Genomic DNA, 57,671 nt, shown 5'->3' with positions numbered 1-57,671 from the left:
CCACAAAAAGAGCAATGATTAACTGCGGAACTGTCCCCATAACCCCCATAATTAACGTATTGCTAAATGAAATCCAGAAGGTTGGATCACTGATGATCAGATCATAATTCTTGATCCCAACATACTTCATAGGACCTAATGCGTCCCACTTAAAGAACGATAAGTAGATGGTGAATAGAATTGGATACAGACCAAATATAGAAAATAAAATGAAAAAAGGCGAGATAAACATATAGGCCATAAAACGGCTCCGTCGTTGTTCTGTTAAAAATGGCTTCTTCATATTGACCGATGGTTGAACTATAATGGGTTCTGCCATGATGCACCTCCATGGAATGATATACAAATCCAAATTCGCAAGAAGTGTCCCTTCCTGCGAATTTGGATGGTTTGTTATACTGATTGTAGTAAGAAGTTTCTAGCTACGTTCTGCCAATGTCTTCGCTTTCTTAACGGCTGCATCCCACTCTTTAGCTGGATCAGCTTTCTTCTCTAACACGTTCTTAAGTGCATCCTTGAAGAATGTATCAGTTTGGTCATGTAATGGACCGTAATAAACGGGCTTAACGCGTTCTGCTGCTTTACCATATTCAACTGCTGTTGCTTGACCTCCGAAGAATTCATCTTGGAATCCTGTAAAGGTTGCATCTGTGTAAAGTGCAGGAATAGAAGGCATCAATCCACTTGCTTTGAACGATTCAAGTTGGCTTTCTTGACTATCCAACCAAGCTATGAAGTCATACGCTTCTTGTGGATGCTTACCTTCCTTAGGCAATGTTAAGAATGATCCACCCCAGTTACCAGCACCTTCTGGTAATTGAGCGATTTTCCATTTTCCTGTTGAAGTTGGAGCATTACTCTTAATGTTCCCCGCCATCCATGCAGGACCCAATATAACCCCAAATCCACCATCCGTCATTGCTTGACCCCATTCAGGAGACCATAGCAAAGTGTTACCGACCCATCCTTCTTGAATCCCCTTCACTGTAAAGTCAAAAGCTTTCTTGACTTGTGGATTGGTATCTCCGATAAAGGATCCATCTTCTGCATTAAAGTAAATTTGATCTGCTGATTGATCACGAACTGCGTTGTATACGAGATCCGTCAAGTCAGCAAATGGCTTTCCTGTTTTTTCTTTGAAGTCTTTGGCAACGGTTGCAAATTTATCCCAAGTATCAATGCTTGCTCCGAATCCTTCAGGATCAACGGGTAAACCCGCTGCCTCAGCAAGATCTGTACGATAGTATACAACGGTAGGTCCAATATCCGTAGGTAGACCAATTTGGAAGCTTCCATCAACAGATGATGCTTGTTTCCATTTCCAGTCTAAATAGTTACTTGCAATATCTTTAGCACCTAAATCATTTAGATTATAGAATTTATCTTGAGCGTTAATGAAACGCTCCATGAAACCAATCTCTAGCATGAAGATATCAGGAGCACCTGAATCTGCAGATAATGATGTTGTCAGATTGTTGTGATGCGCAGTTTGATCTGACGTATTCTGGAACTTGATTGTAACGTTTGGATTTTCCTTCGTATATTCCTTACCAAGTTCCTCATAGTTTGTCGTTCCCAATGACCAGAAGGAAAGCTCAACTTTTTCAGCTGGTTTTGTTGGTTCATCAGGTGTTTTGGTTTCCGCCGGTTCAGTAGTAGGCGTGCTGTTCTTAGCGTTATTATTCGTCGTGTTATTTCCTCCACACGCTGTTAAAGAAGCTACCAACAAGATGACTAACATTAATACCGTCCAATGTTTAACTCTTTTCATTTTCTTAACCCCTCTCAAGAATGTTTCTGTTTACAGTCTTTATTCTACAAGAGTTATTCCCATATTTTGAGGTGGTAATATTGCGATTTTAGGGTGAAAATATTACGAATCCATTTTACTTCTACTCTATTACTGACTCCGTTATACATAATGGATATTAAAAAAACGCCTTGCGGCGCCCTTAGTTGAGGAGTTTATGTGGTGGGTGGGAAGGGAGCTTATGCTTACGGTGCTAGCGATACTTCGTATCACTTTCAGTTATGGGCTACATCCACTCTTAAAGTCTTGTTCTTTGAATTGTTTTCAGTTGATGGAACACGACTTTAAAGGCGGACCGTGAACTTTTCGTTCCATACCCATTCCCTTCTTTTGTTCTACTTTCGAGGGTATTACTACTATCACAATTCCCTGCGTCTACCTGCAGTAACCTTTTTGTAGAGTGAAAGGCTGGCTCTACCCGCGAGGTCTCCATAGAAACTTCCACAACACAAAAAAGGACCCTGCATATGCAGGGCCCCCTAATCCATATTACTTCACAATTTACTTACCACTCCATAGATCTACGCGATCTTTTACGAGTTGAGTATATTCTTTCTCCATCTCTACTGCGCCAGCTTTATCAAGCTCTGCTAACATAGCATCATACACAGCATCGAACTTCTCAGGAGTACTTAGAACTGCTTCCGGAATACGTTTACGGATAATATCTTGTGTTTTCTGGAATTTAACAGCGTAACTTGAACCTTCTTCTACAGTGATATTAAATGCAGCACCGTAAGCCTTAACAGGGAAATCCTCTGCTGTAGGGAAAAGATCCTTCCAAGTTGTTGCATTGTACGCTTTCAAACTTTCCTTCTCAGCCTCAGTGTAGTTAGCTACAATTTGTTCTGGGAAGTTCGTCGTATAATAGTTATCTGTTGGGTCTAGTACACCGTCACCGTAGTGTGCAGACATGTTGCCATATAATCCGATACCTGATGTCTTAGTAAAATTAGTAGTATCATTATTCTTCTGATCTAAGACATCCGCAGGAATGACACGTTTACCATCTACAACATTATAATGCTTGCCTTCAACACCCCAATTAATCAGTACTTGTCCTTCGTCAGAAGCTAGGTAATCTAGGAATTTAATGGCGCGAACAGGATCCTTCGTTGCCGTTGTAATTCCCACGCCCCAACCCGACAAGAACCCTGTATCTACAAAGGTATGATCCTTATACTCTTCAGAAAGAGTTACAGGGAAATGCGCATACGTTCTTTCAGGTTTACCAGCTGATTTTAGAGCGTTCTCAGCATCGGCATATCCCCATTCTTGGTCAATCAGACCGAGAACACGACCACTGGAAATCTTGGATTTGTATTGGTCACTCTTCTGTATAAATGTATCCTTATCCAGTAGACCTATATTATACATGTGGTTCAACCAACGGAAATACTCTCTTTCTTCCGGACGTTTATAGTGAAGTTGAGCTTCAAACGTTTCGGGATCAATGAAATATTCACCATCATCAGGAGCACCCGTAGCATAGAAAGCTGGGTTCGTTACCGTGATCATGATTCTCCAATCATCCGCATCCAAAGTTAAAGGAATCGTAGGTTGACCGTCAATCGTAGGATGCTTGTCATAATAAGCTTGTAACACATCTTCGAAATCTTGAAGTGTCTTCACTTCTGGATAACCTAATTCCTTCAGCACTTCATGCTGAATTTCAAATCCACCCGTTGCATCAAAGCTAGTCTGATTCACAGCCGCGTTCGTCGGAATAACATAGATCCCTCTGTCCTCATTACTGTATGGGAGACGATCCATATATTCACCATATACCTTTTTGATATTCGGGGCATGTTCTTCAATCAGATCTGTCAGATCAAGCATGCCGCCAGCATCCACCAACTTAGCTACATCGCTTTTTGCATAGATCAAATCAGGATAATCACCACTTGCTGCCATTAGAGCGATCTTGTCTTGACCTCCACCAGAAATAGCATATTCTGCATTCAGCGTTACACCCGTTTTCTCCGTAATCACTTTCCCAACATCATCTTGCATCTTGTTCCAACTAGGGCTTGCATCTGCACCAAAGAAAGAGAAAGTGATTGGTGATGTTGTATCTCCCGTATCCACTGGTGTTGCATTATTTGAGTTACTACCACATCCTGCTACCACTAAAGAAGACACTATTAGCGCTAGGAACGCCGCCTTTTTCTTATTACCAGTTGCCATTTGTAAAACCTCCTATTCAAATCTCTAATCTATCTCTATATATTTTTTTATCTGACGGATTGACCAGTATTGCCATACTTTCCTCGGTAACCCGCCATATTTAAGGACTACTTCTAGGTAAATCCTACGATTTCACTGCTCCTAGTGTCATACCACCTACAAAGTATTTCTGTAGGAAAGGATACACAACTAAGATTGGAACTGTAACGACGATGGTAATCGCCATTTTGATTGATTCCGGGGAAATCTGAGCCATCTTTTGTGCCATATCGTTAGCATTCACTGCTGAACCACCTGATTGAGTACTTTGTAGTACCTTCATCAATTCATACTGTAATGTCGTCCAGGTGGCATTGCTTCCGTTATATAGGTACGTATCGAACCATGAGTTCCATTGTCCCACAGCAATAAACAATGCAATCGTAGCAAGAACTGGTTTACACAGCGGAAGAATAATTTTCCAATAAATCGTGAAGTCATTTGCTCCATCGAGCTTAGCTGATTCTTGCAATGCGTATGGTAGACCATCAATGAAAGATCTCACGATGAATACGTTGAACGCACTTACTAATCCAGGTAATACATAAACCCAGAACGTTCCGATCAAGTTCAAATCGCGCATCAAAATATAGACAGGAATCAATCCACCTGAGAAATACATCGTTAATGCAAGGAATGTTGATATAAACTTTCTACCACTGAAATCAACGCGGCTAAGTGTATATGCAATCATCGAGGCACTCAGTAATCCTAAGAATGTACCGACTAATGTACGAAGAATGGATACCTGTAACCCTTGAAGCAAAGTATCATAACCAAAAATCGTTTTATAGTTGTCTAACGTGAATTGACGTGGCCAAATCGTTATTCCACCACGTACAGTATCAATAGAATCATTCAATGAAATTGCTAGTACGTTCATGAATGGGTATAAAGTAACAATTAGAACAAGTACCATAAAAATAATATTACATACATCGAATATTTTCTCGGACTTGGTTGCATTAAACGCTTTATTTGGCATATCTACCCCCTCCTCCTACATTATGCTTTCTTTAGTGATTTTTTTGAAAAGACCATTAGCTGTAAAGAGTAAGATAACACTCACAACAGAGTTGAATATCCCAATGGCCGTACCGTATGAGAACCTACCCATATTGAGACCATAGTTCAGTGCATACAGATCAAGCACTTCATGATAGTCCGTAGTTAGGCTATTCCCAAGAAGGAATTGTTTCTCAAAGCCAATACTAATCAAGTGACCAATAGACATAATGAGTAGGACCGATATGGTTGTACGAATTCCAGGCAACGTAATATGCCACATTTGTTTGAATCGACTTGCACCATCTACACGTGACGCCTCATAAAGTTCTAAGTCAATCCCGGTAATGGCTGCTAGGTAAATAATCGTATTCCAACCGGTTTCTTTCCATATATCTGAAATGGTAACAATGTACCAAAATAGATTCCCTTTTGCCATGAACTGTATAGGTTCATCAATAATATGAAGAAGCATTAACAGTTGGTTTACAGCACCACCATCTGTGGATAATACTTTCGTAATAATACCTGCTACAACCACCCATGATACAAAGTGAGGTAAGTATGAAACAGTCTGAACAAACTTTTTAAACATTACAGCACGAAGTTCATTAAGCAAAAGTGCAAATATAATGGGAACTACAAATCCAAATACTAATCCCATTAAGCTCATCGCTAATGTATTCCTCATCACTAGATAGAACCGCTCATCAGAGAATAACTCAACGAAATGCTTAAAACCTACCCATTTCTGTTCAGTGAAAGAGCGCGCTGGCTTATAGTCTTGAAAAGCCATCGTCCATCCCCATATAGGCAGATAACTAAATACAAACACCCAAATTACAAATGGTAAAGACATTAAGTATAAATACTTTTGTTTTACAAGCGAATTCCATAGCCCTTTTTTCTTTCTTGGAGCTTGCGAAGCTCCATTGTTACTGTCGGGAGATTTATCGCTGGTTGTTAGCGTTTCCATCTTAAGGACCCCTCCTCTATTTGATATATTCTATTTTACTTGATACCACATAAGCATCATACCCAATCATTTTTATATAAAGTCATATAATAATTAGCTATCAGTCAAGAATCCCTCTTGAAAATCATGAAAAATGACCCGTTTTTATGTAAACGGATCATTTAATATTACATTTCTCGACATAATTCATCATTTTATATACGAGTTCAAAAAATCAGCTTTTCAGCACCGAGAAGATTGGATGAAGATAGGGAGTGAGGAGCGGAGCGTAGGCAGTACCTACGTGAGCACCGGAAGGACCGGCTGAATTCAACATTCGATGTCGAATTAACCTCCTGCTATACTTCGTGATCAAAAGATGACTTTTTGAACTTCCTCTATGCGTTAATCTTTTTCCATAATTCGATACGAGGACGGAGAGACCCCTACATATCTTTTAAACTTACTGTGGAAATAATCCACATTTGCATAACCTACACGGGAAGCCACTTGATGAACCATTAAACCTTCTAAAAGTAAATCTTTCGCTTGTTCAATACGGATCTTATCCAGAAATGTATTAAACTGTTCGCCCGTATAGTTTTTAAATAGTTTCCCTAGATATGCGCTATTATAATTAAACACTTCTGCTAAAAGTTCTAGTTTCAAATTCTCATTATAGTTTCTTTGAATGAAATCAATCATTTGTTTCAACACAGTATCCTTGCTGATGCCACCTAATCCTTCGATTAAACTACTCAGATGATCGATCGTCAGCTGTCTTAAATCCTTCAGAGTGACTTGCTGGTACACCTCTGTAATAAATGATGAGTATTGTTGTAATATAGGATTCAACTCAGTTTTACTATTAAAAAGCTTATTTATCGCACTGGCGAAGATCTGGGCGTATAAGGATTTTATCGACTGTTCCGAGCGACTAATACTCACAATTCGTTGTTCTATCTCTTCCATTACTCTCCATAAGGCATCTTTACTTCGAATATCCAAGGCATAATAAAGCTTATCAGATAATTCAATCTCATCACTTTGGCTTACATCAGGCTTGTTACCGAAATGACTAATCATGCTCTGAAGATCGTCCTTCATCATGACACGTTTGTGTTCAAAAAGGAATCGATGTTGAAGTAACTCCGTTGCACAACTATATGATATTCCTATCTCTCCTATTTCCTTGACTATTGGACCAGAAGCGACGTAGGCAAGCCGATTCCACTCCTCCGTCATCTTAGAAAGTTCTGCGTACAAACTAATAGCTTGTTCCTCTCTATCGATAACATCATTTAATAATATACCTAGGTTTGAACCCGCCGAAAAGACAATTCCCTGTTCAGTTTCATCAAAATATTCAATTAATCTTCCCTTGAGGGCATTTATATATATAGATTCATCTATAGCCTGTCCATGTACTTCGATCAAAATGATCTGATAACTATTCCAGGACAGTCCTAAATTCACAACACTCTCTATATTTCCATGCTCATTGTCGTGGAACAGGAACTCTTCCACGAGATGAGCTCGAAAGTAGTGATCCTCCTCGGAATTCCGTAGTTTCAGCTCCATCTGCTCGGATAATGAGGTGTGAATTCGCTGCAATTCTACAATCATCTCATCTTCATCCACTGGTTTCAGTAAATAACCATCAACGCTGTAACTAATAGCTCTCTTCGCATAATCAAAATCAGCATAACCACTTAGAATTAAGAATCGCCCTTCACTATGCTCTAGACGGACTTGTTCTATTACGTCAAGTCCTGTCATTCCTGGCATTCGGATATCAATGATGGTTAGATCGGGGCGAAGTTGATTGTACTTCGACAAAGCTTCCCGTCCATTAGAGGCAGTATCTATCACCTTAAATCCATACTTTTCCCACTCTATAATCGTCTTTAGTCCCTCACGAATAGAAGGCTCATCATCTACAATCAATACATTAAACAAGGTTGTTCCCTCCCATAGGTAATTTGAAATGTATTGTCGTACCCTTTTCCAGCTGGCTAGTGATGTTTAAACCGTACTTGTCCCCATAATATAGTGTAAGCCTTTGATGAATATTTCGAAGTCCGATTCGAGCGCCTTCCATCTCATCTACTTCTAAAGAAGCTATTATACTCTGGAGATGATCAGGTGAGATTCCACTACCATTATCTGTGACTTCGATATTCAATTCATTATTCATTACCCAACTTTTCACAACGAGTATCCCATCAACCTCTTTACTTTCAAGCCCATGAATTATTCCGTTCTCAACGAGGGGTTGTATAATAAGTGGCAAAATACTTACATTCATAGAGTCCGGTTCCATCATTAGTTCGAAATTCAAGCGGTCTTCATACCTGAACTTTTGAATTTCTAGGTAAGACCGGACCATCTCTATTTCTTCTTTCAGTGTAGTTCTTCCACTACCGACTTCTAAGTTTTTACGCATGAGCTTACCTAATAAGCGAACAATATAAGAGATTTCCTTTTCCCCTTTAATATGTGCCTTCATTCGAATAGATTCTAGTGCATTAAATAAGAAATGGGGATTAATTTGACTAGCCATCATCTTAAGTTTAATTTCTTTTTGAGCAATTTCTAATTTATTGTTCTTCTCATTCGTTTCATAGACTTTGTTCATTAAATCATTAATGCTATTAACCATATAATTAAATTGCCGTGATAACTGCGCAATCTCATCATTACCATCTATATTGGAGCTTACGGTGAAATCCCCCCTCGCTACTCTGTTAAGCTGCCTACTTAGATGAAGTAGTCTACTGGATATAAGCTGTGACACTACATATACAAGCCCAAGCGCAAGTGCTAGTACTAGTAGAATCAGTAGCAAGCCAACCCAACCAATCTTTTGTGAAGCTTGGGTAATACTCTCATTAGTAAATACAGAGACGATATTAAGTCCATTCCGACTTGATTGCGGTGTCAGCTTACTTATAACAACATGGGAAGGAACTCCATTGACATCAGTCTCAAATATATTCTTTGTATTCTGGTTCAGGGCAAAGTCCAGATCAAGCTCTGTGAGCGTCATCCCTACTAATTCAGGGTCCTTCGCAGCCACTATACTACCACTGTCATCTGCTATCATCGTCTCAAAGGGTTCGTTACTAAGCGTTGAATCTAATAAATCCTGATTCAGCGAGATCACAAGAACACCCTGTGTTGGGTACTCACTAAATCTAATACGTCGAACCAAGCTCAATCTTTTTACCGACGATGCATTGATGTTCTCCACGTAAAACCAACCAATTCCATTACTATCACTAACGGTCTCATACCATTGTGTTTGACGTATGTCTTGATTAATCCGGGTGAAATCAGTATTGTCACTCATCGTTTGATTCGTATGATAGAATCGGATCCCGGTAATCTCTGAATACAACCCTTTTACTTCATCGAATTCCTTGTAACCTTGATAAGCATGGAATAATTCCAAGTTACTGTTATAATCAGTATTCACAATCAACTGTAAATCTCTATCTAAGTAAAGCTTATTAGATATATCAATCGGCACTTTCAGCATATTTGCCAACTGATTACGTACCTTATCTACATTATTGGACATTTGAGCAATCGCACTATCTATCGCTATTTGACGGAAGTATCCGATGACAATAGCCCCAATAATAATTACTGGAATCATCACGACGATAATATAGGAATAGAGTAGCTTATTCTTGATCTGAATATTGTTGGTTTTCCGGAGGAAAAAGCTCCACATTGTGTTTACCTCATCTCCATTCATATCCATCATAGCATAGCTTGGATCCAATTAAGCTTTCCAGCCCTCACGCGAAAAATACCCTGCCATCAAATTGCAATTTGATGGAGGGTACCGTTACTAGTCGATACAGTAGCAGACCTGATCCTACTTAATTGAATCCAAATATTCTGTAATCTGTGCAGGGGTCTTGGCGAATTTACTATGCAAATGTGCGATCTTCTCCCCGTTGCGATACACTAATAAGCTCGGAATTCCTCGTACATCATTCTCTTCAGAAATATTGGATAATTGTTCAACATCCAACGCGTAGAAACGTTTGTCGGGATTATTATCAATAATTCCATCCATAAACTTATCCAATGTTTTGCAATCCGGGCACCACGTCGCATCATATTTAATGACAGTCCACTCATCGCTTTGTGTCAGTTGACGGTACTGTTCTTCTGTTTGAATTCTTTCCATCTTGTTATTCCTCCTAGTGAACATGTTCTTCTCTTTATTTTAACGTTTATTTATTCTTTTGCAAACTATCTAAAGATTATGAGTAAGTGACTATCGTGGGTGGGATGGAACACGACTTTAAAGGCTAACCGTAAACTCTTCGCTCCATATCCATTCCCTTCTTTTGTTCTATTCCGGGGCTTCTGCTACTTCTAGATTTATTGCTGATAGTTATCTTGCACTCCGTAATCACTACTATCACCGGTAAAACTCATCCTACGGTCCCTTCCCCCCATCAACAAAAAGGCGCAGTCAAGCCAAAACTCGGCTATGACTACGCTCTTTATTTAAGGAATTATAGTGTCTTCAGGACTTCCGTTAATACCGGTACGATTTGCGATTTGCGCGATACGACACCTTTTAGCAATGCTATATTGTTAACTAACTTAACATTGTACGCTTGCTCAACTGCATTCGTTACTGTTCCAAGTGCCAAGGCAACGGAATCGTTGTTAAGAATATCAGTTACTACGAATACGAATAGATCCAGTCCCTTATCAGCTACAACAGCAGACAAAGCAGCTTCCACTTCAGCCTGACGACTCAATACATCATTCGTATCCACCGCGTTCACTTGAGCAATCTCCACTTTGTAATCGCCCATTTGGAATTCCTTAGCGTCAAGAGTGATCAATTCTTTGATCGTCTTATCGCTAAGATCGGCACCAGCCTTTAACATATCTAGCCCGTAAGTTTCCAAGTTAACGCCAGCGATTGCAGCCAATTCCTTAGCAGCAGCTACGTCTTCATCCGTACATGTTGGTGATTTCAAGAGTAGGGAGTCAGAAATAATAGCAGATAACATTAAGCCTGCAATTTCCTTCCGAATAGCAATTCCCTTTTCCTTATACATTTTATTCAAAATAGTTGCTGTACATCCAACTGGCTCAGCACGGTAATATAAAGGATGACTTGTCTCAAAGTTAGCAATTCGATGGTGGTCAATAACCTCAACAACACGAACCTTATCGATATCACTCGCACTTTGCTGACGTTCGTTATGATCTACTAATATAACTTCTTCTACTTCGTTAGATACCGTCTCAACAAGACGTGGTGCATCTATCTTGAAATAGTCTAGTGCATACTGTGTTTCCCCACTTACATTACCTAATCTTACTGCCTCAGCATCTACACCTACAGCCTTCTTCAGTTCAGCATAAGCAATAGCAGAGCAAATTGTATCTGTGTCTGGATTCTTATGTCCAAATATGAGTACCTTCGTCATAATGATTATTCTCTCCTTCTCGTGGTCAATGGAAAATACGCAAGAATGATTGTCCTATTTATAGATTATAACGTCAAATTCGACTTATTCCAATCCCCTTACAGAGAATAATTGAAAAATAGGGCAATACAAAGCCCAACTAGCCCGATATCCCTTGATCTACCCTATCCAAAGGCTCATGACCTTGTTTCACCATCAGCATGAACAGCAACGCTACAAGCATACTTGCCGATGCACAATAAAATAATATAGAATACCCAAAGCTATCGATCATCTGGCCCAACAGTGGTGGAGATGATATCGCAGCCAATGATGACACTAGATAATACAGTCCTGTTCTTGTGCCAATACTCTCTTCCTTACCCGTTGAAATAATAAATGGATAAGAATTAATATTTATACATGCCCAGAACATACCTCCAATGAGTAATACAATGCGAAGCATAAGCAAATCCTCAACGAAGGTTACGAGTCCGAATACTACGAACAAGCCGCATATCCCTATAACGATCATCTTCTTCTTTCCAAATATTTTGCCTAAGAACCCACTTGGAATGGCAAAGAGGACAAATGCTACAGAGAAGAAGGCGAGCGAGAATACAGCCTCTCCCTCCGTAAGTCCCAGATGATTCTTACCATATAACGTAAATAGCGTTTCAACACCTTGGTAAGCAACGAACCAGAAAAATATAGCTGTTAGCAAGAATACCGTCGTGCGATCGAGCTGACTCTTCAATGAAATACGAGGCTTCTTATTAGCCGCTGAGATCTCTTCAGGCAAGTTGATGCCATCGCGCTCTTCCTTAATGGAGCGAGAGACAATCAGAAGACAGATTAGAGTTAATGCCGCCGCCGCAATGAATGGTGCTGACCGATGGACATCATACAACAAGGAACCTACACCAAATGCAATAATCGAACCTATACCACCCATGAAGTTAATAATTCCATTAGCCTTCGTACGTCCGTTCTCTGGTGTAATGTCCGGCATTAATGCGACTGTTGGAGATCGATACAAGCTCATAGATAGATTCATCAAGATCATGAATAATAGAAGGGTAAATAGCCCCGTGTGGAATGGAATAATGGCCGTAAAGATCGCTGCAAAAGGCATCCCAATGAGTAAAAAAGGAATTCTTCGACCATATCGCGTTCTAGTGCGATCACTTCGATTCCCTATCCATGGCTGTAGGAAGAGTGCAAAGTAATTGTCGATCGTCATCAAAAAGCCCACAACCGCTATACTTTGTACGTAATGCTCCAAAAACAAGGGAACAAATGCATTATATAATGCCCATGTAATACTAATACTGAAGAAGCCAAATCCTAGCAACCATGTTTTTTTCACACAATCACACTCCTCTATTCCCTAATAATATAGCTAGTCGATCAGGGTAATCTGTTATGATACCTGAAACACCCATGTCAATCAGCGCCTTCATTCGATCTGGCTCATTCACTGTAAAAGGATGATAATCCTTGCCATGTTTGGTGGCTTCCGCTACAAACTCTGGAAGTACAGCAAAGTGAGTCGCATGAAGCGCATCAGCCGCAATGGTCGTAGCATAGTCCCATGGACGATACAACCCTTCCATATACAAGATCCCTGTGCGAATCTCCGGTGCAATCGATTTACAGTAAGCTAAGGAATAATGGTTAAAGCTAGATAGCACAACTCGCTCAGCCATTCCAAATTGCCTTACAAGGTTAACGACCTTCTCTTCCATTCCTGTATACATAAAAATGCCATTCTTCAATTCAATATTTAGTATCGTATCTCGTTCATGAAGAAGATCCAATAATTGTTCCAACTTCGGGATTTTCTCCCCTTTAAATTCCTCACTGAACCATGAACCGGCATCTTGCTGAGAGATTTCTTCCATGGTCATATCTTTTACAAAGCCTTCTCCATTCGTAGTACGATTAATAGCCTCATCATGGATTAAGACGAGCTGCCCGTCCTTCGTCATCTGAACATCTGTTTCAATTCCTGTAGCACCTAATTCTAAACTTTTGATAAATGCTGACATCGTATTCTCAGGACATACGGCAGATGCGCCTCGATGTGCAAAGTTAATGATCTTCTTCATCGCTATTTCCCCCTCTAGTGAGTCTCACTTATTTTATTATAGTTTTTATTGTTGTGAGATACATCATCTAAATGTAAAAAATTAAAATAGGAGTAGTAGACTTTAAACGCCAAGAAGGACGCCTGTCGGCGTCCTTCTTGTAAGAGTAATTATATTTGACTGAGGGTAGCTGTTAAATTACTTTTCTTTGACAGTGGATGGCTCGCGGAAATAGTATTTTAAGAGTGGCGGGGTCACTAATGTCGTTACGATGACCACAATAATCACCGATGTGAAATACTCTGGATGTAGTAGCCCGGTCTGTAGACCTGTAGCTGCGATAATTAATGCCACTTCTCCTCTAGAGATCATTCCTGCACCGATGGCAATCGATGAGTGGGTATTGAATCCTGTGAGTCGTGCCCCAAGTCCTCCACCCAACCATTTGCCGGCAATAGCAACGAGTAAGAGCAGAACGAGGAATCCCATTTGTTGTCCTACGCCCTCAAAGGACACACTCAGACCAATACTCACAAAGAAGACTGGAACGAAGATGGAATAGGCAATAGGTTCAATTTTTTGCTCCACAGCATGTTTAAACGATGTTTGTGATATCGCTATCCCTGCAGCAAACGAACCTATAATACCAGCCATTCCCATCACATCGGCAAAGTACGCAAACCCAAAACAAATAATTAAAGCTGTGGTCACCGTTGCTTCTGTTACTTTAAGTTTGGAGAGTAGCCCCATCATCTTAGGTACCAACAACCATCCTGCAACAAAAATAACGATAAAGAATAACGCTTGTTTACCCATCATCAATCCCAAATTCACACTTTCTCCTGTCCCCATCAAACTCATCAATACAGCGAGCAGTATAACAACGAGTACATCATCTGCAACAGCAGCGCCTAGGATAGTCGTGCCTTCCCGTGAATCTAATTTATTTAAATCCTTTAATACTTGAGCTGAAATACTAACTGAAGTTGCGCTCATAATAACTCCCATAAAAAGAGCCTCACTATTCGTGAAATTAAAGAATTCTCCAACAGCAAACCCTCCCATGAAAGGTAAGATCACCCCTCCAATAGCGACTGCAATGGCTGATTTCCAGTTTCTCTTCAATTGATCCAAGTCTGTCTCCAGACCAGCTATAAACATCAGCAACAGCACACCAATTTCCGATACCTCATGAATAAAGCTACTATCATTCGGAATCCAACCTAATACCGCTGGACCAAGAATAATTCCGACAATCAATTTACCCAGTACCGCTGGCTGTCCTAGACGGACCGAAATATGTCCTGCTACTTTCGTGAACAACAAAATGAGTGCAAGATATAAAATAAATTCCATAGTTCATCTCCCCTTCCTAATATCTCTATCTAATCTACCCTCCAAGATCGGTTCTTATAAGAATTGCCTTCATCATGAAAAAGAGGAGCCCATTTAGCTTGGCTCCTCAAAATGAACAGAAGGAGCCCTTGGTGACAGGCTCCTCCATGAATCCGTACAACAATATAATAAACCGTATTTCGTAATTATAAAGATACCTTGAAGGTTTGTAAACTTAATTTTATTTTATTACCCCTTCATATTGACAACACCGTTATTCGGTTGTATGGTTAATTACATAAGTAACTAACCTGTGTTTAGGAGTGAACAATATGGAGGTTGTGATGCAATGGGGTTCTTAATAGATGATGGCCGACCGATTTACATGCAGATTGCCGAACGAATTGAAAATGACATTATTCAAGGGGAATTGCCTGAAGAATCACAGGTCCCCTCGACCAATCAATTTGCGTCTTTCTATCTTATTAATCCTGCAACTGCTGCAAAAGGTGTAAATCTGTTGGTAGACCAAGAAATTCTGTATAAGAAACGGGGAATTGGTATGTTCGTAACTTCTGGATCGCGGGTGAAATTGATGGAGAAACGTAAAGAGCAGTTTTTCGAACAATATGTTGTGACCATGATTCGCGAGGCCGATAAATTAGGAATTACAGCAGAACAATTGACAGACATGATTCGGAGAGGGGATAAATCATAATGAGTACCGTAGTCAAAGTCAAAGGTCTTACGAAATCATATGGAAAAGTACATGCGATCCAAGATGTCAGTTTCTCCATAGAATCGAACAAAATATATGGACTTCTCGGGCGAAACGGGGCTGGCAAAACGACGATTATGCATTTAATCACAGCACAACAATTTGCTTCGAGTGGGGATATACAAGTCTTCGGAGAGAGTCCTTACGAGAATAACCAAGTACTCAGCCAATGTTGCTTCATCAAGGAAGGCCAGAAGTATCCAGACAGTTACCGTATTATTGACGTACTCGAGACCTCTTCGTTCTTCTTCCCCAATTGGGATCGTGAATATGCATACTCTTTGATTGAACTATTTCGCCTTCCTCTGAAACGGAAAATGAAGAAATTATCTAGAGGAATGCTCTCATCCGTAGGAATCGTTATCGGTCTAGCCAGTCGAGCACCTCTCACCATATTTGACGAACCCTATTTAGGTCTAGATGCCGTTTCTAGAAACTTGTTTTATGAACAACTCTTGGAGGATTACAGTAGGTATCCTAGAACCGTTATCTTGTCTACTCATTTGATTGATGAAGTAAGCCAGATGTTAGAACATGTGATGGTTATTGATAATGGAAGGATCATTATTGATGAAGATGCGGATGAGCTTCGTGGACTGGCATTTACCATTGTTGGTCCAACAACATCTGTAGAGAAATTTATGGCTGGACGAAACGTAATGGATCGTAAGCCATTAGGTGGGTTGATATCAGCTACTATCATGGCAAAATTGAGTGCTGAAGATCGGCAGCAAGCCGCTACCCTTGGTTTGGAACTCAGTACCCTTTCTTTACAGCAACTGATTATTCATTTGACGAATAGTAGAATAGAAGATAAGGCGGTGATATTCCCATGAGTCGAACTATGAGTGTATTAAGAATGCATTCCAGAGATACTTGACTCAAACCTTCCCCTTCGCGCTTGGCTTAAGTATTACTAGAAAGGATTTCTTCTTAGGTACAACAGCGATGTCTACTATCGTAAGTGCAACTATGGCATTGCTGTTATGTATATCTTCACAACTTGAAAGACTAACCGATCATTGGGGCGGTAGTCTACATTTCTTCGATATGCCCTACTTAAATGACGGTACGATATTTGAACAGTTTTGTATTTATTTCATTATGTTAATGAATATGTATTTCAATGGATTACTTATATCCAGTGTGCATCGACGTTTTGGAGGTATGGGCTTGCTCATTCTGGCCATATTGATGTTGTTATTGTTCAGCTTAAGCGGATATATCCTCTACATTTGGTGGGACCAGATCACAAATTGGCTGATCCATCGCTCTGCCTTTGATATAGCTCTCTGGATGATCCCCTTCACAATCTGTTCTATCATCCTATCGTATTGGTTGTTGCGCAAATCGACTGTATAATAATCAAAGGAAAAAGTCGTCCACAATAAAAATGGGCGACTTTTCGAACAGCAATAACAAAAGAAGCATTTCAATAAAGTTATGCACAGATCTTGGCATTTTATAAACAATCCCGTTTATTTACTCACATTTCAACCTGTCTTATCAACATTTTGTGTATAGTTACTAACAATCATGTGGACAAGTAGCCTCTTTCAACCCTTTTATCCATTTATAAAAAGTTATTCACAGTCCAGCGATGTTGATATTCCTCAAGCTTGGGATGCAAATCTCCGGGCTCCGAACTTAATAAGAGTCGAATCTTGACGATCCATTCTTCAAAAGATGAAAATGAAGCGAACAAATTAGCCGTAGCTGGTGTTATGTACAGAAAATAGGGAGCCTTATATTTCTCCGCAAATAACCGAAGGGCGGAGTCCATCGGTGTGTATTTCTTCCGCTTACCTTCCCATGTTTCAACCACTACTTTGGAATGGCCTTGATCATCTCTCCATTGGAACAATCTCTTCTCACGTTTATGATAGGCACTAACCGGGATGTTTATCATTCGCCTAAACGTTTCCTCGTGTAAAGGATATAGTACAAGCTTATCAAATGAATGATGCTCCATACTTTCCACTGCAAGATCTAATTCTCCATCTGTCGTGTTCTCAAAAGTATCATAATAAATTAATGTACCCTTTCGTTTCTCCTCTGGGGGTTCATAACCATATGGTACAGATTGAATATTCCGATTCATGCATATCCTCCTCCTACAAGGTCTGTGAGTAGTATGCCCACGCAATCATCGTTCATAACGTCATTCTTTAAGCTGGGAGATGTTCTTTACAATACACACCTACAGCTTCAATCTCATCGTCTTCCAAATCGAACTCAACATAACGCTCCGAAGTTCTTTCAAGAAGCTCATATTTCACGATACTACTCCGGTCTTCATCCACCGTATAAATCACTCTTACATTCAATCCGTCTTCGAAATACAGTTCATCATCCTCTGGTACATCAAGCTCAAGCATAAATTCGTAGCGTTGCCCGATCAAAATATTGAACGGGTCCTTAATCAATTTCACAGTATGTTTCGTTATCGTTAACATATCTTCATCCTTTCAAATCCCCAAGGGGAGAACAAGTTTTCAAGTCCTATATCTATTATACCGCAAATTCACATACCTTCAGACTTAAATAATAAATTCATCATATTCATCTGCTATACTTTGGATATCTTCCGAGTTAACGTTGATATATACGTATCCGTCCAGTTGTTGTTTCTTCAATGCTTTGTCTTTAAAAAACTTCGGGCTACCTTCTCCCGCTTCTTCATCATACACCAATAATATTCCATCTGTTTTCCTTAACAATAAGTCATCCCTCGCCGTGAATTGCCAAATCCCACTGTAAGGTTGCTTACTCACCGCACCATAATAATCCACACTTTTAAGGATTTGATTATAGTACTCTTTCTTCTCTTCCTTCCATTTCTCTTCTTGATTCAAAAATGCCGTAATAATAGAACATTTCAGGTGTGGATATTGTTCCTTTAGAGAAATAACTACCTCACATGTCCATAAATCCACTCCGTATTGACCCGGTGTAATAATCCATTCCAAACCATCTTCAATAAGAGGAACCAATTTTCTTGTGATAGCTTTTTGTATATAAGGAATACCTTTATGTTTCTGATCAAAAATATTCAGTTCATGTGCACGATAACCTGTTACGAGCAGATTCTTCATTGCTAGCTAACTCCCTTTAGATTTCCTCCTATTGCAATCTTATTAGTATAGGTCCCCTAACTCCATCTGTCCAACTGACTTAGAAGATATGTCGTAAGCGTACTTAAAAGACCTAGCCTAATCAGCTAGGTCTGTCTAAATTCACTTCTTATTTCTAACCTGTACAATTCTCAACGTTGCAAGCTCCCGCGTCGTGAGCAACGCCGGTACCGAATATCCGCATAGCCCAATTCACAGGAAAAGCAATTGAGATACTACCATTAGAGGTACCTGCAAAGTTCACTGCTGCAGCATAATGATCTGCCTCTCTCAACCAGACAGCCTCCGAGTCCCCTGGCAGGGAGACTGGATTACTTCCTCTGATGACCGTCTGATTGACATAGTTGAGAATCCCTAGCTCCTCCCCGTAATCGACTTGTACATCCGTGTTCACCGAATCTACAATCCCCCTAACCAACCCTGTTGTTTCACCAACTTTCTTAAAACGTTCACCAACGCGATATGTGTTAACGTATCCCAGAAGGACACCAACCGTTGCATAACACGGACTTAACAAGCTATTTCTTGTAGGAATGGATAGTGCAACATCTACACAAGCACTCAACTTCCCTGATTTTACGAAGCGAACGGGAACTGTTGTTACTTTTCCCTTTGCCTTCATTAAAGGTAAATGTGAAAAACGTGTTCGAAGTAATAGACCTGGAAAATACAAATCGAAAAATCCATTTCCTAAATTATGATGGTATCGCTTTCAATTGATCTAAAATACATATTGGTTTTCCGTCACAGAATGTTCAATAATTAGATAAAGTCACACAATGTTCACAAATATCATTTCAATAAAAAGGAGATGACTTTATATGATCACCCCAAAAAGTAAACGTGAAAGCCAAATATTCCTTATCTTCGTCTCTGTTGGATTCTTCTATGCTATGTTTTATAGTGCTTTTATTATTCTTTCCGTTCATGGTCAATAACTTAATCCTTGATTTCATTTAACCAATAGTCACTTCTGATTTAACATAAATCATGTATCTTGAGCGATCTCCATTATGTTAGGCTAATGGAGATTGTTCTTTTTAATACATTTTTTTATGAGACGGCAGGTGTTTGATCATATGAAAGATGCTTCAACTCATGACCTAGCACAACCTAACAAGCTGAAATGTTTGATAGAAATTGCGTTGGTTTCCACTAAACTTGGCTTAACCTCATTTGGGGGACCAGTTGCTCATCTTGGTTATTTTCATAACGAATATATTACGCGAAGGAAATGGATGGATGAAAGAAGTTATGCCGATTTAGTTGCCCTATGTCAGTTCTTGCCTGGTCCTGCGAGTAGTCAAGTCGGAATAGGAATTGGTGTGATGCGCGCTGGACTATTGGGAGGAATTGTTGCTTGGATTGGTTTTACTCTCCCCTCTGTTATCGCACTCATTCTTTTTGCTCTTCTACTGCAGGGAGTTGATCTTGGAAATGCCGGATGGATTCACGGACTGAAAATAGTAGCAGTAGCTATTGTGCTGCAAGCCATACTCAGTATGGGACAAAAACTCGCACCTGATGTGACTAGGGCAACTATTGCTGTACTATCTGCATGTGTCGCTTTGTTATGGCAAACTTCTCTAAGTCAAGTGACCATTATCATTCTTGCCGGTATTCTGGGCTTCTTACTGTTCAGAAATAAAGTCATTCCTCAATTGCCTGACATTACGGTACCTATAAAGCGATATGTTGCTGTAGTTTGTCTACTATTATTTTTGGGATTATTGCTATTTCTACCTATACTTAGAGGGTTAACATCATCCCATTGGGTTGCTATGTTTGATAGCTTTTACAGATCTGGCTCGCTCGTCTTTGGAGGAGGGCATGTTGTTCTACCACTTCTCGAGAGAGAACTAGTTCCCATTGGTTGGTTATCACAAGAAGATTTCCTTACGGGTTATGGAGCCACTCAAGCTGTTCCGGGACCTTTATTTACCTTCGCATCCTACTTGGGGACAAGGATGAATGGATGGCAAGGAGCTATAATCGCTACGATCGGAATATTTCTTCCCTCATTTCTACTCGTCGTAGGTACTTTACCTTTCTGGGATTCAATCCGTAAAATACCGAAAGTTCAAAGTGCACTCATGGGCGTCAACGCTGCTGTGGTCGGAATTTTGGTTGCTGCCTTTTATAATCCCATCTGGACAAGCACGATACTTGCACCCATCGATTTCGCACTTGCAGCCATTCTTTTTATGATGCTTGTATATTGGAAAACTCCACCTTGGCTCGTTGTAATTTCAGGAGCTTTAGGTGGAGTTATCATTCAACTTTTATTCAGTCATTGACACGTTCCTATACACCCGTCTCAGAAAACTGTTTAATTCTTTCTCCAACCTGATCTCGCACTTGTTGGAATACGACCCATTTATCTTCATCCGTACCTTGTGCTTTTGCTGGATCATCAAATCCCCAATGTTCACGTTTCACCTTCGGAGGTGTCATCGGGCATTTGTCTGCGGCATCACCGCACAAGGTTACGACCAAATCAGCATGATTGAGCAGATATGGATCGATAATATCCGAAGTTTGCTCAGTGATATCAATGCCTACTTCGTTCATCGCTTGGACAGCTTTTGGATTTAGACCATGTGCTTCAATACCAGCGCTGTAAATATTCCAGTTATCGCTTAAATATTTCTTCGCCCACCCTTCCGCCATCTGACTTCGGCAAGAGTTGCCGGTGCATAAGAAGTAAAGTGTTTTCTTTTCCATTATAATGTCCCCTTTATTGATAACGGATTGTTAAGCCAAATGCAACCAAACTTGGCTTGACAGTCCCTCATTTAAATTAAACTACAAGTAACCACAGATACAGACCCAAAAGAGTAATAAATAGTGTTGGAATTGTCAATATAATCCCGGTTTTGAAATACGTGCCCCAGGATATCTTCACGTTCTTTGTGGCCAACACATGAAGCCATAACAGGGTTGCCAATGAACCTATTGGGGTAATCTTCGGTCCTAAATCGGAACCAATGACATTCGCATAGATCAGGGCTTCCCTAATCACGCCACTTGTGTTCGTTGCATCAATCGCAAGAGCATCAATCATCACCGTAGGCATATTATTCATGACCGACGAAATAAATGCTGCAATGAAGCCCATCCCCATCGTCGCTGCGAATAACCCTTGGTCCGCAACGATCTGTATGACATCTGCCAACAAATCGGTCAGTCCTGCATTTCGCAGCCCATATACGACGACATACATCCCGATGGAGAAGAAGACAATCGCCCATGGAGCACTTTTAATCACTTCCTTTGTCTGTACATAAGGGCTTCTTCTTGCCATCAGTAAGAAGAAGATCGCTATGATCCCTGCTACAAAGGAAACTGGTATATTCACAAATCCGCTGACAAAGTACCCGATAAGAAGTACAGCTAGAACTAACCAAGACAAGCGAAACATCCTTATGTCTTTAATGGCGTCCACGGGATTCTTAAGCTGTGTAGCATCGAAATGCTTTGGAATACTTCGACGGAAGAAGAAATATAGAACTAAGATGCTGGCAACCAAAGAGAATAGCGTTGGCACAATCATGACTCCTGCATATTCCATAAAGGTGATCCCGAAGAAATCAGCAGAAACAATATTGACCAAGTTACTAACAACGAGTGGCAATGAGGTCGTATCTGCAATAAAACCGCTGGCAATAATAAACGGAAACACTTTCTTTTCATCGAATTTCAGCGCTCGCACCATCGCAAGTACAATTGGGGTCAGAATTAATGCTGCACCGTCATTAGCGAAGAATGCAGCCACGATCGCCCCAAGGATCGTCACATAGACGAACATGCGAACTCCATTCCCACGTGCAGCCCTGGCCATATGTAAGGCAGCCCATTCGAATAATCCAATTCGGTCTAATATTAAAGAAATTAAGATGATAGCAACAAAGGCCAACGTAGCGTTCCACACGATTAATGTTACGTCCACTACATCGCTAAAGCTTACTACCCCAACAAGCAATGCCAGTATCGCCCCGCCGCAAGCGGACCATCCAATAGATACGTTTCTAGGCTGCCAAATTACAAATACTAATGTTACTATAAAAATAATACTGGCTATAAATACAGATGCCACTCCTCTAACCTCCACCTATTTACAATCTGTTATGATCAATTCTTTATTTAAAAGAGCTAATATCGTTCTTGAATCAGGCATATGGTCGAGAACCGCTTGAATATAAGGCTTGTCATTCACACTTAATGAATAATACACCCACTGTCCCCGTTTATCTTCCTCAACTAGACCTTGGTCTTTCAACTTTCTTAAATGCTGGCTAATGCCAGGTTGTGAAATATCAAATATTTCAACAAATTCACAAACACACCATTCCCGTTCTTTCAATAAAGACAGCATCACTAGGCGCGTTTTGTCACCTAAAAGCTTCATGTCGTCCGCAATCTCAACAAGCATATCCATCCCTCCTTTCATATGGTACATAATCATTCGATTATATAAGTGATTGATTATATAATAATCCACTCTTCTACATTAAGCAATAAGAATTATCTGCTGAACGAGAAATTGCATATCTATCGCTACGCTTTTAACACACGCTCTCCTTCGACAGCGCTCTTTGGTATAATAGAGGGTGAAAGGGGATTATTATGTTCATTCTTATAGGGTTAGTCTTCATCTTGTTATATGGTTTTCTCGTGTTTCACATTGGGTGGAGTGGTTGGAAATGGATGAAGCCGACACTTTCACTCAAATTCAAGGTGCTGTATATTTTCACACTTATTTTTCTATCTACTTCATTTATTCTAGCGAGAGTAATTAATAATGTGTATATCAGTGTCATTGGTTCCTATTGGCTAGCTTTATTTAGTTTGCTATTGCTACTACTGCCGCTAGTGCATCTCACTGTTTGGTTATTGCGACTGACTGTGCTCCCTAGGCATTATATTCAGAAATGGTCTGGGTTCATCACGTTGATTATACTGATCTCGTTACTATTATATGGGACATTTAATGCATTCAGCCCTATTGTCCGTACCTATGATATCAACATTACCAAAAGTGCTCCGTCCTCTGAACCTTTGAAGATTGTGATGGCTTCCGATATGCATTTCAGTGTTCTCTCTGGCAAGAATCATGCAACTCGATTGGTAGAGGAGATTAATGCGTTAAATCCGGATATTGTATTATTTCCAGGAGATGTGTTCGACGATCAAGTCGAGCAGTATGTAAACCAAGGAATTGGACCTATTCTAGCTAAAATAGATGCTCCTTACGGGGTATATGCCTCATTAGGCAATCATGACAAATATAAAGGTACGATGGCTGAACTCATTGATATCCTTGAACAAAGCAATGTTCACGTATTATATGACGAATCGATAACGATAGATGACCGTTTCACACTTATTGGTAGAAAAGACCACAGTGATGCAGCGAGAATCGAACTTTCTGACATTATGAAAAGTGTCGATCTATCGAAACCAGTGATCCTGTTAGATCATCAACCGAAAGACTTAGATATCGCACAGCAGCACGGAATCGATCTTATCGTCTCAGGCCATACCCATCGCGGACAGATCGCTCCGGCGCACCTGATTACGCAACTCTTATTTGAGAACGATTGGGGATATCTCCAGAAGGAACAACTTCACTCTATCGTAACTTCTGGATTCGGCTTTTGGGGTCCTCCCATTCGCATAGGTAGTCGCGCGGAAATCGTGCAAATTAACGTTACATTTGGTTTATAATACGGACAAAAGCGACAAAGCTCCTTCATGCTCTGGTTCCATAGCTAAGGCTCTTTGAGCATAATGGCGTGCAGATTCTTCCATATCCGATTCAGAGTAGCAAATCGCCATATTATACAGCGCCGTGCTGTCAGCCACATCAAGATTCAATGATCGTTCGTAGCATACCAACGCTTCCTCGTACAAATCCATTTCAAACAGCAGCATGCCACAGATTAGTGCTAAGTCATGCTGCTCCTCCATGGGATAATACCCTGTCCACATGAAGTCCATCCCTATCTGAATATCTTCCATTTCTTCATCAGCACTAAAGGGAAGCAGATCCGAGATGCGTTTAGCGCTTTGTATGAACATTTGGGCATCATAACCACCCAATCGCCAAAAGGATAGAATTTGCCGTAGTTCCATTTGGTCTACATGCTCATCAAACCATTCTTTCATAGTAAAGAAATCATCTGGTCCAAAACGGTCTACGAATCTCCGATAAGCTAGACGGGTGTGACTATAGCTCTCTGGATCTGAAATCATCAGAATACAGCCAACATTTAAGTTCTTATAGTGATGCTTGGTGAAGAAGGATTGTGCTCCCTTTTGCTCAAAAAAGGTTTGGATCGCATGATAATTCGCAGTTAATGAGAAGCTTCCATGATGAATAATGCTAGGTGGCTCGGCAAATTCCCAGTTCTCTAAACGATGGTCACCCTTATCCGCTGTGAGCAATAGGAAACCCTCTTTAGATAAGAGACTAAGTCGTTCTAAGCAGGTCAACCCCATAGTCGGAAAGAGGATATGCGAATCCTCTAGTTTATCTGTATACAGCTTAATCACATCATGGTACGGATACAATTCTTGTTCATATTCAGCCGCTCTATGGTAATGATACTCAGGAGTGACCTTCTCAAGCATATTCGATGGGTTAAGGTCTACAGCTTCATCCGGGAAGCGTAGAGAAACCCTGCACTCATAAATATTATTCTCACCAACATAGAGCAGTTCTTGTGGGATACTGTCAAAAAAATAATTCGCGACTACAAATAGCGGTTGCTGCAAGTCACCTGGACGTATCACGATCTTAGACTCCGTTAAGTGTAGTTCTGTATCATGTACAGCATCAAAATGTGCGAAATCCAGAATTCCCTGATCTACAAAGGGAGCCAAACTTGAATGCTGCTGCCAGTATGCGATATTTTTGATGGCAAAATCACTCATACAATAGCGAAAAGGCGGAAGTGTTATGCCCGCAAAGTCTATTAGCTCACATAGTTCCTTAAGTACATGGAACGCTAATCGCCCCGAACCCGCTCCAAGTTCAAGTATTGTAACTGGCTCGGATGGTTGACCTAATCCAGATCGATCTTGCAGAAATCCAAATATGATGTCCGCATAGGCTCTAGCAATCATTGGATTATTCGTTATGTACAGTGGTACTTCCCCACTCTGCCAAGCCTTAAGCCCTTGCTCCTCGTAATAGTCTCTTTGTAGCTCCCAAATCGGAGACTCACTGAAACGGTAAATCTGTTCATCGGGTTCTGTCATCCAATTATACCTACTTCACTCATATTATTTGCTAATCTAGCTAATGATATCATGGGTTAACATGTCCTCCAAATAAAACCCGCTAATGTAGACACTTTTTTATAAGTGTCTACATTAGCGGGTCCCAACTCTCTCATCTTGATGAAGTTGTTTCATTGGTCAACTTACGGAATTCCGATTGTCCGCATATGGCTTTTCTAGAATCTCAATCAGATTGATATCCATCTTTCACTAGACTGAAGATCATATACCAATCGTACTCTTGAAGGTTTTTCACCCTCTTCATCAAACAATTCAATCTCATTTATATCTTGTAGCCACGCCAGTGGAATTTTATAATCCTCTTGTGGTCCGATCTGCCAGTAGCGACCTAAAGCGATCCCATTCAACTTTATGAATCCCTTACTCATCCCGGTCAATCGAAGCTTTAGCTTAGCATGAACATCTTCTTGCAACTTAGGTCTTGCAAATTGTAAGGTATGCCAAGCGGGTACCCCTAAGATTTCTTCACTTGGAACCTCGATACGCTCCAGCGAATCTACATCCTGCATATTCCAACCATTCAATTCATTTCTTGAATGATAGGTGATGAGCTCCAAACGATCCAGCGGTGATTTAACATAAGCCATTTCGATCTCGTTTACACCCTCACGAATGTAAGAAGATATATCCAGCGTCTGGAAGGAATCCCCATCTGCATAACCTGAAGATGTGATCAAGTTTCCGTTAATTCTCAATTTATTGATCGTTGCTCCCACTACAATGGCTCTGTCTTGATCCTTAAGTGTAAATGTTCGCTGTATCGTCGTGTCCTGTTCTAACTGGCATACTTGTCCCAAATGAATATTTGCGTTCCCACATTGCCACTGTTCACGCAGATCAATAGCATTTCCATCAAGGAATACGGGGCCTGTGATTCCTTTCATTTCACCTAGAAAAGGAGAAAAGTTCAATCGACCCATGTTCTGCACAAGTAACTGTAAACAATTCGTCTGATTGGGTTCAAGCTTTAAGCGTACGCAAGCTGCACCCACTTGACGAATCAATTGCTGTTCCTTTCCATTAACATAGACTCTGAAGGTGTCTTGTACCGCTGGAATGACTACCATTCTTTCTCCATCATCACCCTGTTCCAAATTGCAAGTATACAGAATATAGCCGAACGGTTGCTCTATCTCAGAGAATCCCATCGGTGTTGCTGTACTTAAACCTCCCAATGGAGATGTTAATACGGCAGCTGATGATTTCAGCAATTGTAACTCTGGCGTAACGAGATGTACGTACGGTGAGACCCCTGTCGCCACTGTCCCATCCGTAGCCCATTGGCCCAAATGAATGACCTCATTGCCAACCTTGTTCAAGGCAACCTTAATGGATCCGTCGGCTGAAATATCCATATCTGAATAACCAAGTGCCCAACGAATACCAGCGTGATCTTCTACACGCCATGTATGATCTGCCATGTCTCCATTCACAATGATAAGTTGAATAGGCTTGCCACCGATTGCTAAAGAGATGACTTGGGTCTCTTGGAAGTGATAGCTATCAAATATTATTCTTTTTCCGTCCGCACTTAGTTCCATCAGCTGTGTTTTATGACCTACGAGTTGAATCGGTTGCTCAGACTCCATTTCCACCCATGATCGTTGACCGTTACCAGCAGCTATAATCAAGGTATGAATTCCGTCTATCTCTTCATTGCAGAGAAGATAAGTATTACATGTTAATAGAACGTTTGGTACAACCTCCATTCTTTCAAGAACGGGTGTAATGGAACCCGGCTGAACCGTAACCGGTATTGTATTTCCGCTAGCTAATGTAAGGAATGTAGTCTCCCTCTCTTCTTTCCCACTCTCAACAAACCAGATTCGCTGGTTACCCAGTACTCTATTACGTGCTGTGAAACCATTACCTACGTTGATTGCACAATTTAGGTCTTCATCCACCTTTGAATTCAGAAGCAGGCCCTCAACTGCTTTAATAAAGTAGGATAGTTTTTTGGAAACCATGTATTTCCCTGTAACCCTCCCATATTCGTTCAGGGGGGCATCGTAATCGTAGGATGTCACCATGAAGATATCACTCGCCCCTACCGTTCTTCCCCCATAGTTACCAAAGTTCGTTCCGCCAAAGAACATGTAATGGCTGATTCCACTATATCCAGCACGGAGAACTTCCAACGTTCTTTTCTCATATAGCGCTGCTGTCTTCTGTGTTGCAGACATGGCGCCCCAATGCTCGAACCAGCCTGTCCAGAATTCAGTTACCATTTTCGGTGTATCAGGTTGTTTATTGCATAAATTCTCATAATGCTGATCAGCATTCGACCAGAAGTTCGCACCTTCAATCGTCCCTTCCACCCCGCCTACGCAGGTGATTAGTGGTACCTCTATACCGCGATTAATCAATCCGTCTCTCAAATGCGACATATAATCGGAAGCAGCTTCATCATCAGCTAAATAGCCATATTCATTCTCTACTTGTACAAGTATTACTGTCCCACCATTCTTAACTTGACGTTGTCGAATTATGGGAATGAGAGCATCAAAATATCGATCCACATATTCTAGATACGGCTTGTTATGGCTCCGAAATACTACATTCTTTTTGTTATTCAACCACCAAGGGAACCCGCCGAAATCCCATTCCGCACAAATATAGGGCCCCGGACGAGCGATAACCCACAGTCCCAACTCCGCGCATAAATCTAGAAAGGCTCCACAATCATTGTCTCCTTCGAATGTCCAGTTGCCCTCTTCAGGCTCATGGACGTTCCACGCAAAATACGTATCGACACAGTTCATGCCTGCCAACTTCGCCTTAACTAGTACCTCACGCCATTCTTCCCTCGGCATACGGAAGTAATGTATAGCTGCGCTATTCAGAAAGACCTGCTGCCCATCGATTCTGTAACTCTTCGAGTCATATCCTACTGTAGTATCACTGTGATGTGAAGTAATGAAGTTATCAATATTATGCATTCTCTACACTCCTTGTTTGTCTTACTCCTTTATGCGAATATCGGAGATCACTATTGTTGTTATTGATTGATGTTCAACCGTCATCTTGAATGCGTTGCTAAAGATTGGTAACTCTGACTTATTTAAGTTCTCAGTCAATGATGTTCGATAGACCTCTGCTATTGTGCTACCGAACTCAAACGATGTTAAATCGTAAACGATTTCCTTGTCAGACTGCTCATTCCGTACGACTATAGTTAGCTCTTCTCTCTCGCCATCATATGCTGCTACCGTACGACCATCATCACTCCGTATAATACGACTTCCTGGATGAATAAATCGACTATAGTTAGCCATTCCATAATATTGTTTCGTTATTTCATAGGTTTCTTCACCTAAGAAATCAGAGTGGATAAAGCCCCAATTATTATTTGCACTCTCATCTTCCACGGCTTGCCAATAAATCCATGCTGTTGGTTGAAGCATACGTAAATCAAAAGTAATACGCTCAGCAAGCTCCATGACGCTAGTCATATCCTCATGGTTATGAGCTTCACTGCCGCCAGTCCCATATTCAGACATCCACAGCCGATGTCCACCGTCTTTCGCCAATTCACGAAGTTCATCAAGCTTCATTCCATTGTAAGTATGAGTATTAATCTGAGCGATATGGTTCATCGTTGCTTCATCATAGCCATACAACATCTCAAGCACTTCATCTACACTATTCTCGTCTGGACCGCTTATAGTTGTATCGCCAAGACCTTTAGATTGTAATGATTGAGCTACCTTCCCGATGATCTCCATCTGTTTATCGACGCTGAAATGGCTACCTTCTTGAATGTTGCCCATCTTCCACCAGTTCGAGGCAGGCTCATTAAGTGGGTTCAACGTCCTAAACGTCACTCCCCACCGTTCTTTATATTGCTTAACAACCTCCGTTAAATAATCAGCGAAGCTGTCATAATACTCGTCCTTTAGATTGTTCCCGCCATCAACTGCTCCAGTGACTGATCCACTATTAGTCATCCAGTACGGTGGCGAATTTGAAAACGCCTCAGCAATCGTAACTCCGCGTTGTATTGCAGCTAATAGAACTGTCCGTTGACCTTGATCAGCATCCCAATCCCATTGTCCTTCAGTAGGTTGAAATCCGGGAACATCGCCGCCAGGACGTAGTGTATTGTTCTCAATATCCGGATTCTCCCCTCCCCCTATATTGTAACGAACGATATTGAACCCAAGACCCTGATCAGGATCAAATACTAGATCCATAACCTCATTTAGTTTCTCTTGGTCTGTCCACTGCCCTAATATATGTCCCCACCATGCGAGTGAAGTGCCCCAACCCTCAAAACCATCATATCCATCGTTAGGTTGCACTTGAATTGCTGAGGTATCTAGCAGCAGTGGCTCTAATAAATTCTTCGTCTGCTCTGTTCGATTCATTATAATCCCTCCTAATATTCCAGTCATAATAACTATTGCGCCAAATATCATTCCCCATCGAAGACGTCTTCCCATCTCATCTCATCTCCCACACAGCTACGTTCAATAGCTATAGCCTTCATAACTACGTCTATTTTATACCAGCACTCCCACCGCTAATGTTCGCCTCATATATGAATCGTTGGCCAAACATGTATACCAACAGCATTGGAATAGTCAGGAACAGCGAAGCAATCATTACTATGTTCCACGGTGGAACTTGCCCGCCACTTGCAGTGCTTATCAGTTGCACTCCGAGCGCCAACGGTGTCTTCTCAGGATCATTAATATAGATTAGCGGTCCCATGAAGTTACCCCAGTTATAGGAAAAGGAGAAAATAGCAATTGCAGATAGAATAGGAAATGTCATCGGTACAATAATTTTAGAATAAATGCCGATATGCCCCATTCCGTCAATCATCGCAGCTTCATCAAGTGATTTGGGAATTGCCATCACGAACTGACGGATTAGAAACACGTTGAACGCCCCCGCGAAGAAACTAGGTACAATGAGCGGCAAGAACGTATTAACCCAACCTAGTTCTCTGAATATGATAAATTGTGGCACCATAGTCACTTCACCTGGAATCATCATCGTACTGAGCAAAATAACAAATAAGATACCACTTCCTTTAGCCTTCAGACGAGCAAACCCGTAGGATACGATAGATGCTGAAACAACAGATCCAACAACCGTCCACAACGTAATAATAATGCTATTCTTCAAATACGTACCCATATGATAATCAGTAAATACTTTAGATATGTTTCCAAGAGTTAGCTCAAGCGGAATGAACGTAAAAGCTGCCTTCACAGTCGTAGCATCACTCGCAAACGCAATGGATAGCATGTAGACAAAAGGTACCAATAACAAGATGCCCACCAAGCACAATATCAGATAGGATACAACCTTCTCTTGTAGGGATAATCTAGCCATTCTCTTTCCCCTCCTCGTAGTGCACCCATAATGACGACGAACGAAAAACAACAAGTGTCATCAGCATGATGATAATGAATAATATCCATGCTATTGCAGAGGCATAACCCATTTTATAGAAACGGAAGGCGTTCTGAAATAGATATGGAACAACCATTTGGCTGGCATTATCTGGCCCTCCGGAAGTCATAATAAAGACCTGTGCGAACGTCTGAAGCGCACCGATAATACCCGTAACCAAATTAAAGAAGATAACAGGTGTTAGCATCGGAAATGTAATGCTAAAAAAACTTTGTCTGCTTGTTGCTCCATCAATAGAGGCTGACTCATACAATTCTGGTGGAATCCCCTTCATTCCAGCCAACAACAGTACGACTCCTCCTCCAACTCCCCATAAAGACATAAGGATTAAGGCTGGTTTAACCCAATTGCTATCAAGCAACCAATGCGGCCCCTCAATACCGACCAGACCCAACATTTGATTAATTATGCCTTGTGTCGGTGCGAACAATTGGACGAATAGAAGTGAAGTAGCCACAACAGGAACGACAGATGGCAAATAGTACAACACTCTGAAAAAGGTAATCCCTTTTAGCTTCTTATTAAGGAAGTACGCGATCCATAGTGAGATTGACATACCTAAAGGAACTGCGATCAGTGCATAGAAAAATGTATTACCTATCGACTTCCAGAAGATCGGGTCATTGGTCAATAGATTATTGTAATTCCCTAAGCCTATAAAATTAGGCGATTGAAATAGATCCCAATCTGTAAAACTCATATATATGGAGAATAGAATTGGTCCCAATGTCAAACTGAGAAAACCAATCAACCAAGGGGAAATGAATGCATAGAACCACAACCCATCTCTTTTCTTCATCTAAACACCTCCACGTATTCTGTAATACTTATAAGAATATCCTAAATATGTACAAAGATAGGGACCAGCTCTAGACAGCTAATCCCACACCACAATAAAGATTTATTGATTATCAGAATCAGCAATCTATTTGTACAGGTTATCTAGACCCTTTTGAATGCTCTTCACCGTTTCGTCAAGTGTTACTTTATCAGTGAAATAGACTCCTAACTTATCATCAATAACTTTCATCATTTCATTCCATTTCGGATTAAGTGGTTGTTTATAAATTTTGGAATTACTGAATGCACTCATATTAATCTTTTTACCGCCATACTCTGCATTAATAAATTGATCACTTGTCAATGCAGCCTTTGTCGCTGGAGCATCCTGTCCACTCTCAACAATTGGGATTTGGGCTTCCAATGTAGTCAGAGCTTCAATAACATTAAATGCTTCTTCATGATGCTTGGAATCCTTCACAATCGTCAACCCATTGAAGAACGCATTTGTCTCGCCCCACACTGGTGATATATCCCAGTTAATTCCTTCAACCTTAGACAAGGAACCGATATTCCAGAATCCTGTTGTTTCCATGGCAATCTGCCCTTGTGCAAACAATGGATCTGCCCCAATATTGCCCATATCGGCAATCTCAACAGGTGTTGGAGAAGTGCCATACTTGAAGCTCATATCATTTAAGAGCTGTAGCGCATCACGAACCTCTGGGGTATCAAAGGTTGGTTTGCCATTCTCATCGAAGAGTGAACCACCATTCTGATATGCCAACTGCATCCACTGTGGCCACCAAGAACCAGGATAGTAACCCCACTGCACCGTCTTGTTTCCTTCCTTTATTGTCAGTTTCTGAGCTGCGTCAAGCATCTCCTTCTGCGTCCAATCCTTGGATGGGTAGGCAACCCCAGCTTTATCAAACATATCTTTGTTATAGAATACAACCATGGCACCTGCACGATCGATCATGCCATAGTACTTGCCATCGTAACTCATGATGCTACCGATATCTTCAGAATACTTTTCTTTCATATCTACATTGTTGGCAGCAATCAAATCATCTAGAGAAATAATTTGGTTTTTACTTGCATATACCTGGTAGTTCTCAGCAATCATCATAATATCAGGGGGGGTACCACCAGCAATCATTGTCTGTACCTTCTGATCATAATCACCAGCTACAAGTAGCACATCCACTGTTATATTGGGATGGGTTTTCTTCACAATATCCAAACGCTGCAACATAACCTTCTTATCTTCCTCGGATCCCCACATCGTTAGTTGTAAGTTCACCTTCTTGTTAGGATCTATCTTTCCATCCCCATTACCTGTGTTGCTTACTGAATTATCTTTATTGCCACTACATCCTGCGATAACACCAATAACTAGAAGCATTAGTACGATAAGAATACCCATTTTCTGTTTCATTTCTTGTACCCTCCCTTTTCGATTTAGAGTTTGATTTTCCCTGCAGCCATTATGAAACCCATTTCATGAAATCGGTTTCATAATGCGATTAAAAAATACCCGTCTCACAACCCGGGTGTAGATCCATCTAATCCGCAACCAATGAAAGGGCTTTCATTAATCGTAAGTTTATTATATTCCTATCTATTTTACCTGTCAATACTCTTCTAACCTTTTTCTATTTTATTGAAATTGTGCTTTTCCTCACAACTAGATGCGGCTTCAGGACAATTTGTTTCTTGGGATTCTCACCGTTAATCATCTGATCTAGCATCTCTACTGCCAGCTCACCCAATTGATTTGTATTCTGGGAAACTGTTGTCAATTCAGGAATAACAGCGGTAGACAACGGAGAGTCATCGAACCCTACAATGGAGATATCCTCAGGAATCCGAAGTCCATGTTCAATGGTAGCTTTGATCGCTCCAATTGCCGTGAAGTCATTTACACATAATACGGCAGTGGGTCTTCGCTCTTGATCCAGCATCTTATTCATTAGGTCTCTTCCACCTTGTACTGAAAACTCACCGGAGTGTAACCATTCCTTGCGAAGATCAAGCCCATATTCCTTCATCTTTTTCTTAACTGCCTTTATCTTCACTAGCGTAGTTGATGTATCATCCATTCCGCCGATAAATCCAATATCCTTATGTCCCAGATCAATGAGATGTTGGGTCGCAATCGCTGCACCCTCTGCCTCATCTGTATAAACCCGATGTAGACCACTCTTAGGTAAGTTACCATTAACAAGCACTATAGGAACTCTTCGTGCCATTTCAATAACTTCCTGAGACAGTTCTGGCGGACAATTGGATAGATTTATTCTACCTCCCAGAAAGATGATTCCATCCACCCTTTTTTCACGAAGAATCGACAAATACTCTGATTCACGTCCGTAATCCCCCGCTGTATTACATAGAAAGAAAGTATACCCTTTGCTTCTTGCGACATTCTCTGCACCCCAGAATACCTCTGGAAAGAATGGATTAGTGATATCCGGTAGAATCATTGCAATCGTTCCGGTTTCTTTCTTTAGAAGACTTCTAGCCAATGCATTCGGCTGGAACTGATGCTTTTCTATCGCTTTCAATATCGTTTCCCTAGTACTCGCTTTCACAGGTGCAGTATCATTCAGTACGCGAGAAACTGTCGATACAGAAACATTCGCTTCCTTTGCTATATCATAAATCGTAATCGTCTTCATCATATGACTTCCTTTTCCCATAGTTACGATCCTGTTTATTTCCTTCATGATAACAGAATCTCAAGCTGTATGAGACGCATTTCCATACAGCTCACGTTGAATGCCTTTCAACAAGTTTAACGTCCAATATACGATAGGGTTCCTCAATTGATTGTTGCTCCATTATTTGAACTAGCATAGCTGTTGCTGCTTCCCCCAACTCATAAATGGGCTGCACAATAGTCGTTAGTTCTGGAATCGTTGCTTTGGATAAATTGATTCCGTCAAACCCAATAATAGCAACATCCTCAGGAACCCTTTTTCCAATCTGATACACAGCTTTCATGGCACCAATTGCCATAATATCATTCGCCGCAAATATACCGTCAATTTCAGGGTGTACGTCCAACAGCTCAAGTGTCGCTTCAATGGAAGTTTGCATATCATAGTTGCCATTCGCAATATAGCTTTCTTTAAACCATGTTTCCTTACCCACCACTTCTTTGTACCCTTCATAGCGCTCCTTTGCGTTGACAATCGCATGAGGACCTCTAATATGGGCAATTGTTGCACAGCCTTTACTTTTCAAAAACTGTGTAGCCATCATCGCCCCTTTTCTATTCTCCACTACAATGGTCGGTAAACCTTTACTAATTTCTCGGTCAATGCTGACTACCGGAATTTGAAGTTTTTCAATCTGAGCCGCATTTAAAGTATTCGAAGAAACAATAATCCCATTTACATACTTTTGTAATAGTACGTCCAAGTATCGCTGTTCCTTCTCTATATTCCCATCAGAATTACACAAAATAACATTATAGCCCATCTTAGTCGCCGTATCTTCAACGGCTCTGGCTAATTCAGGAAAAAACGGATTCATAATATCTGGAACAATTAAGCCAATCGTTTTGGATTGTTTATTAAACAACGTTCTTGCTATTTCATTCGGTGTGTAATCCAATTCCTTGATCGATAGTTCTACCTTTTCCCTCGTCTTTCCACTCACATATCCTTTGTCGTTTAACACTCTAGACACTGTGGCAACAGACACTCCTGCATGTTTGGCAACATCTTTAATTGATGACATATTCTCACTCCACCCTATTAGCTAACCAGCTTCACACAATATACGTTCCATAACTAAGCAATGATCTCTCTAATACGTAAACCTTCTTCTTTACTTAAATCTACGAAATCATCTACTATTTTGATTAACGGTGTTTCTATTCTATGAGGGTTTAATAGGACGACCTCTCCCATTCTCCCATCAGTTAAAATCACTTGTTTTCCTATTGTTCTTTTCATCATATTTTCAAGAAATAACGATACGATCTGTGGATTCAGTTCACCGAACTGCCCGTGTCCCATCTGACTGACGATTTCATGGAATGGTATCGGTTCGTGATATGGTCGCTTGGAAGACATCGCATGAAACACATCTGCAACGGCAACAATCGAGCTTAGCAAGTCAATATTCCCCTTCTTTATACCTAACGGATATCCCCTTCCATCTTCGCGTTCATGATGTTGCAGGGCGACACGAGCTATTTTAGGGCTCAATCCCGTTGTCTCTTTCAATATTTCATATCCAAAGATCGTATGCTTTTTCACTATTTCAAATTCTGCATCCGTTAATTTTCCAGGTTTATTTAGAATCTCAACCGGAATATTCACTTTGCCAACATCATGTAAAGTCGCCGCTAAAGATAGAATTGCAAGTTCAGCTTCGTCTAATTTCATCCATCTACCAATAAGTGTGGATAATATTCCAACACCTATATTATGTTCGTATGTATAATCATCCTTCGCTTTAACTACTTCAAACAATTCAAAAATATTCGTATTTCTTGAGATATCCAGAATTGAAGGAAGGATTGCTTTACGAATTTCCATCAAAGGTACTTTACGAGATCTGATTATGGATTCAAATAACTCCTTCGATTTAGAAACCGTCTGTTGAATCGTTTGACTGGGTTCAACAATGACATTCACACCAAATTTGGTGATAGCTGCATTAATTTCATTCATATCCATCCCATGACTAATTAAGAGCTTTATAGCTTCATGATTAAGGATGGTTTGGGCCGGCACTATCGTAACACCATATTTATTTATAATATCATGCTCTACTTTCTTCCCAATAAGATCTTTCATCGTTCGATCCCCCTCGGTGTCTCGGTTCTATTGAACCATTTTACCATATATTCCAATGGAAAGCGTTCTTATTCTGTGTTTCCATTCTTTCCTTAGCACAAAAAAGACTTTCTCGAAAGAAAGACTTTTTCTTGTAGTATTACTTTTCCAAAAAACATAAAAAGCGCTCAATGCAGATGTATCTATCACCTAAATAAGAGAGCTAAATCACAAAAGTTTATATGCTAATTCAGCTTTAGAATAAATCACTGTGTGTGCCCGTTCGTGTTAAAGTTAAAACTAACATGTTCTGCTCTAGCTTATAAACTAGTAGCCAGCTTATAATCTCTTTTGAATTTGCTGGTCATTTTCACTTGGTACATCAGGAGTTCAACTCCTTAAAAAGCTCATCCACACCGGAATAGCTTTTTACGTTGGGATCTCTGCTGATTCTATCCGCTTCTTCCATAGCAGCAATGGTTTCGGCATTGGGAATATTCAACGAAATTTCAAAGGGTATCTTCCCCTGACGCACGGCCTGCTTAACGAACACATTAATAGCTGTTGTCATGTTCATACCAAGCTCGGAAAACAACTGCTCCGCCTGCTCTTTGAGCTCCTTATCCATACGAATACTTAAATTGGTGGTTTTAGTCATCTTAATCAACTCCTTTAACCTTATTACATTCATTTTCACCCATAACATGTGCATTGTAAATACATTGCACATGTTATATCACTTGCGGATTATTAAAAATTAAAAATATCTAGGGTCATTTTTAACCTAATGATGACCTGTCCTAGATCTATTGTAAACAATCAATTATGTGCCCTTACAGGAGTAATTAAGAACAGTGTAGAGGATAATGTATCACTTGGAAGTATGACCATTGGACTTACCTTTCCTGTAAATCTTAATCTGACATGCTCACTATCAATACACCGAAGTATATCAATAAGAAACTTACCGTTTAGTGATAGGACAAATTCCTCTCCGTTCAGTTCCTTTAATGGAACTGCATCTAGAACATCTCCAATTTCAGCCGTTCTGGATAATAAGTCTAATTTACTAGAAGTGGCTACCAACTTTATTATGCATTCACCAGCTAAAACAAAAACACGCTCAACAGCATGCAATAAACAGGCTGTCTTAACTATTGCTTCAGATAAATAAGATTGTGGGATTACATTTTTTATAGCTGGAAAAGCCCCCTCAATGAGAACAGACTCAACCTGCAGTTCATTTGTTATGAATCTTATTTGATTAACGCCCACTTCAATATCTGTTGTGTCATCTTCATCATTCAACATTTTTGATACTTCAAATAGATTTTTTGCTGGGATAATAACATTTGTACTGATATTTTCATTATTTCCAATATGTATAGTTCGAGAGGCAAGACGAATTCCATCCGTAGCAATTAGGTTGAGTGAACCATCATTATACTCAAAAGAGACCCCCGTTAATACCGGTCTAGTTTCTGATGTTGAAGCCGCAATTACCACCTGTTTAATTGTTGACTTGAATAAAGCGTTATTAATTCGAATCTTATGAAGAGTTTGATTTTCTGTATTAATAATTGACGGAAATTCCGCAGGGTCCATTCCACATAATCGAATTTGAGAAATCCCTGACGTGATGGTAAGAATTAATTGCTCTTTAATTTCAAATGTAACTATTCCTGTATTAAGTTTACGAATGATCTCGTTAAAATAACGTGCTGCTACAACGATACCGCCATATCTTTGTACGGTCACAGATTTACTATCCTGAGGAATCCTATATTGTATAGTCATACTTGTATTACTTGCTGTAAACATTAAACCATTTGTAGATGCCTGGATGTTTATTCCTGTTAATATGGGTATCGGGCTATTCGCCGATACAGCCTTTAAGACGTGCTGTAAAGCATCAATAAGAGAATCTTTTGTTACATCAATCAGCACAGACCTCACCTACCTATCCTCGAAGTATATTATTATGAATAATAAGACTCAATAATATTACGTAGAACCTCTGAACGGGATAATTTATTATCCGAACAGTGCTTTTCAACTTTTTCCCACAACTCGTTCGGTAAGGTTAATGATACTTTCTTAGTCATACCTATACCTTTTCTGCCTGCACCGTCCCGAAGCCCTCCTCTTGTAAACATAAAACCTAGCTGGCCATCTTTATTAGATATACCAACCTTGATTTTATTACTGTCCATTTTTCTCCCCTCCTCCATTTGAATTTAGTAACTAAAATCAATATGCGTTACTTTCATTTTATCACACCATTTAATAACTGCCAACCATCATTCAGAATCTGCATACTAATTCTTTTCTACAAAAAAGCCTAGAGGCTTGCATGCGCAAACCTCTAGGCTTTTTCAATTTTTTGCTCGTAGAATGCTATTTCAGCATTGTTTCATTTCCGAGATATTTCTCCCACGCAGCTATTCGCTCGTCGATAATCGCTTGACCGCCTGAACCGAGGTAATCCTTCATACCTGAATCATATACAGAGTCAAATTTGTCAACAGATGCCACAACAGCCTTGTTCAAGATCGTATCACGTTTCTCTTTAAGTGCTTGACCTTGCCCGTCTTCTGCCTTGATTTCACCCACATTGGAATTTTTGCCTACCAGTCCGTCATGAGTTGTAATTTGACTTGCGATCTCAATATATTTTGCATCAACACCAGCATAACCGTTGGCAATTGACTTGACTGTCTTATCAGGATCGCCAAGGTCAAGACCATTACTTGTAATCGTGTAGTCGATGTTTGCTGGAGAATTCATAATTTTTTCGCCTGTTGTTGCAATTGTTTTCAGGGAACCGTCAGGCAACGCTTCGTGAGTAACGCCTTCTTCTCCAAATTGCAAGAATACACGATTTTCAAGTTTGGAAATCCAATTCACATAGAACAGAGAAGCAATTGGTTCTTTGTTTGTAGCTGGGAAAAATATTTTACGGTCAACAGGACCTGATAAAAATTTCTTATAAATACCAGCATCGTTGGCAAATGGTTCAATAGCAATATAAGCTGCATCTGGGCCAACAAGCCGCTGAAGGCTTGCATGAATGCTGTCGTCACCGTTACGATATGGATAATCCCAGTTGTGCATAAATGCACCCACATAGCCCATTTTCATAAGATTATCCTCCGTTACATCTCCGGCAGGATAAAGCGAGAAATCTTTCCAAATCAGACCTTCGTTATACCACTTGTTCAACGTTTTTATGCCCTCTTTGTAATTCGGAAAAAGGAAATGTCGATCATCAAAGCCGAGAGTGAAGATGTCCTTGTCTGTCATTTCATTAGGCACGAATGACGAAGTCAAGTGATCTGCACGCCAGCCGATGTCAAAGCTCGTTGAAAAAGGAATCATCTTGTCGGCATCGTTTCCTAAAAGTGTAGAAGCGTTGTCTTTAAATGCTATGAGCATACTTTCAAATTCTTGTAACGTTGTTGGCGCCTGGAGATTGAGCTTCTTTAACCAATCCTCGCGCACGAAAGTATTAATACGGTTAAGGACATTCAAACGAGATTCCAATGCCCACAAGGTTCCTGTGTCAGGATCCTTGTCCCAATAGATGTTTGCTTCGGTTAAATAATCCCACATGTCTGGCAGAAGGTCTTTGTTTGCTTCGACAATGGGACCTAGGTCAAGGATACCACCCATATTGGCGTACGTTTGGATTGTTGGATAAGAGTAGGTGAGACCGATATCCGGCGCTTGATTCCCTGCCAAAAGGTTGTTAATTACCTCGCCCTCTGTCCAACGTGGAACAGGAACAAAAGTAACGTCTACATTGTGATCACGAAGCATTCCGTCTTTGATATATTGTGTATAAAAGTTGTCCTCTGGTTTGGTTCCCCCATCATTACCACGGTCATAAATCTCAACTGTAATCTTACGAGTGTCCTTGAATTTCAAATTGGAATTGAGACCTATCTCTTCTAGTCTTGCATCGTTGCTGTCCTCAGCGGTATTAGATGTAGGTGCTGGAGAAGCTGATGGCGCTGGTGAGGCTGATGGTGCTGGTTTGTCGCTGGTACATCCTGAAAGTGCTAAAGCAAGAGTAGTACTAATCGCCAGAATAGACACCGCTTTACGAAATCCCATGTTTGTTCCCCCTCATTTTTATTTACTATTTTGGATTAATCTATAAAAATTGACATAGCCAATTTTTATCATGCGTCAAAAACTAACCTTTTACCGCACCGATTGTAACACCGGAGATAAAGTATCTCTGTAGCCACGGATAAATGAGCAAAATCGGTACAGTTGCAAATATAACCGTTGCTGATTTAATCGTTTCAGACAGGCCTGGGCTTGAAAAGCCTTCCTGTGTAGCCACCTCAACACTACTGATACTATTAAGTATGTTATAAAGCAGCAATTGTATAGGGAAGTAGGTTCTATCTGACATAAACATCAATGCATCCGAGAAACCGTTCCATCGACCTACTGCATAGAAAAGAGCCAACGTTGCAAGCACAGGAGTAGAAAGTGGTAGATAGATGCTGATGAGTACCCTAAGCGGTCCTGCTCCATCAAGTTCAGCGGATTCTCTAAGACTCTCCGGAATCCCAAAGAAGAAGCTGCGCATGATGATTACATAAAATACACTAATGGAGCCAGGCAGAATCAGTACTAACGGATTATTGAGCAAGTGCAGCTCTTTCAAAAGCAAATAGGTTGGGATTGTGCCTGCACTAAAGTACATCGTAAAGACAATAAGTGATATAATAAATTTTTTCCCTTTCAGGTTGTCATATATAAGCGGGTATGCACACATAACCGTCATAAACATGCACCAAAGTGTGCAGATCACGGTTAGTATTGCTGTCCACAACAACGCCCAAGTGTATTTGGAATCTCCAAGCACAGTCGCGTAAGCATCGAAATTAAGTCCTACAGGCAGAAGTAAAACTGAATTTTTCACCAAGGCATCCGCTGAGCTTAAGGATCGTGCTAATATATTCAACAACGGCAGGAGACAGACTAAAATAACTAATATACAAAATAAAGCTATGATCCAGTCTCCGATTCTAGTACTTTTTGATTTAATCATGTTACATCCTCCCTCCTACCAGATGCCGCGTTCGCCAGATTTTTTTGCTAGAGCGTTTGCTCCAAACAAGAATATGACGCACACGATGGATTGAAATAAACCGACGGCAGTGGAGAGAGAAAATTGCAATCCACGAATACCGTTGTTGTATACGAATATCGAAATAACGTTAGAAACATCTGAGACAAGCTTATTACTTAGTGCGTAAGGTCTGTCAAATTCACTACCTAAAATGTGCCCTAGGCTTAGAATCAGCAATACAATGATCGTAGGACGAAGTCCTGGCAGCGTAATATGCCAAATTTTTCGTAAACGACTTGCTCCATCCACCGCGGAAGCCTCGTAAAGTTCTGGGTTAATCCCTGCAATGGCTGCCAGATAGATGATGGTATTCCAACCACAGCTTTGCCATATGCCCAGAAATATGTAGGTGACCACCCAATACGCAGATTCATTCAGAAAAGGAATTGATTCAAAGCCCATCTTGTTTATCATAATGTTGACAAGCCCAGTAGTCGGTGCAAAAAGCTGAAGTGCCATACCTGAAATGATAACCCATGATAAAAAATGTGGCATATATACAACTGTTTGGGTGAACTTCTTGAAACGTTTGAAGGCGAGTTCATTTAAGATAATGGCTAGAATAATAGGTGCAGGAAAGCCAAGCAGTAAGTCAAGAAAGTTAAGACCGATGGTGTTTCTAAGTGCATAAAGAAAGTCACGATTGGAAAAGGCCTTAATAAAATATTCGAACCCGTTATTTCCTGCCCATTCCATCTCCCAGGGACTTTTTACAATGCTATAGTTTTTGAATGCAATTTGAATGTAGCCCATGGGTATATAACGGAAAATGATAAAGAAGGCCATCGGGAGAAGCAGCATCAAATAGAGTACCCAGTAACGTTTAATATAGCTGAGCGATTTCCTTTTATCTGTAATTATCATATAGGTACCGCCTTACATATAAATTTTTCTTCCCTTTTCATCGTCAATTCCTGTTTTGCGATAGAAGAACGTACTCACTTGATCTCGCCACTCACGAGCATTGGTGCATCAAAATGGACGGATACCAATAATCGGATGCCAAAAGGTCTAAACAGTGTAGCTAGTTCTGCCATGTCAGAAAGCAACGGTTCAGCATTCAGACCAACACTTACTTTGTTCACGTTCACATTGTTAATGCAAATTCCGTTAATTCCGATAGAGGCCTTCAGTCGGGCATAATTTTTAATTCTTTCTTCATCTCTTACTGCCGCCTGCGATCTCGAATCCATTTTCCTGCACTGATTCGCAAAGCTTTAGGCTCTAGACTAGATTTTGGCTGCAGCCAAGCATTGTATTCAGAATATATATATGTCCCGCGTGATCCATGAAGCACCTCTTTCAAATAAATTAAAGCGTTTTCATAAAATAAAAAATATAGGGTGTGAATTTAACATTTTATTCATATTAAGTTCATCGTGCAGCACCTATTGAGATAGCCAAAACACTTTTGTTCCTTAATACAATTTAGCATTGAAGGTACCTTCCGACAATAGTCTGAATATAGTTAGCAATGGCTAATTAAAGATCATTTTTTTCGCAAAAAAAGACTAGCATACGCTAGTCTGGTTGATTTCTGAGACATTGTGATGGCGAATATCCTTTGATCATTTTAAATTGCTTGCGAAAGTGCGACAGATCGTTATACCCGCAACGCTCTGCGGCTTCGCTTACGTTACATTCGCTATTTTGCAGCATGCCCTCTGCTTGGTTAATTCTCGTTTTCGTCAAGTATTGATTGACCAGTATTCCCGTTTCATTTTTAAATAGTGTCCCAAAGTATACCTTATTGAGCCCTACCAGATTTGCAATCTCTTTTACAGAAACATTGCTCGCGTAATTTTCAGATATATAGTTGATAGCCTTTTTCACCCGATAGTCTATGCTTGTGGGGTCTTTTTTTAAGAGAATCAGCTCAAACAATCTGTGAATAATGACAAGCATCAGACCTCTCGTTCTTGTGTGATACCCAATTTCCTTACGAACCCAGGCATTGGATAGCTCACGAAAGAGCCCAATGAGGTCGCTTTTAATCCCAATGTGCGTCAGCAAAGGAAAAGGTAGAGGAAGGTCGGATAGTTGTCCGTTCATTTCATAGAGTGTGAAGTTAGCGGAGTACAAGTTCATAAGATCATCGACGTTGCATTGGGCCATACGAATACTTCCACGTGGAATGCAAAGAAGATCACCGCGCTTCACCTCGTATTGTACCCCATTAATGATATAGATTCCTTTACCTTCTATGACATAAGTGATGTCACAAAATGATATTTCATTTTGTGCGATTTCCCATGTTGGTGTGCACTTTCTATATATTAAATAGCCGATATCTGGAACTAAGAAGTCGTTAATTTCCACTGACAAATTGATCTTCCTCCCCCAAATAATACCTTTAATTTACACCCTATTACTATAGTTCAACCTTGTCAATAAAAATGTCAACGTTATGATTAAATCAGAAATAACAGTCAATATATGAGGGACCAATCAAGCAATTAATCCAAGTTCTTGTCGATATTAGAATGGGGGTACCCATTAATCGCCAAACCACAGGATGAAAATGATAGTTTGATTGTAAGAAGAATTGACTCAGAAGAGGATTTGAAAACAAATATGTGGGATTCTAAAACATGGGATTATAACGGTGCTAGTCAAAGGTACGCAGAGGGTATCTTAGTTATAAAAAACAAATTATATTTTTGTTGCTATAGATGAGAGGTTGGGAACTAGTCTTCACACAAATAGTATGTATTTATTACATAGTATTTCAAATACAATTACATAGAAGGAAGGTCGCGCTTTGACAAAGGGAAAATATTTCGAGCTTCGCATCAATTAATTAATATAGAACAAAAAAAAGCGGCACAAAAAGAGCGATGTACCTGTTGTACACCTTGCTCTTCTTGTGCCGCATGGCTAGAAGCGATACCGTAACTATTCCCATTTGAAGTTTTCAATAAATATCATTTACCAACATTAATGTCTCTGTACAACCACATAACATCACTACATCCCTCTACTCCACAGTCACGCTCTTCGCCAAATTTCTTGGCTTATCCACATCATTACCACGTGCTAGTGAAGCATAGTACGCAAGCAGTTGTAGTGGCACTACGGATAGAGCTGGTGCCAATAGAGGTAACGTCTTCGGTATAGCAAAGACTTGATCTACTGATTTCAGTAGCGTCTGTACGTGTTCTTCAAACGTAATAGCCATAATATCTGCACCACGTGCACTGACTTCCTTGATATTGCTCACTGTTTTTTCAAGAACAGATTCCTGAGTTACTAAGGCAATCACAGGAATTCCTTCTTCGATCAGAGCTAGTGTTCCGTGTTTCAGTTCACCTGCTGGGTAAGCTTCGGAATGGATGTAGGAAATCTCCTTAAGCTTCAAAGATCCTTCTTGAGCCACTGCAAAGTCTATTCCACGGCCAATGAAGAATAAATGCTCATGTTCAGCAATTTGTTCAGCATAGGCTTTAATAGATTCAGCTTGTGCCAACATCCCATCCAACTGCTCTGGCAATGCCTGCATCGCTTTAATGATTTCAATAACAGCTTCTGGTGTCTGTGTGCCACGAACTTCAGCTAAATACAATCCAAATAAATAGAATGCGATCAATTGGGACGTATAAGCTTTTGTCGAAGCAACGGCAATTTCAGGACCAGCCAGCGTTACGATGACATCATCTGCATCTCGAGCAATAGAACTACCTACCACGTTAGTAATGGCTAATACATGAGCACCATTAGCTCTCGCCTCACGTAATGCTGCGAGTGTATCTGCCGTTTCTCCTGATTGGCTAACCACAATGACTAAAGTATCCTGGGATACGATAGGTGAACGATAGCGGTACTCTGAAGCGACATCTGTCTCCACAGGAATACGCACCAACTGTTCAATGACATTACGCCCTACTAGCGCAGCATGGTAAGCCGTTCCGCAAGCAATAATCTGTATATTGCGTATATTTAATATTTGCTCATGAGTTAGATTCAACTCTGGAAGGATCACCTTCTCACCTTTCGCATCAATCCGTCCACGCATGGTGTCCCGGTATGCTTTAGGCTGCTCGTGAATTTCCTTCAACATGAAGTGCTCGAAACCGTCCTTTTCTGCTGTTACAGCATCCCAATCGACATGAATCATTTCCCGAGCAATAAAGTTCCCTTCGATTGTCATTAATTCGACGGCATCTTGAGTCAATACGGCCATTTCACCATCATTGAGAATATACATATTACGCGTATATTGGAGAATAGCTGGAATATCAGAACCGATAAAGTTCTCTCCCTCTCCAAGACCAATAATTAGTGGGCTTGCTTGACGAACTGCAACGATTTTATCAGGCTCGTACTCCGTTAATACTCCCAACGCGAAGGCACCACGCATATAAGTGATCGCCTTTTGCACTGCTTTAACAATATCACCATCATATTCACGAGAGATTAGATGAACAATAATTTCGGTATCCGTCTCCGACGTAAATGTATGACCTTGTTCAATCAATTCATCCTTCAAATCCAAATAATTCTCAATAATTCCATTATGAACAACCGAGAACTTTTGACTTTCATCCGTATGTGGATGTGAATTAGCATCCGACGGTTTACCATGGGTTGCCCAACGTGTGTGACCAATCCCCGCTGTTCCAACTAACGGCTCATTCTCAAGCTTAGCCTCTAAGTTAACTAGACGTCCTTGTGCTTTGACTACCTCAAGACCTTTATCTGTAAACACAGCAATTCCTGCTGAGTCATAACCTCGATATTCTAACTTCTGCAATCCCTCGACCAAAACCGACTGAGTATTCTTGTTACCTATATATCCGACAATACCACACATATATTAATCCCCCGTTCACTTTTATAATAATTTAGTATAAAAGTGTACGAGCCTTCTGTGCGGCATGTACAAGAATGCACAACTATCATTGTCATTGTATTAAATTATAGTACAAGTTCAAAAAGATGACTTTTTGAACTTCTTTTCATACAAAGTTTAGTCACAAATGTGCATTCTAGTTCAATACCGCTGCTTAATACCCGCACACTTATGATTCAGATTTACTACGTAGCACCCATCACAACGTTGTATGAACAGTCGCCCGCTCATTTTCCGTTAATGATTCACGGCTCTGGTGCATCACCGGGAGGTCCCCGCCGAACATTTCGAACACCCCCACCTCGTCAACTTGAACTGCCGTTGTGATCAAGTACAGACATAGATATTATGTACCTATATCATGAATCCATCTCACATCCCGCGCTAGTCAAGTTCTGGCGCTTTAAACAATTTAACCTTCTACCCTCTCTTTCTATATTTGAATGATATCCGTTTATTATATGCATGTTGAGTTCATTTGGCAATGTCAAATGACAGCAAACACAAGAAAAGGCCGATGAAACATGGCAAATTCGTTTCATCGGCCCTAGTACATATGACTTTTTGAACATCCTTTTTGAACTTCCTATCTTATACTAATTCTCGCTTTACAACCTCAACAATACTAGCTACATAAGCATCCAGGCTTTCTTTATCAGGACCTTCAGCCATGACGCGAATCAATGACTCGGTACCAGAAGCACGTACAAGAACTCGACCATTGTCTGCCAATTGTTCCTCAACGTAAGTGATCGCTTCTTGGATCGCTTTATTTCCTTCATAATTCGTCTTGTCCTCTACACGTACATTCACCAATACCTGAGGATACTTTTTCATCAACATTTTGGCTTCGCTAAGTTTCTTACCAGATTGCTGTAATGTATCTACAAGTTGAATCCCAGTAAGCAGACCATCACCTGTCGTATTATAATCTAGGAAAATAACATGACCAGACTGTTCTCCGCCTAAGTTGTAGCCACCTCTTCGCATTTCCTCCATCACATAACGATCACCTACTGCTGTCTTGAATGTGCTCAATTGAAGCTTCTCACAAGCTTTATAGAACCCAATATTACTCATGACCGTCGAAACGACCGTATTATCCTTCAATTTACCGTTGGCCTTCATAGATTCTCCACATATGCACAGAATAAAGTCTCCATCTACTTCTTCTCCTGTTTCATCAATTGCAATAAGTCTATCCGCATCACCATCAAAGGCCAACCCTAAATCCGCTTGATGTTGCAGCACAGCTTCTCTAAGGTTCTCTGGATGCGTCGAACCACAATGATCATTAATGTTCAGACCATTCGGTTCTGATCCTATCGTAATCACTTCGGCTCCAAGATCACGAAATAATTGCGGTGCAAGTTCGTAAGCCGCACCATTCGCATTATCCAGTACAATTTTCATCCCAGCGAAAGAGTGTGTTACCGTAGTTTTCAAGAACTCCAAATATTTAAATTTAGACTCATTATCTACGATCACATTTCCTAGATCTGCCCCAACAGGACGTGGTAAAGAATCTACCTTAGCATCCATTAACGCTTCAATCTCGAGCTCTGTTTCATCCGATAGTTTGAATCCATCACCGCCGAAGAACTTAATACCATTATCTTCAACAGGGTTATGTGAAGCAGATATCATCACACCAGCATCTGCCTTTAATAATCTAGTTATATAAGCTACTGCTGGTGTAGTCACTACTCCTAAACGAATAACATGTGCTCCTATGGACAATAGACCCGCTACTAAAGCAGATTCCAACATAAGTCCTGAAATTCGAGTATCCATTCCGATAACGACCGTTGGTTTCTCCACATTGTTAGTAAGTACATACCCACCACAACGCCCAATACTATAAGCCAATTCAGCTGTTAGTTCTTTATTAGCAACTCCACGTACACCATCTGTTCCAAAATATTTCCCCATAATTTTCTCCTTTTTGTATCAACTCTTCTAATTCATGTTGTCCCATTTAATCAACATGATGCCATGCTGTTATATATTATTCTGAATAATCTCAGTAGATGGCTCCGTTTGCTCTTCTTCATCTATACTTGGATTACTTTCAGGTGGTACATTTTCATCAGAATCATCATTCCCTGGGTCCTTCGTATCGTTCTTCCCATTAGGTTCAGTAGCTGGCGTTTCCGTATCATTAATAGTTGGCGTCGAAATCTTATCTTTAACTTCTACTGTCGCCGTCAGGGAATCTTGCTTTACAAGTGAAATAGATTCTGGAAGGCTCACTATAAGTGGAACCTCATGAATGCCTGACTTTAAATGATTCGCACTTGCAACTACTTTAATATCTGAAACTTGTAGATTATGAAGTAATGTATTAGCGCCCGTTAAAGTCAGACTTAACGATTTCCCCTCTGGTTTCACAACAGTTACTTGCGTGTCACCACTTGCATCTTCAATTTCAATCGGTATGTTATCCATCGTTATTTGATCTATTGCTTCTAGATCAACCCCAATTTCAACCTCAACTTGAACTACGTTAGGCTCAATTCTCTCCACACCTGTAGGTGGGACCAAGTTCACACTAATCGTAGACTTGCCTTCCTTATCAAGTGTACTAAGATCTACTGTCACAGCATCCAAAGACTCTATTTGTGATAATACATCCTTAGGCCCGTATATGGTAGCTTCACCTATATTAGGTTGTATTCTTGATAACACCAAACCTTCAGGAAGATTACCCTTATACTGAATGTTCAATGAGACGCTCTTTGATGGTGCGATCAATGGAATTTGAATGGCAACTTCATCTGGCTCAATGACAGCACCTTTTACTTCCTGTCCATTACTATCTAGAGCTATCAACTTCATCTTTTTTACATGGATCGTATCCTTATCCCCATCGAGTTTAACCGTACCTTGCACTTTAACCACTCTTTCTATCTCACTGTCTGGTAAAGTCACCTGTACAGTATTAGGCTCAATCAAGAATTCTCCCAAAGTATACCCTTCATACACAGCTCCCGTCGTAACTACAGTGACCGGAAAGGTATCCTTTATTTTCTTCTCAATCGTCACAGTTACCTTCGAAGGACTCATCGTTACGAGCTCCACACCCGAAGGCAGTTCATACGAAAGAGGTACAGTAAATGTTCCGTCAATAATTTCGCTAAGATCCAATGTTACTTTGTAATCATCATTAAATATAGACGTTATGGCTGACCGTTTACCCTTAACTTCAATTCTTACCCTGTCTATATCTAGACTATTCAATACATATAAGGAGTCATCTAAGCCAAAAGGTTGCACTTTGACATTCTCAATAATTGTTGTATCTATGGATGAAGTTGGTGTCGGTGTAACATCGTCGGTATGTACCATAACCCACAATAAAATACTGACTGCAACAGCAAGAATTTTAACCATCGTATTATTCTTAATCCATCTATCCATTATTGTCCTCCCCCCTTCCGTTTCCAGAAAGCAGGGCGTTTTTCTTTACCATTTGATTGTGGACGTAATTCTTCATATAACTTCGATATCAAGGACTCTTCCTTAATATCTCTAACGACTTGACCATCCATTGCCAATGATATCTGTCCAGTCTCTTCTGAAACAATGACAGAGATGGCATCGCCTACCTCACTAATTCCAATGGCTGCGCGATGACGAGTTCCCAATTCTTTGCTTATAAAAGGATTCTCTGAAAGCGGTAAATAACATGCCGCTGCTGCAATTTGATTAGATTGTACAATCACCGCACCATCATGTAGTGGTGTGTTCGGTGTGAACACATTAATGATCAGTTCCGAGCTAATCAAAGAGTTCATCGGTATACCTGATTCAGTATATTCATTTAGGCCTGTTTCACGTTCGAAAACAATTAATGCCCCTATTTTTCTACGTGCTAAATAATTAACGGCTTTAATAACTTCACCTATTAATTTAGTAAACTCTTCATCCTCTGCAGATGTTCGTCCGATAAATTTCCCTCGCCCTAATTGTTCCAGACCCCGCCGTAACTCAGGTTGAAAGATAATAAAGATAGCCAATACCCCAAATGTAAATACCTGGTTCATAAGCCACTTCAACGTATAAAGGTCAAACCATGTACTGAGTGCCCATATAATAACTAAGACAAGAATTCCTTTTAACAACTGAATAGCCCTTGTCCCTCTAACCAGCAAAATAGCATGGTAAATAACATATGACACTATAGCGATATCAATAATATCCTTCACGGAATCTTTCCAAGTGATGTCAGTGAAATAACTCATACTAAGGCCCCCGTTTATTCCTTCAATAAGGTAGTTCTCTCTCTTTATGATATCCCTAATCTCTAGGTTATAACGATCTACCTCATGATGCAAGCAAAGGTTAACAAAAAGCGACTAAAATATCCAATTTACTCTAAAATATAAGGATAAAGTATAAGTTCTACTCTATACTTTATCCTTATATTTTAACTTCATGTATAACAAGGCACCTTAGCTATTAGTTTTGGAACATTAACGATAAGCAACTTCAGCGAACACATTTGAAATTTTGTACCAAATCCAATCTAATGCTCGGTCAATGCTTTTTATATTCCCTGATATTTGAGCTGTAGAGGCCGTATATAACGAACCATCAATGACAGTCAAATTGCCTTCAACACTTCCAAATACTTCTGCCTTCCCATTCTCTATTGTTAAGTCCCCTGAAATGACGTTCCCTTCAGGTACAATCACTGTATTCCCTTCAATAATGACCTGGTCTAAATCATTCCCTTGGATCACCAATTGACTATTCTCGTTAAATACATTAATAACGCTAAGCAACATCACTACCAAAAACAATGCAGCAGCAGTTACTGCTGGATGTCTCTTCATCCATTTAACCCAAATCTGCGGTTCCTTAGTTTCTGGAAGAGTATTCAGAATGCGCTCCGTTAGTTCCTTGGATGCAGTAGGAATATGTTGTGGAAGACAATACAACATCATATCTGTCTGTTCAAGTTCATTAAAGCGCATGCGACATTGATCACAAGACAGCAAGTGTGACTTCAGCATCAAACCTTGTTCCTTGGATAAATCGCCATCTAGGTAATCATGTATTAAAGAGACGGCTATTTTGCATTCCATATGAGCCAGTCCTTTCAATCAATCATTTTATATCGCTTAACCAGTAAAGCTCGATAACTTACATACGCAGCAGATTCTTAGATGTTTCAAAAAAGAACAGAAAGTTAAAACTTTAATTCTAATTTCTTGCGCAGAAACTCTCTTCCGCGATGCACACGGGTCTTGATCGTTGTAACTGGTATATCTAATACATCACTTATTTCTTGTAAAGACATTTCTTGAAGATATCTTAGGATCATCACAGATTTATACTTAGGCGGCAAGCTTTCGATAGCATCATAAACTGTCTGCTTTGTCTCTGAGATCATAAATTCACTTTCAGGCGTGCGATCATCACTTGGAAGCATGGAATACCCATCCAATCCTTCTTGATCATTCATATCAGCGTCTAGCGAATATGTAGGTTTTCTTTTCCTCAAGCGATCAATGGAAAGGTTCGTTGCAATCCGATAAATCCAAGTGGAGAATTTCTGATTAGGATCATATCGATCCAAACTTTTAAACACACGCAAAAAAGTCTCCTGAACGACATCCTCTGCTTCATGACGATTGTTCAACATTCTATAGCCTAAATAATATATTTTTTCTTTATACAACTCAACAATTTCTGCAAATGCCTGCTGATCGCCTTTTAGCGCAAGCATTGTTAATCTTTTCTCTAATTGATCCAACGTGATTCCCCCAGACTTGCTGATGGGTATTAATAGGTTCATAGAACAACACTAGAATAGTAATCCATGTCTGTTCAAAAAGCAATACCACTTCCATTAACAATAACATATTAATCAGAAAAGTGCCTTGCGGTGTTCTTCGTTAAAGAATAATTACCTTCAGCATTCACTATTAGGTACATTAAGTACATCTAAATTCAACCCAATCCCTCTGAAGCTAACTTTAGTTGCATTGAGTACATCTAATTTACTGGAAATTCCACCTTTCAGCGTTATCGCCACTCTTACATCAGCACTCTTTGCAGATATGGATAGACTTTTGAAAATCATAAAGGTTAGAGCACACAGCCCTCCAATAAACTTATCTTGTCTATTATGTGAACAAAGGTCGAGACCCCCATTGGGATTCTCGACCTTTGTACTTTATTCAGCATTCATACTACTTATTTCATCAACCCGTATTCCGAAGCCCCGCAGCAATACCATTGATCGTCAGAAGAACTTCGCGCAGTAACTCAGGATTATCTTCACCCTGATCACGGAATTCACGTAATTCACTGATAAGCTGAACTTGTAGATAACTAAGCGGATCAACATACGGATTACGAAGTCGAATAGACTCTTGGATAACAGGAACATTATCTAGTAATTCCTTTTGTCCCGTAATTTGTAGAATAAGCTCTGTTGTTAACTTATATTCATCTTTAATTAGGCTAAAGATACGTTCGCGGTAGGATTCTTCCTTCGTCATATTAGCATATTCTTGAGCAATCAATAGATCTGCCTTAGACATCGCCATTTGTAATGTATCAACAAGTGATGTAAAGAATGGGAAATGAGAATACATATCTTGAAGGACCTTAAGATTGTCCTCTTTACCTTGGTAGTAGCTTTGCAAGCCAGTACCTGCAGCATACCAAGCAGGAAGTAAATAACGACTCTGTGTCCATGCAAATACCCAAGGAATAGCACGTAGATCTTCAAATCGGTCACTATTCTTACGTTTGGCAGGACGGGAGCCAATGTTAAGCTCTCCAACCTCGGAAAGCGGTGTTGATTCTTTAAAGAAGGTTAGGAAATCCGGATCGCGGAATATTAAATCCTGATATTTCTCAAGAGAGACCTCAGAAATCCCCTTTGCGATCGCATCCCACTTCTCTTCTTGCTCTTCAGTAAGCATATCATCAGAGCAACGTGCATGTATTGCGACTGTTACTAGCGCAGATGTCGCCTGCTCTAAGCTACGATAAGCTATACCTTGTAATGAATAGCGTGAGGAAATGACTTCTCCCTGCTCAGTAATCTTAATTCCGCCACCTACTGTAGAGGCTGGTTGAGCCAGAATACTGCGGTTAAGCGACATTCCACCGCGTCCTAAAGCACCGCCACGTCCATGAAAAAACTTCAGTTTTACATTGAATTCATCCGCCACTGCTGTAATTTTCTTCATAGCTACACGTAGTTCCCAGTTCGCTGTAACTGCTCCGCCATCCTTGTTGCTGTCCGAATATCCTAGCATAATCTCTTGTAAATCGCTCATCTCAGCAACACCGTCACGATAAATAGGTAAACTGAATACTTGTCTCATAATATCTGGTGCTGCAAATAAATCATCGATCGTTTCAAATAATGGCACTGCCTGAAGAGTACAAGTAATGGACTGGTCTTCATTTCGACGGAAAAGACCCACTTCTTTTGCAAAGACCATCACTTCTAGAATATCACTAGCACCTTCAGCCATACTGATCAAATACTTCGTAATGCAATCCTTACCGAACTCCTGTTGTGCATCGTAAATGACACGGTATACATCCAGGCATTCCTTCGTACTCTCACTATACTGATGATAAGTAGATGTAATCGGTCTAGGATCATTCAATATATTATTGAGTAGAGAAATCTTCTCATCCTCAGATAGTTCAGCATAATTATCCACAATATTCATGTTAGCCAATACTTCAGTCATTGCTTTCTCATGTTCCTGACTATGTTGTCGAATATCTAGTGCCGCTGTATGGAACCCGAATAATTCTACTTGTCGAATCAACTTCTTAATATGCGTATCTGCAATGAAGTCTGCATAATGATGGCGCAAGCTACGATCAATAATATTTAGATCTGCAATAAATTCTGCTGGTGTTGCATATCGCTCTTTCGAACCTTTCTTGCTATCGTCAAGCACATTATTAATCTTAGTCATCATGTAGACAAGCTTAACACGATAAGGTTCATTACAGTTATGCCACATGTTCTTCTTATTTAAAGAAATGACAGATTGATCTTGAGCAATCGATTCTTCAAGTTCATCCGAAACTGTAACAATCGTTGTGCTAAAACTCAAGTACTGCATAAATTCTTTCATAATGCGCTCGTATTCACGTATAACTAACTTTCGTTGTATAGAGAGTGTTTTCCACGTAATATCTGCGGTAACGGATGGATTCCCATCACGATCTCCACCAATCCATGAACCGAACTGAAGATACGTTGGAACATGCCAATGTTGGCCTGGAAAGTACTTACCTAAACATCGCTCTAATTCTTGATAAACATCCGGAAGGACATGAAAGAGTGTCTCTTGGAAATAATACATACCATTTTTAACTTCATCCAAAACGGTTGGTTTACGATCTCTCAATTCATCTGTTTGCCATAAGGTAATAACCTCATTTAACAGCTTCACACGTAGTTGTTCACGTTCGCGGAAAGTAAGTGTTGGATTATCTAATAGCATTACATCTTCTGAGATCCGTTTATGAATATCTAAGATCGCTCTCCGCATAGCTTCTGTAGGATGAGCTGTCATGACCAATTCAAGTGAAAGACCCTCTATAATTTCTTTAACTTCTTCATATGAGAAATTACGTTCTTTCAATTCTTGTATGGCGCTTTCAATAGAACCTGGTTGGATCGTTTCTCCAGCAGAACGCTCATAATCACGTTTTCTACGAATACGATGGTTCTGTTCAGCTATATTGACTAGCTCAAAGTAGATTGCAAATGCTCGTATTACCTGGTGGCGTGTTTCTGGTTTTAATGTACTAATCGTTTCTTTAAATTCAGCGTATACTTCAGATACATACTCAGATCTCAAAGACTTGCTTGTTTCACGAATCTTCTCCACGATCTCTAGAAGTTCATTTCCACCTTGATGGACTAATACTTCCCCCAGAATGTTTCCAAGAAACCGTACGTCACGTCGTAGCAGGTTGCTTGAGTTACTTTTGCTGGCGCTAACCATAAGTTCAGTCATGGTACTCCTCCCATCTTCTCCCGATTCAATTACTGTCTATTTTTAACCTTCCTACCATCATACAATAAAATAAGATTAAAATCTTTATATTTCTTTAAATAAAACTCGAATTTATGCATTAATATTAAATTAATTTGAATTTTAATACAAAATTATGAAAACCAATACATATATAGAAGCTTGATTTGTAAGGTTTTTCCTTGGAATATTTGTTTTAACCAAGCACATTCAGAACATATTTATACATATTGAATAAATTATACATTTTACACGCGCCACCACAAATTTCTACATATTTATCTATTTTATATAGTATCCTATTGCTAGCTCAAAATATTCATGGAAATATGTTCATCACTTTGAATATACCAACAAGCTTATATTCTCAAATAAATATGTTAACGCAAAATAACTCTTAAAATTCAAGAGTTATGAATAAATATATTTGGAGCGGGTGATGGGAATCGAACCCACGCTATCAGCTTGGAAGGCTGAAGTTCTACCATTGAACTACACCCGCGTAAAGAAGAATCGGGACGACACGATTCGAACATGCGACCCCCTGGACCCAAACCAGGTGCTCTACCAAGCTGAGCTACGTCCCGAAATGTATAAATGGTGCGCCCTAAGAGATTCGAACTCCTGGCCTTTTGATTCGTAGTCAAACGCTCTATCCAGCTGAGCTAAGGGCGCAAATAAAATGGAGCGGACGACGGGAATCGAACCCGCGACCCTCGCCTTGGCAAGGCGATGCTCTACCGCTGAGCCACGTCCGCATAAAGATGGTGCGCGTAGAGGGACTTGAACCCCCACGTCGTGAAACGCTAGATCCTAAGTCTAGTGCGTCTGCCAATTCCGCCACACGCGCACACTTTGATAAGAAATGGTGAGCCATGAAGGATTCGAACCTTCGACACCCTGATTAAAAGTCAGGTGCTCTACCAACTGAGCTAATGGCTCGTAAATGGCTGGGGATATAGGATTTGAACCTATGCGTGACGGAGTCAAAGTCCGTTGCCTTACCGCTTGGCTAATCCCCATCAATAATTCACTTGTATTATTCCCTGTATTTACGATTTAATCAACGTAAAATGGTGGAGGCTGAGGGGATCGAACCCCCGACCCTCTGCTTGTAAGGCAGATGCTCTCCCAGCTGAGCTAAGCCTCCATGTCCATATGAAGTGAATTTGGTGACCCGTAGGGGACTCGAACCCCTGTTACCTCCGTGAAAGGGAGGTGTCTTAACCACTTGACCAACGGGCCATGCATAGTAACAAAGCAAACTTATGGAGCTCTCAACCGGAATCGAACCGGTGACCTCATCCTTACCATGGATGCACTCTACCTACTGAGCTATGAGAGCAGTGGCTCCCCGAACAGGACTCGAACCTGTGACAACTCGATTAACAGTCGAGTGCTCTACCAACTGAGCTATCAGGGAATACAAGATTACTGCTTGGCGACGTCCTACTCTCCCAGGACCCTGCGGTCCAAGTACCATCGGCGCTGGAGGGCTTAACGGTCGTGTTCGAGATGGGTACGTGTGGAACCCCTCCGCTATCGCCACCAAA

The 57,671-nt window shown here is 40.4% G+C and carries 49 protein-coding genes, 11 tRNA genes and 1 rRNA gene (1 of these 61 running past the window's edge); 5 read left to right on the top strand and 56 right to left on the bottom strand.

The window, feature by feature from the left end:
- From AC1TO8_RS19290 to AC1TO8_RS19235, 12 genes are all read right to left on the bottom strand, one after another.
- Positions 1-319 carry the 5' portion of a carbohydrate ABC transporter permease gene (locus tag AC1TO8_RS19290; RefSeq protein ID WP_482057250.1) on the bottom strand. It extends 635 nt beyond the left edge of the window, so the window shows 319 of its 954 coding nt (coding positions 1-319); it begins with the start codon at positions 317-319; the stop codon falls past the left edge of the window.
- Positions 320-418: 99 nt separating this feature from the next.
- Positions 419-1,771, bottom strand: coding sequence for an ABC transporter substrate-binding protein (locus AC1TO8_RS19285; RefSeq protein ID WP_482057249.1), 1,353 nt, complete (start codon positions 1,769-1,771; stop codon positions 419-421).
- A gap of 540 nt (positions 1,772-2,311) precedes the next feature.
- Positions 2,312-3,997, bottom strand: coding sequence for an ABC transporter substrate-binding protein (locus AC1TO8_RS19280; RefSeq protein ID WP_482057248.1), 1,686 nt, complete (start codon positions 3,995-3,997; stop codon positions 2,312-2,314).
- A 124-nt stretch (positions 3,998-4,121) separates the two neighbouring features.
- The gene (locus tag AC1TO8_RS19275) at positions 4,122-5,021 is read right to left on the bottom strand and encodes a carbohydrate ABC transporter permease (protein ID WP_482057247.1); all 900 of its coding nucleotides are present in this window, start codon (positions 5,019-5,021) and stop codon (positions 4,122-4,124) included.
- A 15-nt stretch (positions 5,022-5,036) separates the two neighbouring features.
- A complete protein-coding gene (locus AC1TO8_RS19270) occupies positions 5,037-6,017 on the bottom strand; it encodes an ABC transporter permease (RefSeq protein WP_482057246.1) in 981 nt (326 codons plus the stop codon).
- Between the two features lie 384 nt (positions 6,018-6,401).
- The gene (locus AC1TO8_RS19265; protein WP_482057245.1) at positions 6,402-7,955 is read right to left on the bottom strand and encodes a response regulator transcription factor; all 1,554 of its coding nucleotides are present in this window, start codon (positions 7,953-7,955) and stop codon (positions 6,402-6,404) included.
- Positions 7,948-9,768: a sensor histidine kinase gene (locus AC1TO8_RS19260; RefSeq protein WP_482057244.1), complete on the bottom strand. Its 1,821-nt coding sequence runs from the start codon at positions 9,766-9,768 to the stop codon at positions 7,948-7,950. Before AC1TO8_RS19260 ends, AC1TO8_RS19265 begins: the two co-directional genes overlap by 8 nt.
- 114 nt (positions 9,769-9,882) lie before the next feature.
- Positions 9,883-10,200, bottom strand: coding sequence for a thioredoxin family protein (locus AC1TO8_RS19255; RefSeq protein ID WP_482057243.1), 318 nt, complete (start codon positions 10,198-10,200; stop codon positions 9,883-9,885).
- Positions 10,201-10,534: 334 nt separating this feature from the next.
- Positions 10,535-11,467, bottom strand: a complete 933-nt coding sequence (locus tag AC1TO8_RS19250) for a manganese-dependent inorganic pyrophosphatase (protein ID WP_482057242.1) — start codon at positions 11,465-11,467, stop codon at positions 10,535-10,537.
- Positions 11,468-11,606: 139 nt separating this feature from the next.
- Positions 11,607-12,815 (bottom strand): SLC45 family MFS transporter, encoded by a 1,209-nt coding sequence (locus AC1TO8_RS19245; RefSeq protein ID WP_482057241.1) that lies wholly within the window; start codon positions 12,813-12,815, stop codon positions 11,607-11,609.
- Between the two features lie 4 nt (positions 12,816-12,819).
- Positions 12,820-13,557 (bottom strand): glycerophosphodiester phosphodiesterase, encoded by a 738-nt coding sequence (locus AC1TO8_RS19240; RefSeq protein WP_482057240.1) that lies wholly within the window; start codon positions 13,555-13,557, stop codon positions 12,820-12,822.
- Positions 13,558-13,734: 177 nt separating this feature from the next.
- The gene (locus AC1TO8_RS19235; protein ID WP_482057239.1) at positions 13,735-14,892 is read right to left on the bottom strand and encodes a cation:proton antiporter; all 1,158 of its coding nucleotides are present in this window, start codon (positions 14,890-14,892) and stop codon (positions 13,735-13,737) included.
- Positions 14,893-15,220: 328 nt separating this feature from the next.
- Here AC1TO8_RS19235 and AC1TO8_RS19230 point away from each other — a divergent pair, with 328 nt between their 5' ends.
- The 3 genes from AC1TO8_RS19230 to AC1TO8_RS19220 all read left to right on the top strand — a co-directional run bounded on the left by AC1TO8_RS19230 (position 15,221) and on the right by AC1TO8_RS19220 (position 17,011).
- Complete coding sequence (locus AC1TO8_RS19230) at positions 15,221-15,589, top strand: GntR family transcriptional regulator (protein WP_482057238.1); 369 nt, start codon at positions 15,221-15,223, stop codon at positions 15,587-15,589.
- Positions 15,589-16,485 carry an ABC transporter ATP-binding protein gene (locus AC1TO8_RS19225; RefSeq protein WP_482057237.1) on the top strand — a complete coding sequence of 299 codons (897 nt, stop codon included), beginning with the start codon at positions 15,589-15,591 and terminating at the stop codon, positions 16,483-16,485. The genes AC1TO8_RS19230 and AC1TO8_RS19225 overlap by 1 nt, the downstream gene beginning before the upstream one ends.
- Positions 16,486-16,597: 112 nt before the next feature.
- Positions 16,598-17,011, top strand: coding sequence for a hypothetical protein (locus AC1TO8_RS19220; protein WP_482057236.1), 414 nt, complete (start codon positions 16,598-16,600; stop codon positions 17,009-17,011).
- 211 nt (positions 17,012-17,222) lie between these two features.
- Here the strand turns inward: AC1TO8_RS19220 and AC1TO8_RS19215 are convergent, their stop codons facing one another.
- The 4 genes from AC1TO8_RS19215 to AC1TO8_RS19200 all read right to left on the bottom strand — a co-directional run bounded on the left by AC1TO8_RS19215 (position 17,223) and on the right by AC1TO8_RS19200 (position 19,405).
- Entirely contained in the window at positions 17,223-17,750 is a 528-nt protein-coding gene (locus AC1TO8_RS19215; RefSeq protein ID WP_482057235.1) for a hypothetical protein, read from the bottom strand.
- Between the two features lie 67 nt (positions 17,751-17,817).
- Entirely contained in the window at positions 17,818-18,105 is a 288-nt protein-coding gene (locus AC1TO8_RS19210; protein WP_482057234.1) for a DUF6509 family protein, read from the bottom strand.
- Between the two features lie 84 nt (positions 18,106-18,189).
- Entirely contained in the window at positions 18,190-18,744 is a 555-nt protein-coding gene (locus tag AC1TO8_RS19205; RefSeq protein ID WP_482057233.1) for an SLOG family protein, read from the bottom strand.
- Between the two features lie 154 nt (positions 18,745-18,898).
- Positions 18,899-19,405: a hypothetical protein gene (locus tag AC1TO8_RS19200; RefSeq protein WP_482057232.1), complete on the bottom strand. Its 507-nt coding sequence runs from the start codon at positions 19,403-19,405 to the stop codon at positions 18,899-18,901.
- A gap of 457 nt (positions 19,406-19,862) precedes the next feature.
- On the opposite strand from AC1TO8_RS19200, the gene AC1TO8_RS19195 reads away from it, so the two are divergent.
- On the top strand, positions 19,863-21,080 hold the full coding sequence (locus AC1TO8_RS19195; protein ID WP_482057231.1) for a chromate transporter: 1,218 nt from the start codon (positions 19,863-19,865) through the stop codon (positions 21,078-21,080).
- 7 nt (positions 21,081-21,087) lie between these two features.
- Here AC1TO8_RS19195 and arsC read toward each other — a convergent pair whose 3' ends face one another.
- The 3 genes from arsC to AC1TO8_RS19180 form a co-directional block, all read right to left on the bottom strand.
- Positions 21,088-21,507 carry an arsenate reductase (thioredoxin) gene (gene arsC / locus AC1TO8_RS19190; RefSeq protein ID WP_482057230.1) on the bottom strand — a complete coding sequence of 140 codons (420 nt, stop codon included), beginning with the start codon at positions 21,505-21,507 and terminating at the stop codon, positions 21,088-21,090.
- 76 nt (positions 21,508-21,583) lie between these two features.
- A complete protein-coding gene (locus AC1TO8_RS19185) occupies positions 21,584-22,879 on the bottom strand; it encodes an arsenic transporter (RefSeq protein WP_482057229.1) in 1,296 nt (431 codons plus the stop codon).
- A 15-nt stretch (positions 22,880-22,894) separates the two neighbouring features.
- Entirely contained in the window at positions 22,895-23,221 is a 327-nt protein-coding gene (locus AC1TO8_RS19180) for an ArsR/SmtB family transcription factor (RefSeq protein ID WP_482057228.1), read from the bottom strand.
- A 188-nt stretch (positions 23,222-23,409) separates the two neighbouring features.
- Between AC1TO8_RS19180 and AC1TO8_RS19175 the strand changes: the two genes are divergently transcribed.
- Positions 23,410-24,510, top strand: a complete 1,101-nt coding sequence (locus tag AC1TO8_RS19175; RefSeq protein WP_482057227.1) for a metallophosphoesterase — start codon at positions 23,410-23,412, stop codon at positions 24,508-24,510.
- On the opposite strand, the gene AC1TO8_RS19170 is transcribed toward AC1TO8_RS19175, so the two are convergent.
- The 37 genes from AC1TO8_RS19170 to rrf all read right to left on the bottom strand — a co-directional run bounded on the left by AC1TO8_RS19170 (position 24,505) and on the right by rrf (position 57,671).
- Entirely contained in the window at positions 24,505-26,046 is a 1,542-nt protein-coding gene (locus AC1TO8_RS19170; protein WP_482057226.1) for a tetratricopeptide repeat protein, read from the bottom strand. The genes AC1TO8_RS19175 and AC1TO8_RS19170 overlap by 6 nt on opposite strands.
- A gap of 209 nt (positions 26,047-26,255) precedes the next feature.
- Entirely contained in the window at positions 26,256-29,027 is a 2,772-nt protein-coding gene (locus AC1TO8_RS19165) for a beta-galactosidase (protein WP_482057225.1), read from the bottom strand.
- A gap of 21 nt (positions 29,028-29,048) precedes the next feature.
- Positions 29,049-30,455, bottom strand: a complete 1,407-nt coding sequence (locus tag AC1TO8_RS19160; protein WP_482057224.1) for a glycoside hydrolase family 30 protein — start codon at positions 30,453-30,455, stop codon at positions 29,049-29,051.
- A 130-nt stretch (positions 30,456-30,585) separates the two neighbouring features.
- Positions 30,586-31,431, bottom strand: coding sequence for a carbohydrate ABC transporter permease (locus tag AC1TO8_RS19155; RefSeq protein ID WP_482057223.1), 846 nt, complete (start codon positions 31,429-31,431; stop codon positions 30,586-30,588).
- Positions 31,424-32,311: a carbohydrate ABC transporter permease gene (locus AC1TO8_RS19150; protein WP_482057222.1), complete on the bottom strand. Its 888-nt coding sequence runs from the start codon at positions 32,309-32,311 to the stop codon at positions 31,424-31,426. Before AC1TO8_RS19150 ends, AC1TO8_RS19155 begins: the two co-directional genes overlap by 8 nt.
- Positions 32,312-32,437: 126 nt before the next feature.
- Positions 32,438-33,733, bottom strand: a complete 1,296-nt coding sequence (locus AC1TO8_RS19145; protein ID WP_482057221.1) for an ABC transporter substrate-binding protein — start codon at positions 33,731-33,733, stop codon at positions 32,438-32,440.
- 217 nt (positions 33,734-33,950) lie between these two features.
- Positions 33,951-34,976, bottom strand: coding sequence for a LacI family DNA-binding transcriptional regulator (locus tag AC1TO8_RS19140; RefSeq protein ID WP_482057307.1), 1,026 nt, complete (start codon positions 34,974-34,976; stop codon positions 33,951-33,953).
- A 91-nt stretch (positions 34,977-35,067) separates the two neighbouring features.
- Positions 35,068-36,042 carry a LacI family DNA-binding transcriptional regulator gene (locus AC1TO8_RS19135; protein ID WP_482057220.1) on the bottom strand — a complete coding sequence of 325 codons (975 nt, stop codon included), beginning with the start codon at positions 36,040-36,042 and terminating at the stop codon, positions 35,068-35,070.
- A gap of 53 nt (positions 36,043-36,095) precedes the next feature.
- Positions 36,096-37,109, bottom strand: a complete 1,014-nt coding sequence (locus AC1TO8_RS19130) for an HD-GYP domain-containing protein (protein WP_482057219.1) — start codon at positions 37,107-37,109, stop codon at positions 36,096-36,098.
- Positions 37,110-37,470: 361 nt separating this feature from the next.
- Positions 37,471-37,746 carry a type II toxin-antitoxin system RelB/DinJ family antitoxin gene (locus AC1TO8_RS19125; protein ID WP_482057218.1) on the bottom strand — a complete coding sequence of 92 codons (276 nt, stop codon included), beginning with the start codon at positions 37,744-37,746 and terminating at the stop codon, positions 37,471-37,473.
- A gap of 161 nt (positions 37,747-37,907) precedes the next feature.
- Positions 37,908-39,035 (bottom strand): DNA polymerase III subunit beta, encoded by a 1,128-nt coding sequence (gene dnaN, locus AC1TO8_RS19120; RefSeq protein WP_482057217.1) that lies wholly within the window; start codon positions 39,033-39,035, stop codon positions 37,908-37,910.
- 32 nt (positions 39,036-39,067) lie between these two features.
- Entirely contained in the window at positions 39,068-39,301 is a 234-nt protein-coding gene (locus AC1TO8_RS19115; RefSeq protein WP_482057216.1) for a ribbon-helix-helix domain-containing protein, read from the bottom strand.
- Between the two features lie 184 nt (positions 39,302-39,485).
- Complete coding sequence (locus AC1TO8_RS19110) at positions 39,486-41,204, bottom strand: type 2 periplasmic-binding domain-containing protein (protein WP_482057215.1); 1,719 nt, start codon at positions 41,202-41,204, stop codon at positions 39,486-39,488.
- Between the two features lie 82 nt (positions 41,205-41,286).
- The gene (locus AC1TO8_RS19105) at positions 41,287-42,156 is read right to left on the bottom strand and encodes a carbohydrate ABC transporter permease (RefSeq protein ID WP_482057214.1); all 870 of its coding nucleotides are present in this window, start codon (positions 42,154-42,156) and stop codon (positions 41,287-41,289) included.
- A 15-nt stretch (positions 42,157-42,171) separates the two neighbouring features.
- Entirely contained in the window at positions 42,172-43,101 is a 930-nt protein-coding gene (locus AC1TO8_RS19100) for an ABC transporter permease (RefSeq protein ID WP_482057213.1), read from the bottom strand.
- Between the two features lie 74 nt (positions 43,102-43,175).
- Complete coding sequence (locus AC1TO8_RS19095; protein WP_482057212.1) at positions 43,176-43,430, bottom strand: hypothetical protein; 255 nt, start codon at positions 43,428-43,430, stop codon at positions 43,176-43,178.
- A gap of 328 nt (positions 43,431-43,758) precedes the next feature.
- Entirely contained in the window at positions 43,759-44,556 is a 798-nt protein-coding gene (locus tag AC1TO8_RS19090; RefSeq protein ID WP_482057306.1) for a helix-turn-helix domain-containing protein, read from the bottom strand.
- A gap of 658 nt (positions 44,557-45,214) precedes the next feature.
- Entirely contained in the window at positions 45,215-47,047 is a 1,833-nt protein-coding gene (glmS, locus tag AC1TO8_RS19085; RefSeq protein WP_482057211.1) for a glutamine--fructose-6-phosphate transaminase (isomerizing), read from the bottom strand.
- A gap of 630 nt (positions 47,048-47,677) precedes the next feature.
- Positions 47,678-49,018: a phosphoglucosamine mutase gene (glmM, locus tag AC1TO8_RS19080; RefSeq protein WP_482057210.1), complete on the bottom strand. Its 1,341-nt coding sequence runs from the start codon at positions 49,016-49,018 to the stop codon at positions 47,678-47,680.
- A gap of 69 nt (positions 49,019-49,087) precedes the next feature.
- Positions 49,088-50,506, bottom strand: coding sequence for a CdaR family protein (locus AC1TO8_RS19075; protein ID WP_482057209.1), 1,419 nt, complete (start codon positions 50,504-50,506; stop codon positions 49,088-49,090).
- Complete coding sequence (cdaA, locus tag AC1TO8_RS19070; RefSeq protein ID WP_482057208.1) at positions 50,506-51,330, bottom strand: diadenylate cyclase CdaA; 825 nt, start codon at positions 51,328-51,330, stop codon at positions 50,506-50,508. The genes AC1TO8_RS19075 and cdaA overlap by 1 nt, the downstream gene beginning before the upstream one ends.
- Before the next feature lie 231 nt (positions 51,331-51,561).
- Positions 51,562-52,176, bottom strand: coding sequence for a zf-HC2 domain-containing protein (locus AC1TO8_RS19065; RefSeq protein WP_482057207.1), 615 nt, complete (start codon positions 52,174-52,176; stop codon positions 51,562-51,564).
- Between the two features lie 104 nt (positions 52,177-52,280).
- Positions 52,281-52,847 (bottom strand): RNA polymerase sigma factor SigW, encoded by a 567-nt coding sequence (gene sigW, locus AC1TO8_RS19060; RefSeq protein ID WP_482057206.1) that lies wholly within the window; start codon positions 52,845-52,847, stop codon positions 52,281-52,283.
- A 159-nt stretch (positions 52,848-53,006) separates the two neighbouring features.
- The gene (locus AC1TO8_RS19055) at positions 53,007-53,177 is read right to left on the bottom strand and encodes a hypothetical protein (protein WP_482057205.1); all 171 of its coding nucleotides are present in this window, start codon (positions 53,175-53,177) and stop codon (positions 53,007-53,009) included.
- A gap of 121 nt (positions 53,178-53,298) precedes the next feature.
- On the bottom strand, positions 53,299-56,100 hold the full coding sequence (ppc, locus tag AC1TO8_RS19050; RefSeq protein ID WP_482057204.1) for a phosphoenolpyruvate carboxylase: 2,802 nt from the start codon (positions 56,098-56,100) through the stop codon (positions 53,299-53,301).
- A 446-nt stretch (positions 56,101-56,546) separates the two neighbouring features.
- Positions 56,547-56,620, bottom strand: a tRNA-Gly gene (locus tag AC1TO8_RS19045).
- Between the two features lie 11 nt (positions 56,621-56,631).
- Positions 56,632-56,705, bottom strand: a tRNA-Pro gene (locus tag AC1TO8_RS19040).
- Between the two features lie 11 nt (positions 56,706-56,716).
- Positions 56,717-56,793 (bottom strand) — tRNA-Arg (locus AC1TO8_RS19035).
- 8 nt (positions 56,794-56,801) lie between these two features.
- A tRNA-Gly gene (locus AC1TO8_RS19030) sits at positions 56,802-56,876 on the bottom strand.
- A gap of 7 nt (positions 56,877-56,883) precedes the next feature.
- Positions 56,884-56,968, bottom strand: a tRNA-Leu gene (locus tag AC1TO8_RS19025).
- Positions 56,969-56,984: 16 nt separating this feature from the next.
- Positions 56,985-57,060 (bottom strand) — tRNA-Lys (locus tag AC1TO8_RS19020).
- A 5-nt stretch (positions 57,061-57,065) separates the two neighbouring features.
- Positions 57,066-57,140, bottom strand: a tRNA-Gln gene (locus AC1TO8_RS19015).
- A 52-nt stretch (positions 57,141-57,192) separates the two neighbouring features.
- Positions 57,193-57,268: transfer RNA gene (locus AC1TO8_RS19010), tRNA-Val, on the bottom strand.
- A gap of 20 nt (positions 57,269-57,288) precedes the next feature.
- Positions 57,289-57,363 (bottom strand) — tRNA-Glu (locus AC1TO8_RS19005).
- A 24-nt stretch (positions 57,364-57,387) separates the two neighbouring features.
- A tRNA-Thr gene (locus AC1TO8_RS19000) sits at positions 57,388-57,463 on the bottom strand.
- 2 nt (positions 57,464-57,465) lie between these two features.
- Positions 57,466-57,541 (bottom strand) — tRNA-Asn (locus tag AC1TO8_RS18995).
- A gap of 13 nt (positions 57,542-57,554) precedes the next feature.
- Positions 57,555-57,671 (bottom strand): 5S ribosomal RNA (rrf, locus tag AC1TO8_RS18990).

The organism is Paenibacillus sp. Y859, assembly GCF_056786405.1.
The sequence above is the reverse complement of the archived record's forward strand: the minus strand, read 5'-3'. Positions and strand labels throughout refer to the sequence as shown.

What these genes read in the sequence shown, in the direction of transcription:
- AC1TO8_RS19285 (WP_482057249.1), bottom strand. Translation starts at nt 1,771, where the DNA reads ATGAAAAGAGTTAAACATTGGACGGTATTAATGTTAGTCATCTTGTTG.
- AC1TO8_RS19280 (WP_482057248.1), bottom strand. Translation starts at nt 3,997, where the DNA reads ATGGCAACTGGTAATAAGAAAAAGGCGGCGTTCCTAGCGCTAATAGTG.
- AC1TO8_RS19275 (WP_482057247.1), bottom strand. Translation starts at nt 5,021, where the DNA reads ATGCCAAATAAAGCGTTTAATGCAACCAAGTCCGAGAAAATATTCGAT.
- AC1TO8_RS19270 (WP_482057246.1), bottom strand. Translation starts at nt 6,017, where the DNA reads ATGGAAACGCTAACAACCAGCGATAAATCTCCCGACAGTAACAATGGA.
- AC1TO8_RS19260 (WP_482057244.1), bottom strand. Translation starts at nt 9,768, where the DNA reads ATGATGGATATGAATGGAGATGAGGTAAACACAATGTGGAGCTTTTTC.
- AC1TO8_RS19255 (WP_482057243.1), bottom strand. Translation starts at nt 10,200, where the DNA reads ATGGAAAGAATTCAAACAGAAGAACAGTACCGTCAACTGACACAAAGC.
- AC1TO8_RS19250 (WP_482057242.1), bottom strand. Translation starts at nt 11,467, where the DNA reads ATGACGAAGGTACTCATATTTGGACATAAGAATCCAGACACAGATACA.
- AC1TO8_RS19240 (WP_482057240.1), bottom strand. Translation starts at nt 13,557, where the DNA reads ATGAAGAAGATCATTAACTTTGCACATCGAGGCGCATCTGCCGTATGT.
- AC1TO8_RS19235 (WP_482057239.1), bottom strand. Translation starts at nt 14,892, where the DNA reads ATGGAATTTATTTTATATCTTGCACTCATTTTGTTGTTCACGAAAGTA.
- AC1TO8_RS19230 (WP_482057238.1), top strand. Translation starts at nt 15,221, where the DNA reads ATGGGGTTCTTAATAGATGATGGCCGACCGATTTACATGCAGATTGCC.
- AC1TO8_RS19225 (WP_482057237.1), top strand. Translation starts at nt 15,589, where the DNA reads ATGAGTACCGTAGTCAAAGTCAAAGGTCTTACGAAATCATATGGAAAA.
- AC1TO8_RS19220 (WP_482057236.1), top strand. Translation starts at nt 16,598, where the DNA reads ATGTCTACTATCGTAAGTGCAACTATGGCATTGCTGTTATGTATATCT.
- AC1TO8_RS19215 (WP_482057235.1), bottom strand. Translation starts at nt 17,750, where the DNA reads ATGAATCGGAATATTCAATCTGTACCATATGGTTATGAACCCCCAGAG.
- AC1TO8_RS19210 (WP_482057234.1), bottom strand. Translation starts at nt 18,105, where the DNA reads ATGTTAACGATAACGAAACATACTGTGAAATTGATTAAGGACCCGTTC.
- AC1TO8_RS19205 (WP_482057233.1), bottom strand. Translation starts at nt 18,744, where the DNA reads ATGAAGAATCTGCTCGTAACAGGTTATCGTGCACATGAACTGAATATT.
- AC1TO8_RS19200 (WP_482057232.1), bottom strand. Translation starts at nt 19,405, where the DNA reads ATGAAGGCAAAGGGAAAAGTAACAACAGTTCCCGTTCGCTTCGTAAAA.
- AC1TO8_RS19195 (WP_482057231.1), top strand. Translation starts at nt 19,863, where the DNA reads ATGAAAGATGCTTCAACTCATGACCTAGCACAACCTAACAAGCTGAAA.
- arsC (WP_482057230.1), bottom strand. Translation starts at nt 21,507, where the DNA reads ATGGAAAAGAAAACACTTTACTTCTTATGCACCGGCAACTCTTGCCGA.
- AC1TO8_RS19180 (WP_482057228.1), bottom strand. Translation starts at nt 23,221, where the DNA reads ATGGATATGCTTGTTGAGATTGCGGACGACATGAAGCTTTTAGGTGAC.
- AC1TO8_RS19175 (WP_482057227.1), top strand. Translation starts at nt 23,410, where the DNA reads ATGTTCATTCTTATAGGGTTAGTCTTCATCTTGTTATATGGTTTTCTC.
- AC1TO8_RS19170 (WP_482057226.1), bottom strand. Translation starts at nt 26,046, where the DNA reads ATGACAGAACCCGATGAACAGATTTACCGTTTCAGTGAGTCTCCGATT.
- AC1TO8_RS19165 (WP_482057225.1), bottom strand. Translation starts at nt 29,027, where the DNA reads ATGCATAATATTGATAACTTCATTACTTCACATCACAGTGATACTACA.
- AC1TO8_RS19160 (WP_482057224.1), bottom strand. Translation starts at nt 30,455, where the DNA reads ATGAATCGAACAGAGCAGACGAAGAATTTATTAGAGCCACTGCTGCTA.
- AC1TO8_RS19155 (WP_482057223.1), bottom strand. Translation starts at nt 31,431, where the DNA reads ATGGCTAGATTATCCCTACAAGAGAAGGTTGTATCCTATCTGATATTG.
- AC1TO8_RS19150 (WP_482057222.1), bottom strand. Translation starts at nt 32,311, where the DNA reads ATGAAGAAAAGAGATGGGTTGTGGTTCTATGCATTCATTTCCCCTTGG.
- AC1TO8_RS19145 (WP_482057221.1), bottom strand. Translation starts at nt 33,733, where the DNA reads ATGAAACAGAAAATGGGTATTCTTATCGTACTAATGCTTCTAGTTATT.
- AC1TO8_RS19140 (WP_482057307.1), bottom strand. Translation starts at nt 34,976, where the DNA reads ATGAAGACGATTACGATTTATGATATAGCAAAGGAAGCGAATGTTTCT.
- AC1TO8_RS19135 (WP_482057220.1), bottom strand. Translation starts at nt 36,042, where the DNA reads ATGTCATCAATTAAAGATGTTGCCAAACATGCAGGAGTGTCTGTTGCC.
- AC1TO8_RS19130 (WP_482057219.1), bottom strand. Translation starts at nt 37,109, where the DNA reads ATGAAAGATCTTATTGGGAAGAAAGTAGAGCATGATATTATAAATAAA.
- AC1TO8_RS19125 (WP_482057218.1), bottom strand. Translation starts at nt 37,746, where the DNA reads ATGACTAAAACCACCAATTTAAGTATTCGTATGGATAAGGAGCTCAAA.
- AC1TO8_RS19115 (WP_482057216.1), bottom strand. Translation starts at nt 39,301, where the DNA reads ATGGACAGTAATAAAATCAAGGTTGGTATATCTAATAAAGATGGCCAG.
- AC1TO8_RS19110 (WP_482057215.1), bottom strand. Translation starts at nt 41,204, where the DNA reads ATGGGATTTCGTAAAGCGGTGTCTATTCTGGCGATTAGTACTACTCTT.
- AC1TO8_RS19105 (WP_482057214.1), bottom strand. Translation starts at nt 42,156, where the DNA reads ATGATTAAATCAAAAAGTACTAGAATCGGAGACTGGATCATAGCTTTA.
- AC1TO8_RS19100 (WP_482057213.1), bottom strand. Translation starts at nt 43,101, where the DNA reads ATGATAATTACAGATAAAAGGAAATCGCTCAGCTATATTAAACGTTAC.
- AC1TO8_RS19095 (WP_482057212.1), bottom strand. Translation starts at nt 43,430, where the DNA reads ATGGATTCGAGATCGCAGGCGGCAGTAAGAGATGAAGAAAGAATTAAA.
- glmS (WP_482057211.1), bottom strand. Translation starts at nt 47,047, where the DNA reads ATGTGTGGTATTGTCGGATATATAGGTAACAAGAATACTCAGTCGGTT.
- glmM (WP_482057210.1), bottom strand. Translation starts at nt 49,018, where the DNA reads ATGGGGAAATATTTTGGAACAGATGGTGTACGTGGAGTTGCTAATAAA.
- AC1TO8_RS19075 (WP_482057209.1), bottom strand. Translation starts at nt 50,506, where the DNA reads ATGGATAGATGGATTAAGAATAATACGATGGTTAAAATTCTTGCTGTT.
- cdaA (WP_482057208.1), bottom strand. Translation starts at nt 51,330, where the DNA reads ATGAGTTATTTCACTGACATCACTTGGAAAGATTCCGTGAAGGATATT.
- AC1TO8_RS19065 (WP_482057207.1), bottom strand. Translation starts at nt 52,176, where the DNA reads ATGGAATGCAAAATAGCCGTCTCTTTAATACATGATTACCTAGATGGC.
- AC1TO8_RS19055 (WP_482057205.1), bottom strand. Translation starts at nt 53,177, where the DNA reads ATGATTTTCAAAAGTCTATCCATATCTGCAAAGAGTGCTGATGTAAGA.
- ppc (WP_482057204.1), bottom strand. Translation starts at nt 56,100, where the DNA reads ATGACTGAACTTATGGTTAGCGCCAGCAAAAGTAACTCAAGCAACCTG.